The sequence below is a fragment of the Pseudomonas trutticola BRTCR10 genome (assembly GCF_056155105.1).
Window position 1 is genome coordinate 6414708 of the sequence record NZ_CM149552.1, and the last position, 57671, is coordinate 6472378.

The following is a 57671-nucleotide window of genomic DNA, read 5'->3' on the forward strand; positions in this document are numbered from 1 at the left end:
ATCTGCGCTCCGCTGGTTACCTGAAGGTTGGTCTGGTCGGACTCGAGAGCGCGGTCAAGAAATGATCACGACGCGCCATAAGCTGACGCGTTACAGCGGTAGCCTGGCCGTGGTGCTGGGCGTTCATGCGCTGGCCATCGCGCTGGCGCTGAACTGGACCGCCCGCCCGCCGATCGAATTGCCGCCCCAGGCAATGATGGTCGAGCTGGCACCGGTTCCGGCCCCGCCACCGCCTGCACCGCCGAAAGTCGTCACACCGCCGCAGCCACCGGCTCCGGTCGAAGAGTTGCCGATCCCGAAACTGGCCGAAGCGCCAAAAGCCGAAATCGCGGTGCAGAAGCCTAAACCGAAGCCAAAGCCTAAACCGCCGAAGCCGGTCGAGAAGAAGCTCCCCGATCCGCCGAAAGAAAAACCTTCCGAGGAAAAACCGGCCGACACGCAACCGACTCAGGCACCGACGGAGAAATCCGCTCAGCCTGCACCAGGCCCGTCGCCTGCACAAATGGCCGCCAAGGCCAGTTGGCAAGGCACCCTGCTCGCGCATCTGGCCAAGTACAAAAAGTACCCGGCCAGCGCTCAGGCACGGGGTAAGGAAGGCTTGAACCGTCTGCGTTTTGTGGTCGATGCCGAAGGCAATGTGCTGTCGTTCGAACTGGTGGGCCGCTCCGGCAACGCCGATCTGGACCGGGCCACCCTGGAAATGATCCGCCGCGCACAACCGCTGCCCAAGCCACCGGCCGACATGCTGAACAATGGATCGATTGAAATTGTTGCGCCGTTTGTTTACTCGCTGGAACGTCGCCGCTAAGTAACACCGCAGTACCTGTAGGAGTGAGCCTGCTCGCGATGGGGCCGTGTCAGTCAGTCATTTATCGCCTGACACACCGCTATCGCGAGCAGGCTCACTCCTACAAGGGTTCTTCGTCAGCCGTAAGAAACCCGCCAAAAAGGCACCGAAAGGTGCCTTTTGCATATCTAACAACGGCAATCACACATTGCCCGGTGTCGCACGCCTCCCTCAGTCTGATAACGTGCGTCTATCGATTGCAGCCGGTATGCTTGGCCCGCATCTTCATGGACGCTTGCTATGACTCTCACAGAATTGCGCTACATCGTTACCCTCGCCCAAGAGCAGCACTTCGGTCACGCGGCCGAGAAGTGCCACGTCAGCCAACCGACCCTCTCCGTGGGCGTGAAAAAGCTTGAAGACGAACTCGGTGTGCTGATTTTCGAGCGCAGCAAAAGCGCCGTGCGCCTGACCCCGGTCGGCGAAGGCATTGTTGCCCAGGCGCAGAAGGTGCTGGAGCAGGCCCAAGGCATTCGTGAACTGGCCCAGGCCGGCAAGAATCAGTTGACCGCCCCGCTGAAAGTCGGCGCCATCTACACCGTCGGCCCATACCTGTTCCCGCACCTGATTCCGCAACTGCACCGGGTCGCCCCGCAGATGCCGTTGTACATCGAAGAAAACTTCACCCACGTGCTGCGCGACAAACTGCGCAACGGCGAGCTCGACGCGATCATCATCGCGCTGCCGTTCAACGAAGCCGACGTGCTGACCCTGCCGCTCTACGACGAACCGTTCTACGTCCTGATGCCGGCCCAGCACCCGTGGACGCAAAAAGAAACCATCGACGCCGGCCTGCTCAACGACAAGAGTCTGCTGCTGCTCGGCGAAGGCCACTGCTTCCGCGATCAAGTGCTGGAAGCCTGCCCGACCCTGACCAAGGGCAACGACGGCGCCAAACACACCACGGTCGAATCCAGCTCGCTGGAAACCATTCGCCACATGGTCGCTTCCGGCCTGGGCATCTCGATCCTGCCGTTGTCGGCGGTGGACAGCCATCACTACGCCCCGGGCGTAATCGAAGTGCGGCCGCTGTCGCCGCCGGTGCCGTTCCGCACCGTGGCCATCGCCTGGCGCGCGAGCTTCCCGCGGCCGAAAGCCATCGAGATCCTCGCCGATTCCGTTCGCCTGTGCTCGGTGGCCAAGCCAGCGGCACCGGTTACGGCCGGTTAAGCAAGCGTCATGACTGAGTTGTCGCAAGTGTCGGTGACGGCACTCAAGGGTGTCGGCGAAGCCATGGCCGAGAAACTGGCCAAGGTCGGCTTGGAAAACCTTCAGGACGTGCTGTTCCACCTGCCGCTGCGTTATCAGGATCGCACCCGTGTGGTGCCGATCGGCGCTCTGCGGCCAGGGCAGGACGCCGTGGTCGAAGGCACCGTCAGCGGCGCCGACGTGGTCATGGGCCGCCGCCGCAGCCTCGTCGTGCGTTTGCAGGATGGCACCGGCGGCCTCAGCCTGCGCTTCTACCACTTCAGCAACGCGCAAAAAGAAGGCCTCAAGCGCGGCACGCGGATTCGCTGCTACGGCGAAGCCCGTCCCGGTGCGTCGGGACTGGAAATCTACCACCCGGAATACCGCGCCATCACTGGCGACGAACCGCCGCCGGTGGATGAAACCCTGACCCCGGTTTACCCGCTCACCGAAGGCCTGACCCAGGCGCGGCTGCGCCAGTTGTGCATGCAGACGCTGACGATGCTCAAGCCTGCCACCCTGCCCGACTGGCTGCCGACCGAGCTTGCCCGCGACTATCAACTGGCGCCGCTGGCCGATGCGATCCGCTACCTGCACAACCCACCCGCCGATGCAGACGTCGACGAACTCGCCCTCGGTCATCACTGGGCGCAACATCGCCTCGCCTTCGAAGAGCTGCTGACGCATCAACTGTCCCAGCAACGCCTGCGCGAGAGCATGCGTTCGCTGCGCGCGCCGGCCATGCCGAAAGCGAAAAAGCTGCCACCGAAATATCTGGCCAACCTCGGCTTCAATCCGACCGGTGCGCAACAGCGTGTCGGCAACGAAATCGCCTACGACCTCAGTCAGCACGAACCAATGCTGCGCCTGATTCAGGGCGACGTTGGCGCGGGCAAAACCGTGGTCGCCGCCCTCGCCGCGCTGCAAGCGCTGGAGGCCGGCTATCAAGTCGCGCTGATGGCACCGACCGAGATTCTCGCCGAACAACACTTCATCACCTTCAAGCGCTGGCTCGAACCGCTGGGCATAGATGTCGCGTGGCTGGCCGGCAAGCTCAAGGGCAAGAACCGCGTCGCCGCGCTGGAGCAGATCGCCAGCGGCACGCCGATGGTGGTCGGCACTCACGCGCTGTTCCAGGACGAAGTACAGTTCAAAAATCTCGCACTGGTGATCATCGACGAACAACACCGCTTCGGCGTCCAGCAACGGCTGGCGCTACGCCAGAAAGGCGTCGGCGGGCGCATGTGCCCGCATCAACTGATCATGACCGCGACACCGATTCCCCGGACCTTGGCGATGAGCGCCTACGCCGACCTCGACACCTCGATCCTCGACGAACTGCCGCCCGGTCGAACGCCGGTCAACACTGTGCTGGTCACCGACACCCGCCGCGTCGAAGTCATCGAACGCGTGCGCAGTGCCTGCGCCGAGGGCCGTCAGGCCTATTGGGTGTGCACGCTGATCGAAGAGTCGGAAGAGCTAACCTGTCAGGCTGCCGAAACCACGTTTGAAGACCTCACCCTCGCCCTCGGCGAACTGAAAGTCGGGCTGATCCACGGGCGCATGAAACCCGTGGAGAAAGCCGCCGTCATGGCCGAATTCAAGGCCGGCAACCTGCAACTGCTGGTCGCGACCACGGTGATCGAAGTCGGTGTCGACGTGCCCAACGCCAGCCTGATGATCATCGAAAACCCCGAACGCCTGGGCCTCGCGCAACTGCACCAGTTGCGCGGTCGCGTTGGCCGAGGCAGCGCCGCCAGCCATTGCGTGCTGCTCTACCATCCGCCGTTGTCGCAAATTGGTCGTCAGCGCCTGGGCATCATGCGCGAGACCAACGACGGCTTCGTCATCGCCGAAAAAGACCTCGAACTGCGCGGCCCCGGCGAAATGCTCGGCACCCGCCAGACCGGCCTGCTGCAATTCAAGGTCGCCGACCTGATGCGCGACGCCGACCTGCTGCCCGCCGTGCGCGATGCTGCGCAGGCCTTGCTGGAGCGCTGGCCGACCCACGTCAGCCCATTGCTCGACCGTTGGCTGCGCCACGGGCAGCAATACGGCCAAGTGTGAGCACCGTCGCAGTTTCTGAAAGATCCTTCCGACAGAGCTGGTTATACTCCTGCCATTGTTTCAAAAACGGATACAGACCATGACCGAAGCTGCTCTCGCCCCCGAATCTCCGCACGCTCCGTCTGTCATTCGGCTGCTGCTCAACAAGCTGGGCGTCGCCTACGAAGAAGTGCTCGAGCACCACGGCCTCAATGCCTCGCGCAAAGTGCAAGCCGTGTTGCTGGACGACGCCGTTGGCGCCCTGATGGTGCTGTTTCCACAGAGCCAGTTGCTGGATCTCAATCGCCTCGCTGAACTGACGGGCCGTCGCCTGACCGCCGTCTCGACCGAGCGCCTGGAAAAGATGCTCGGCAAACACAGCCTGAGCCTGCTGCCGGGCCTGCCGGCGCTGACCAGTTCGCCGTGCCTCTATGAAGAAAGCCTGCTGCGCGAACCGAAGTTGCTGATCAACTCCGGCGAGCCGGGCCTGCTGCTGGAAATCGCCAGCGAAGACTTCAAGACCATGCTGACCAAGGCCAGCGCCGCCAACTTCGGCGAAGCCCTGAGCAGCATCCGCCCCAACCTCGACCGCCCGGACGATGACCGCGAGGAAATCACCCAGGCCGTGCAGGCGTTTACCGCGCGCCGGATTCAACAGCGTCTGGAAGCGACCATCGAGATTCCGCCACTGGCCGAAACCGCGCAGAAAATCATCAAGTTGCGCGTCGACCCCAACGCCACCATCGACGACATCACCGGCGTGGTCGAAACCGACCCGGCGCTGGCCGCGCAAGTGGTGAGCTGGGCGGCGTCGCCGTACTACGCCTCGCCGGGCAAGATTCGTTCGGTGGAAGACGCGATCGTTCGCGTACTCGGCTTCGATCTGGTGATCAACCTGGCGCTGGGCCTGGCCCTCGGCAAGACCCTGAGCCTGCCCAAAGACCACCCGCAACACACCACGCCGTACTGGCAGCAGTCGATCTACACCGCCGCCGTCATCGAAGGCCTGACCCGCGCCATGCCACGCGCCCAGCGTCCGGAGGCCGGCCTGACCTACCTCGCCGGCCTGCTGCACAACTTCGGTTACCTGCTGCTGGCCCACGTCTTTCCGCCACACTTCTCGCTGATCTGCCGCCACCTGGAGGTCAACCCGCACCTGTGCCACAGCTACATCGAGCAACACCTGCTCGGTATCAGCCGCGAACAGATCGGCTCGTGGCTGATGCGCTACTGGGACATGCCGGACGAACTGGCCACCGCCCTGCGCTTCCAGCACGACCCAAGCTACGACGGCGCCTACGCTGAATATCCTAATCTCGTCTGCCTGGCCGTACGCCTGCTGCGCAGCCGCGGGATTGGCTCCGGCCCGGATGAAGACATCCCGGATGCACTGCTAGAACGCGTTGGCCTGACCCGCGACAAAGCCAACGACGTCGTCAGCAAAGTCCTCGAAGCCGAAGTCCTGCTGCGCGAACTGGCTTCGCAGTTCAGCCAGGCCTGAAACGCATCACGGGCAAGCCCCACTCCCACAAGATCAACACGATCCCTGTGGGAGCGGGCTTGCCCGCGATGAATCCAGCTCGGTTTCCTGGATGTACTGAACCCCTGTGGCGAGGGAGCTTGCTCCCGCTCGACTGCGCAGCAGTCGCTAAACCAGCCAATCAGGTGTATCCAAGGCATCAGGTTTTGGGGCCGCTTCGCAGCCCATCGGGGATAAATCCCCTCACCACAACACCCCTTCTACTCAAGCCCCGATATCAAGCCTTAGGCTTGGGCTTCCTCGGCTTCAAATACTTCATCAACCCCTGAAACCACATCACCAGCGCCGGGTTGCCTTTGATCTGGATCGACTTGTCCTGAATCCCCTGCATAAACGCCAGTTGCTTGTTCTTCGCCTGCATCGTGGCAAAGCCATAAGCGGCATCTTTAAAGGCAATCGCAAACGCCGGCTCCGCCACCACGCCAGACTTGCTGGTGATGCGCTGATTCTTCACCAGGAAATGCCGCGCCACTTTCCCATCCAGTGTCTGTAGCTGGAACACCAGTTCCTTGTCACCCAACTGCTGCTGGAACGCAGGATTTGTCCGGCTGGCCTTACCCATCAACAGACCCAGCATCCACAGAAGAAAACGAAATTTCATGCGCACAGCCTCAAAAGGAAAATGAACGGCCGGGGCAGTGTAAGGGATTCAAGCGATAACGCCACTATTGGCTAACGTTGGAAGAGGATGCCGCTGTTTTCTAGCACGATGACTACCAAGTCACACTACAGTACACACGCCTACACACATTTCTGTAGGAGCTGCCGAAGGCTGCGAACTTCTGATCTTCTACCCCGCAAACCTATGGGAAATTTCCTGCAAGCAGCCGGGCTGTTCATGAACTAGGCGCATGGGTGGGCAATCGATAAGCTTTGTATGTCGCCGCAAAATCGGCGACCGGATGTGCAAGTCCGTATTCGGGGAAAATCAATTAACTGCTCAGGATTTACACCCATGACCGATGACACATTCGACGCTGACTCAACCTCTCCCTACGAATCTCCTGACTCAAAGAAATTCCACGAAGCCGCCGAACGCGCCCTCGACCACCATTTCAAACCCGCCGCCGAACCCCGCCCCAAACGCGAGACCGGCCTCTTCAGCCTCTCTCCCGGAACCGATGCCGAAGCCCTCATGGCCAACGCCTCGGAGGACCTGCTGTCCATTCATCGCCTCCGACCTGGCCGACGACCTCCACGGCTCCCGCCGCTCGGTCGCGCTAGCCCTGAGCAGAATGGCGGATGGGGTGCGATTGATGGTGGAAGGAATGCTTGATCACATTGAAGTGCGGAGTGTGAAGGCCAAGCCGTAACGGGATTTTCGGATGAAAAAAGGGGACGTTAAGTCCCCTTTCTGCAGTCGTCTTCGCTATCTAAAGTCTTCAGCGCTTTTAGGCAGTGCCTCTATACCCTGACGGGCAACCCGACTAACAAATGAATAACCACCCGCGCTGCAAGACTGTCGGAACACAACCTTGTCGTCCTTGAGCACCGTCAGAAAACTCACAAACGCCTGATTAACGAGGTAGGTATATGGTCCCTTTTTGAATTTGATGTTGTTCAGGTTCACGCTGCCTTCCGACGCATCCACTACGAAGAACTTGCCCTTGGGAGGCACGCTCTTCTGCGGATAGAGCATTTCTATCTTTCCCGGAACACCGTAACGGTATTGAACATATCCGGCCGTGGGCTTGCTGTTTCCTTGCGCACAAATGGAAACCGTCTTGCCGCCCTGCAACGGGCAACTGAAGTAAATGTCTTCGTCGTCCGAACACAACGTACCCTCCTGCTCACCCTTCAATGGCGCTGTCTCTTGCGAAACGCGTTCTGGTGTTTGAGCGACATCGGCACAATTGGACAAACACACCAACTTGGAAAGATCCGGAACATCGCTTTCAGTAAACAGGTACGTCGCTGAACCGTCACGGTTGCGGGCGTGATAAACGGGAACACTGACGGCCAGCCCCTTGGCAGACACCGGCACTTCAGCATCCCGGCCCGAGACGACCCAGCCTTCGGCCTCCCCGCACAACTCCTCCAAAGCGACTTCATTGAACGAATCTTTCGTTGGCACGGTGAACGGCTTGGCATCACCTCGGCAATCGTAGCCATGCCAGTAAGGCCCGGTGTTCGGGTCAATGTCTATCGAGAAGATATAGGCGCCGTCGAGCATAACTTTGCCGCTGTGGTAGGTGAACACCAGCCAGCGGCGCGACTTCGCCTGTGAGGAGTTTTCTTCCTCCAGGATGTAACGCTCGCCATCTCGATACAGCCAGAAAACACTCATCGCTCCCGCCGATACCGGCCTTTCGGAGAGACGTTGCCCAGACTTGGCGTCCACTAAGAAATCGTCTTTCAGCGCCAGCGCACAGTCGCTGTCGGCATCCATGCATGACTTGAGCGACGGAAACATCGGCCCCGCTGCCACAGAGAAAGAACACAGCAATAACGCGACCAACCCTAATCTTTTCAACTTGCCTTCCTGCTCATGATTTACGGGTCTGATCGAACAGAAAGCCTTTCGCCATTGAACCCTGTGTCCTGCGTTTTAAAGCGAGTAATCCATCACTTCTTTCAACTGCCAACACTGCCCACGCTCAAACCGATACTCGAAGACATAGTCGGTATCCGGCTTCTGCAGAATCGCCGTGGCCTGGTTGTCCTGCTGCTCTTTGACGGTCAGCATCAGCCCTTGGGCGTCGCGCTTGATGCGATCGGGCATGATTGGGAACTTCAGCTGATCACCGCTGAGGCTGCTCTTTTGCAGCTCCGGCTCGGGATCGCCCGCTACCGTCGTGACCATCTGCAGCGGCTGCTGGACAAAGGCTTTTTGCACATCCGCGTGTTCGGAAAAAGCTGCGAGGAAGGTTGAGAAGTCCGGCGAAGGACACGCCATGGCAGTTGCGTTAGCGCTCACCGTGACAGGCTTCGGTTGAGGCTGTTCAACAGCCTGCCCATCAAGTACAGACAAGCGCTTTTTCACACTTGCCGCGTCTTTGTAAGCGCACACCACTTTCTGACTTTCCTCCAGATCCAGCCCGTCGCGACAGTTCTGAAACTCAGGTTCCGGTGGATCCCCACGGAAATAATTCAAAGACAACTGATTGCCGTCCTTGATGAGTGGCAGTTCCAGAACCGAGTAGGAGGCGCCCTCGAAACTTCGATTCGACACCTGCGTTTCCGTCAGCACGTACATGGACTTCCCTGCCCGCCCCGGGGATTTGCGCTCATGAAAAAACACCGACGTAATCTGATCGCCCTCCACCTTCCACACATAATTCAGCGTCGGTTTGGTTGCGTTCATAGCTGAGTAGAAGATTTCGGCGGCAGGAACATGAACCTCCGTCGCCTGCTGCTTCAGGTTGTTCTTCAGAAAGAACACCGTGATCTTTTGATCGCCCAACGACGCCACCACCGGCGGATGTAACTCACCGATGGTCTGCGGATCGCTCGCCAGTGCCAGTTGAGTCGACACACCAGCCGTAATCCCAAGTGCACAAACAAAACCTGGAAGCCTGCCCAATTTTGTTTTCCTTCCGTGGTTAATCTTCATGTCGACTCAGGTGCGCCGCATTTCAGCTTTTTGATTTGCTCGTTCTTGATCGGAATCACACAGGCGCGACGCTTCTCTCCGGGTGCGCGAAGCTCCGTAGTGCTTAACGTCAGGTGCAGACCGTCATCTGCAAATACAGGCTTCTCAAATCCAGCATCGGCGTAACCGGACTGGAACGACTTTCCGTCAAAACTGCAGAGCCGCGCAGATGACAATACTCGCCAACCACCGTCAGGCGCGAGAATCTGTACCGTCAGGCATGGGTTGTCGAACGAATAGAGATAGCGTGCCACTACGTCTTGGTAACGCTTCGCGCCGGATCTGGAGACCTTGTTCATATCCACCACATCACCCGGACCGTCCGCCACGATCCCGTCCAGATACACCGCACGTTCCAGGCTCATTCTGGCGATGCAGCTATTGATTAATGTGGAATGCATTACCGCATCAGGGTCTATATCCGTGGCTTCCAGCGGGCACGTGGTATCGCGCAACTTGATCCATGCTCGCTGTGACTCTCTGGCGATGGCCATGAATGCCTTGCCCTGTTCGGGATCGCGTTTTTGCTGAGACTCAAACCTTGCCATCAGCTTTTTGTAGCTGGCGTTGAGCTTTGCATCGGCTTTCTCGCGGTCGGCTTTCACGCATAGGTCAACTTGCCAGCTCACGCTAATGACTTTGCAATCGTCCTCAGCGTGCGCAATTGACGCGCACAGCATTCCGATGGGCAACGCGATAAAGCGGATAATCCTGTTCAATTTTTCAATCCCTGATGTGCAGTTCGCTCAACGACGCGTTGCGGAATTTTCTGTGTCTTGCCAGCGGCTGCCATCGCTTCGCCGTACTCGCGGTAATAGCGCTGCGCTTCGTCTTTTCGATCAAGTCGCCACAGTGAATCGGCCATGTTCAGCATCAACACTGTGCGTTTGCCAACCGCCTCAACACCGCGATAAAACTTCAGCGCCAGTTCATCTTTACCGCCCTCGGCGAGGTAAAAACCCAGGTCGTTGTAGGTTTGAACGTTTTGCGCCGGGGGATGGCATGCCATGTAGGATTCGGGACTTAAAAAGTCCAGGCTGCCTTCGATGGAGTCAGCCCGGGACTGTGCAGCTTTGATCGTCGAGATATATTTCAACCAGTCCTTGGGGGACTGCGTTTCCAGAGTGGGCGTGAGGACTTCGCCATCCTCCGAAAACCACTGATTACCGACCCATTTGCCGAGACAAAAACGAGGAGAACGCTCAGCCAGCACGCAGCCGGTCTCCATCGAAATCACATCGCAATGCTGTTGCGACTCCAGTTTTTCTTCACCGTTTTCGAGCGATAACATGCCGAACATCACCGGGTCGAGCAACAAGGTTTTCTTGTCAGGGCTGAGCCAATCGGTGTGTGCATCGGCGCCAACGTCGGCGCTGAAGAGCGGGAAAGTTTTGCCGTTGGCGGTGAACCATGCGGTCGCCGACTCAACGCCGGGCATCGTCCACTTTGTCGCTCGAAACGTAACCGTGTGCCCGCCGATACCGACAATTGGCGGATCTTCGTCTTCGGCAAAAGCGCAGGCGGCGGTTGCAAACAGACTGCCAAGCAACACCCACTTAAGGCTGACCATATTCAATCCTTTTCACCGCCGGGCTTGGCGATTGCAGCTGACTTTTGCTAACCCCATACGCCTCAATCAGCTCCTCCCATGACCCCTTCGAGCCAAACGAACGCTGGGTGTTATCGAAGCTGTATTGCTCCAGTCTCCCGGCTGTCGAGTAATAACCGTGCCACTCCGGGCAGGCACCGCAACCGCCGTAGCCACCGATTGAAACAAGACTGCCCTTGCTGCCCGTCACGCAATCCATCGCCACCACCACGTTGTTCAACATCTTCGTTTTCGCACCGTCGGAAGTGAGTTGCGAAACCTTGCCGACATCACGCCGCAGCACCTTGCCGCCGATGTTGATCGCTTGGTCTGAGCAGACCGGGATGAGGTGGGTCTCTGCGTCATCCACCGTCACCGATCGGCAGGACGACACCAACACCACTTCAACCCCACCGCACTGCATGACATCGCGCTGGGTGTAAGCATCCGCCGGCGCTGCAAACGCAGGCGCAGAGAGCAGCAACCCCAGGCTGCCCGCGAGATAAAACTGATTCATCGAGAATTCCCTGTCGCCGTTAACCGGCCTGTTTTTCCGTCAGGCATTTTGCGTAGCCATCGGCGAACCTGGCGTCGAAGGACAACGCCACCGGTTCGTCCAGTTCCGCCGAGGTGTTGAGCAACACGCGCGTCGCCGGGGTGTATTTGACCCAGCCAATGGTCCCGGTGCCGTTGGTGTCGAAGAACAATTGGGCGCGCACCATTTCTCCGTCGTCCTCATCAATCAGCAGATTGACCTTGTCCTTGCCGACATACTGAAACGGGAAATCGCTGCTCCTGACCAGTTCAGTGAGATAGCCGTAGCAACTGCCTTCACTGGCACTCGCCGGCAGGGCGAAAGGCAAAAGCAGTAGCGCGCTCAGCACGCTCCGAATGAAAAAACGGTTCATTCCATCATCCTTATTCAAGCGGCGGCGATTCCGCGTCGGTCATCGTCAGCAGGCGGAATTCGTTGTTCACAAATTCGTAGTAACGGTAGCGGTTAACGCTCTCCAGCGAATTGCCCTGAGCGTCTACTTCACCATCGAGGGCAACCCCGGTGATGAAGATCAAGCGGCTGTCGGGATGGTGGAGCATGGCGAACGTGCTGCCGTCGTAGGCATTCGGCAGCCCGCCGACGACTTCTCCGGTGCGCGCATCAAGCACTTCGGCGCAGATGGCACCGCCGCCACAACCAAACTGGTGCACGATGTAATGGCCGGCGAAGTTGACCTTGCCTTTCAGCGCCTGGGCGCGTGCCTGATCCATCACCGGGCTGCTGTTTTCCTGCGGCACCAGCGCAGGGTGAGTGCCGGTGAAGACCGGGGTGACGGTGTAATCCTTGAAATCCGGGTCGGCGGCGAAGGCCATGGATGAGACCGCCAGCAGCAAGCTGCCGAGTAGAACCAGAAATCCTTTCACGCTGTAACTCCATCTGTGCGACGTATCGTCGGGATGTTCATTCGAAGGCAATGCTGCGCACCGCTGTCTTGATCTGTTCGAAGCCTGCGGCGTTAATTGACAACGGCGTGGCCGAGCCTGATTCGGCAGCGCCGATCAGCACCTGCTCACCTTGCATCAGGCAGAAGGCGATACGGCTGAATTGGGGCTGATGCGGTGGGTGGTAGCCGATGATGAACCCCGACGACTTCGCCCCCTCCAGTGACTCAAACGCATAGGTTTGCGGATCACCCGCCAGCGCTGTTGGCCGCCAGCCGTTTTCGGTCAAGGTCGCCGGGCACTTGCGGTCATTGGCCTCGCGCAGCAGTTGCAGTTCGATCGTGTCATCCGCTGGCGGCCGCGTCGTCAGGGAGGAAAAGCTGCCGAGGTTTTCACACATCATCCCGAACCATGGCTGAGTCCGATTGGCCGACGTTTCAAAATTCCATTCATAACCGCTGGATGTCGGCGCTTGCCACAAGTGCGGTGCGCTGGAGGGATCGGGCCGTTGTCGGGAGGCGATGAAGATCAGATCGGGGGCGTTGAATTGCAGCCATTGGTCTTGCAAGAGCGGCATGGAAAACCGGCACGCCCCCATATCGACGCCAACGTCCGCCGGCCCCTGAGCGACCCGCGACTGGCCTGTCGTATTGCCGACCATCACGGTCTCAGCGGCATGGCCCATTTGAGCAAGCATGAACAAACACGCCAGTAATCCATGGAAATATCGAGGCTTCACTGCGCATCCTTCGCATTGATCAATTGCAGCTCACCATCCCGATACAGCACCTCACAGCCCACCCACGCCGGATCAACCTGCGGCATCACCGCCGACGGCTTGCGCAATTCCCGCAACAACGTCGAGCCATGCGACAGCCGCCCGCCCATCCGCGCAATCACCGCCCGCGCCGCTTGATAGTGCGCATGACGCCCCGGATCGAGGGTGTCTTCGAGCAAAATGTCCTCGCCCAGAATGCCCTGCACCTGCCCCGGATAAATCATGAACCCGGTGGCCTGCTCGGCGCCTTCACAGCCGTCCTGCCAGAAGCTGCCGTCACGACTGCGGATGTCCGGATGCGGTGCGAACCAGTGTTCGCGATCCGCCAGCGGCATGGCGTGATGCAGGCGGAAGAAGATGCGCATCAGGTTGTCGCGGTACCACTCGCGCACTTGCAGGTAATAACCGCGCAGGCCCGGCAGGCCGGTGGAATGCGCGAGGCGGATCAGCCCTGACCATTGCGGAAATGGCTGGAGCGGCAGTTCGCTCGACGCCGGCCGAGGGGTGCCGGGATCGGTCTCCCAAGGCAATCGATGCGGGCTGTTTTCAAGGTTGTCGTAAGCGGTCGGCGGGCGCCCGAGCCAATCGCCGCCACTGCTGGCCAGCGCCGTGGCGATGCACAGATTGCCTTGCACGACGAACACGTAAAACCGGGTGAACCAGTCCGCCAGTTGTTGGCCGTCAGCGTTTTGGGCGACGAGTTCGGTCAGCTCTTGATCGAAGCGTTGCAAGCCGCGTTCAAGGCTCGGCAGATGCCCGCGAGCGATGCGCTGCATGCGCAGGAACAGCGGCAACGAGCGCAGTATTTTCAGCAGCTGCCACGGCAAATGCGGGGTCGCGCCGCCGACTTCGCCGGCGTAGTTGCTGGCGCTGATGCCCCAGTCGGCGAGTCGGGCGAGAAACAGATCATTGTTGATGTAGGACGCGCCGCCGAACACTGCGGTGAACGGCTCGTTGTCCTGCAACACCCGCGCATCCCAACGCGCCATGATCGCCGGGATACTCGCCGCCGCCCGGCGCTGGGCGTATTCGACAAAAACGCTCGGTTGCGGTGGCAGGATCTCGGCGATGTTGGCGGCAGTCAGGTGCCGACGCCAGCCGTAGTCGCTGATCGGCCGGTATTGCAGCAGCCACAGTTGCGCACCGTCCCAGGCCCATTCGACGTCGCCGGGCACGTAGTGAAAAACGCGCAACACGTCTTGCAGAAACTGCCAGAGCAGCGCTTCGGTCAAACCGTGGGACGTGGTGAACGTGCCGCTGCGCCAGGCATCACCGAACCGCGACAGCGTCGCCCGCTCAGGGCTGACATGACCGTCGGCCAGCGACTCCAGATGGCCTTCAACCCATTCCAGCTCCACCGACAGATGCCGCACAAACGCAATGCCGGAAACCTGCGGCGTGATGAAGCGCTGCACCACCACTTCCTCGACGCCTGCGGCGGTCAGTTCGGCGATGCACGTCGGCACGTTGGCGCGCGGCACGCGCAGATAAGTGGTGCTCAGGCCGGCATTCGCCGAGTCGGCCTGATCTTCGCCATAACTGGAGGAGCGCACCGCCCAGGTCACCTCGGGTTGCGCGGCGAGAAACGCAGACAGACGCGGATCATCGCAATCGTTGAGGGTCAGCGCCGCCGGCACCGGTTGCCGGGCCAGTTCAGCGAGGCGCAACCGACCGCCCTTGGTGTGCGCAACAAATCCGCGCTCGCCGGACTCCAGCCACGCGGCAAATTCGGCCGGCGAATCGATCCACGGGTAATGACCCCAGCCGGGTTTGAGGCTGATGGTCAGATCGGCGCGAGCCAGAATCGCTGACCACGCCGCCGCTTGCTCGAAGCCGAGCACGTTGTCCTGATCGCCCCAAACCAGTTCGACCGGATCGGTGATCCACTCCAGCAACAGCAGCGCGGTGTCAGCGCGGACTAGGTCCCAATGCGGCACAAATGCCCGGCAACGCGCATAACCGGCGCCCATGCGCTGGTACTGCGCGGGCGTCCAGGTCTGATTGGAAAACTTGCGTGCGAACAGCGTCGGTTTGTTCGACAACAGCCAGTGAATGGTCTTGCGAATCGGCAGCGGCGACATCAGCGCCGGCAACCGCCGCTGCCACAAAAACGCCCCTACCGGCGCCAGCAAAACACTGCGCGAAAAATGCCCCGGCCGACGTTGCAGCGCATGCAGCACCAGTAACGCGTTGACCCCGACCGCCATGATCGCGCTGCCCTTTTGCGTCATCTTCAGCAAGGTCTGCGCGTAGTCCGCGAGATCCTCGCAGGGTGGCTGCGGGTTGGCACCGAAACCGGGCAATTCCAGCGGCACCACTTCGTAGCGCTGAAAGTGCGGCAGCGCGTCGTCCCACCAATCGGCGGCGCTGCCGTTGCCGGCCAGCAGGTACATCAACGGCTTGCTCATGGACGATCCTCAGGCCAGATCGCGCAAAGCGGCGTCGAGGGTCGGATAACGAAAGGTGTATCCGGCCTCGCTCAAACGCTGCGGCACCACACGCTGCCCGTCGAAGAACAACTGAGCCATTTCCCCGGCTAAAGCGCGCACTGGCGCGGCGGGAATGTGGAACCACACCGGACGCTTGAGGACCTTGCCGACGTTCTCGGCGAACGCTGCCTGACTGACCGTTTCCGGGGCGACCATGTTGTAGGTGCCGCGCAGGTTTTCATCGTGAAAGGATCGAGCGATCACCTGAATCACATCGTCGCGGTGCACCCAACTCATGATCTGCTGACCATCGCCCATGCGCCCGCCGAAGCCGAGGCGAAACGGAATCAGCAACGGCAACAACGCACCGCCCGGACCGAACACCACGCCGAGGCGCAGCACCACCTGACGCACGCCAAATTCGGTGGCCGGTTGCGCGGCGGCTTCCCAGCGCGCACAGAGTTCGGCCATGAAACCGTCGCCCTTGCTCGCCTGTTCGTCGAGGCTTTCGCTGGCATCGCGCACGCCGTAGAAACCGATGGCCGAGGCCTGAATCCACAGCGCCGGTTTGTGCCGAGCGTTTTTCAACCAGGTCATCAGCGCTTCGGTAGTGTTGACCCGACTGGCGATCAGTTGCGCCTGGCGCTTGGGGCTCCAGCGCGGCCCGGCGACTGGAGCCCCGGCCAGGTTGATCACCACGTCGAAGGTTTCGTCGTAGCCCAGTTTGCTCAGCGAACGCACGCAGCGGGCACGACCGTCGAACAGGTACGCGGCTTTCAACGGATCCCGCGCCAGCACGCTGACGGTGTGGCCGGCATCGAGCAATTGATTGACCAGCGTTTCACCGATAAACCCGGTGCCGCCAGTGACCAGCACACGCTTGAAAGCGCCGCCGGCAAACGGGTTGGACGGCTTGCCCTCGCGCTGCATGCGCAACGCCGCCAGACCATCGCGAATCCCCGACGCCGTCACGCCCACGGCAAACAGCGTCAGCACCCAGCCCTTCCAGCCGAAATCCACAGCGCTCAGGCCGGTCGGCAAACTCGCCCACTGCGCCAATTGCACACCGTACAACGCAAAAAACGCCCCGCCGTTCACCGCCAGCACGGTGTGCATGATGCGCTCGATGGCGGGCAGTTTGCGGCTGCGATCCTCGATCACGAAGTCCCACAACGTCAGGCCGATTTCCAGGGCGAACAACAACGCAATCACCAGCGCCCAGGCGCCACCGAACTGCAAGTGCGCGATGCCGAGAAACAGAACGCCGTAGAAACACGAACGCAGCGCGTGAATCGACAACTCCAGCCGCGCACTATGCCGATACGGCAGCGCCACGGTCAGCTCGTGGTGATACAGGGTGTCGAGCGCACCGAGGCAAGCCTGCGCGATCAGCAACGTGAACGCCCAATCCAGCAGCGAAAAATCAGGCATGGGTCGACTCACTCATTGCGGTATCGGAAAGGGAATTTCGGCGGTCATGGCGGTACAGCCAGAGCAACGGTGATAACAGCACAAGCAGCGCAAAAGCGTCGAGCCACAGGTGCGACCAGACCTGTTTTTGTGCCGAGAGCAACATGTCCTGCGGAGCCCAGAGCAGGATGCCGGCCGTCAAAAAGGCCCAGGCCATCGGCGCTTTCAGACGATGGCCGATGTGCACCAGCGCGAGCATGTACAGCGAATAACTTTGCAGCGTCGCGCCGAACAGCGCGAGCCACCAGACCTGCTGTTCACGGGCGGCGGCAGGCACCGCGTCGACGCCCCAGAAAATCTGTTCGAGGGTGTGCAAATAGCCGTCAAGCAAACCGGAATGACCGGCCCAGCTCAGGGTCAGACCGGCGAGCAGATGCACTAGCGCGGCGGCGTATAACCACAGCACCAACGCGCGGCGAAGGGAGAAAGAGGGGGCTGGCATTCCGTGTCCTGAGCGCATTCCTTTGGGGGTGGGGAGTTTAAAGGAAAATGAGTGTTGTCAGTCGCTCGAAGACAAAACGTTTGGTCGCGTTCGGTGATCGCTATTGCACGGTGTGAGCTTCGACAAAACCGAGCAAACATACTAATCAGCGCAACATCAATGTGCCGGAAGGATGCCGTCCAAATATAAGGCTCGCTCCAGACTCATCTTCGCGGTGCACCTATTCAGATCTGCAGAATAGGATGGCTTGTCCCATTCATTCTCAAACCCCTCAAGCCTGCAGTTCGAATCCCTCAGCTTTATCCACGTCCGTTGGGAGTTTTTCAGTCGATCCAGAAACGCCTTATGCTCTTCATGCCGAGACTGGTATTGAAAAATATACCGAGACCCTGCTCTATCAATCAGCGCTTGGTAACGGTCATTAAGCACGCGATCCGCAGCCTTCATCGCTTCTTCTACGCACTCGGCACATTGCCCGGCCACGGCCTCGCAATCCGCATCTTGGGCAAAGCTGACTGACGAGACTGACATCGCCATAAATGCAAAGAACATCAAACGGGCGACATTCACTGAGTGCCACCTGCGCCAATACATTCAATTGAGCTGTCCATAACGACGCCTCGGGCCAACAAGCGCTCGACCGCAGCAGGGCTCCATTTAAGCTCGGTCTTGCTGGCCTCGCGATAACAAGCCATTGCGCGGGGCAGATCAGCGGCGACGACAGTGCCGGTTTCGTAGACTTCACCCAATCGCAGGAGTGCGTGGGTAGAGCCTCGTAGCGCGGCGCTTTCCAATGTCGCCATCGACTTTTGCGGATCGATGCAGGCCTTGTCATCGCCGTACTCACCCTCATCGCAGTAAAACAAGGAGAGAGCCACGCCATCGTCGGGATTGCTCTGAAATGCCTGATTCATAAGCTCCAGAATCTGCTCATTCGGCAATCGTGGTGCTTGCCCGGAAAGACTGATTCCCGCAGCCGCTATCGCCGCTTGGGCCGAACCTTTGCGGGCACCGTCCACATAGCTATCCAGCGCTGCCGCGTACAAAGAGACACCAGATTCGCCTGATGCCTTGTTAACCAGCCGATCGAACATCACGCCTTTTTTCAGTTCGCGTTCACCGGGTGCGGGTTGGTCAGTCCGAGCCACGTCATCCATCACCGCTTCGAGCGTCCAGTCTTCAACACTGTTCAGCACCCAGCAGTCGCTGTGCTTGAAGACGAAAATCTTCAAGAAGGCCCCTTGCTGATCACGCACCACCACCCTGTTCAGAAACGGAATCTCGATAGCCAGATTCGACGCTGCAGCATTCTCCGCACTCAGCATGCTGAATTCATCGGCGGGCAAATGCTTGACGCTGCGCACGACAACCTTGGGTATGTTGTTCTCGGCCACGACGCGAGTTGTCTTCACCGACGATGCGGTAAATGCTTTCTGTACCGTCGAGTCCGATGAAAAGACTTTGACGAAGTCAGCGAAGTTGTTAGCCGGGCATTGTTGTTCAGTAGAGGCGAAGGTGCTTGCGCACAGGCCGGCGCTCAACAATGCGATGGAAAGCCACTGGGTTAGCCTGCGTGTTGTCATGCCGCAACTCGGTACCGCAAAAAAACGTTTCAACCGTGTTCTTCCTTGAGTCATTCAGGTTTTGCGAATGGTGAATCGGGTGATGCATTGCTCTGGCCCGTTCATGCCCCAATAAGTGCTGAGCAACGCCTTACGCTTTTTGTCGACGCGCAGATTGATGAAGCCATCGCCGCAATCCGGCTGCAACTCTTTGAAGGTGCCGGTTTTGGGTTGGTAAACGAAAACTCTGAAGTAGTCGTAAGTGCCCATGCCGTCATCCAGCTGCCAGATCGCGAAATCTTTGGCACCGTCGAAATTGAAGTCCTCGATCTGTACTTTGAGTTCGTTTATGGCTTCAAAATCTATGGTCCGGGGCACGCTACGCGTTTCGCCTTTAACCGAAACATTCAGTGCGGCGCCCTCAATAACCAGCGTCGCCTCGACGCCTGTGACCGGACTGAACTTAGTGGTTTCGGCCAGTGCCGGGATCGCCCAAAGCAGGCCAAGCAGTGATAGCGCTAGAGTTTTGAATTGCATGTGCTTGCCTACTCCCACTTGCATCCGGACTCTAGGGAGGAGTCGATGTTGGGGTTATTCAAGAAGTGGTAAACCTTACCGTTGGACTTTTTCGTGTACTTCATCGAGACGATCTGTGTCCCTTGAGTCACGAACTCATAGGCTCCCGCGACCTTGTCGTTGATGATTTCAGACCACGTTGTGGCGCTCTGCCATGGAGCGTCGGGACCGAGCATCTCCCCCTCAGAATCCGTCAACACAATGGAGATGGGCTCGCTGGACTTGGCGTACTTGACGAAGCCACCAGACCATTTGCTGGACGCGTCATAAAAGGTACGGAACTCAAACTTTACCGGACTGGATTCGGAGAGTTCGAAGCAAAATGATTCGCTGGTGACTGCGCTGTGGGCCACTAGCGGGAAGAGGCTAGATAGTAGTAACAATACTTTTTTCACATTCATTTCCTTATGAGAGATCGGGGCGTACTAGCCTATTCCGATCCCGCGACACACTCACCATCCCGAGGATCAGGAGCCAGCGCAGGATTTCCAAACTGGTACCAACCCGCGAGCGATTGACTCTCGCAATAAGCATTTTTTTCGGCATCGTAATAAAACGCGACCTTGTGGTTGACCATCGCACCCAGGTTGGGGACGAACACCTCGACGGCAAACACGACATCGGGCAATACAGTTTTTCTGTCCGACCCTAGCGTAGGTGGCCCCTGAAACTTACAGGGCACGCCGTCAAAAGGCAGATCCAACTGGCCTCCTTGATACCTGTAAATCGCGCAAATGCTATTCGGATCTTCAATCACCACGGCAGCAATCGTTCCACCACTCCAGTTCACGACGCCATCTGCAATGGAGTGGAAACTATCGGCAGGCATTTCGCTTTCCTTCACGATGGCGGCGATCATGTTGGTAGGCATTGCTTGGCTTGAACTGACACCGGCCGGCGCTGCGCTAGCGGACAATGCCCACGTCAATGCCAGGAACAACAGGGAAACGACTTTCACTTTGACTCTCCGATGGCGTGGCTGACTGTGCAATACACGACCATTACTGCGCCGTACATTCAGGTTCAGCGAGACGTTCACCATCAACGCGGAATTTGCATAATTCGGTAGTTTCATTCACTCCAACCAACGACATCAGCTTGAAGGTCAGCTGCAATTCGGTGTCGGAAAACGTCGCCTTATCCAATGAGACATCGGAGAAGCCGTTGTTAAAACTCTTCCCTGCAATGTCGCAGAATGCTATCGAGTCACTCGTAGCCCCTTTTCCCCCAGGCTTGAGAATCTGAATATTGACGCAGGGGCTATCGAACGTTTGGTAGTAACGGACCAGTTTTCCGGAAACCTGAGCGACATCGGCTTTGTATATATCGACGATTGGCTCTCGTGCGTTGCCTGCAAATGCACAACATGGAAAACACAAAACTGAAAACAGCGACAATCCTTTCAAGACTTACCTACTCCATCTACCGGCTGATCAAACGCTTTAGTTCACTGCTTTTTTTTGTCCGGGGCCATGGCCAATTGACGCGCTCGCTCTATCGTCGCGCGGATCAAGCAGGAATTTGACCATTCACCGAAAACCGATTTATACGATTTCGCCTCAGGCAGACACTCCGCATCGCGAAACTTCATCCAGGCTCTTTGGGTTTCTCTCAGCCCTTTCTGTGCATTTTCGTCCAACCGTTCCATGCGCTCCCGGTAAACCAGGTTGAGCAACGCATCCGTATCCGTCACGACCAGATCAAGCGCCCCACTCGACACAGTTGGCCACTCAACGTCCGCCAATGCCTGCTTGGTTTCGTTGTTCCAGTTGTAGAAACCGTTCTCTTCAATTTTCAGCCAGGCTGATCGCCCATAGTGATTGGTCGGATCGCTCGCACTGACTTCCGACTGGTAAACAATCTCCAGATAGATCGGGTCAGTTGAACGCTGAGGATCATTGAGCAGCGTTTGCCGAACGATGGCCCGTTGCTTTTTGCTCTCGGTTATTTCAATCGCAAAGCATGGATCCGGGCCGGGACGGTCAGACGATTTCACCCGCGCCAGACACTCCTTACGAAGCGCCATAGAGGGCGAATCCGGCCCCGCTGCAATGTCTATGACCCTGACGAGCAGTCGTATTTCCGGATCTTTGGAAAAGTCCGCCTGAAGAACGGTCGCAATAAACGTACCTTCCGCATGGGCGAGGAACGATAGCAAGGACAGTAAAAAAACGACGCCGAATCTGAAAATCTTCATTCCCTGGTTTCCTTGGAAAAACAATAAAAGACTGCAATTCATCCGATCTGAATTTGACCCATTCAACCTTCAGAATCAGACGTTGATATCCAGCTGTAAGACCCATCCACTTTCTGGAGCAAGCGCTTAAACAGAACCTACGATCTTTCGATCTTCGGCTAAACGGATGTCATGTTCGTCGGACATTTCCCGCAAGACGCCGAGCCATCCATGAACTATCTACCCCTTGCATTCACCGCTAACCTTGATGTGTCACCGCAAAAAACGGTGACACGGACGTGCAAGTCCGGGTAAAAGACGACGCGCAACGTCATTGGTCGCTGATCGGGCATATCCCTACTCTCGCTACCGACTGTATGGCGGCTGTGCGTGGGAGATCCTTCTTTCGAGAGCGATCTGCCGGGTCCGTCTGCCCGGTCTTGCACACCTGCGCACAGCTGCCACCTTATTTGCGTGCAAGCGAATGGTAGTAGCTCCTCATGTACAGACGGAGATACACCCATGTTCAAAGTAACGCCCAACCCGCCAGACAACACTGGCACCCCCGCCGAGCAATCCCTCGACACAGAAATGCTCGACAAAGAAGCCGCCGACCGCGCCTTCGCTCATTACTTCCCACCCACAAACGACAAACCGTCCAAACGCCGCAAAGGCAGGCTCTTCACGATCTCCACCGGCATTGATCCGGAAGCCCTCTTGGCCAACGCCTCCGAAGACATGCTGTCCATCAGCGCCATCGCCGCTAAATTAGCCGACGATGTCGAAGGCTCGAACCGCTCGGTGGCATTGGCCCTTAGCCGAATCGCCGATGGTGCGCAGCTTATGGTAGAGCGTGCGCTGGATCACCTGGAAGAATTGCTTGCGGTGAGGCAGGAAGCGAAAAAATAAGAGATGCCCGTGGGACGGACTAAAAATAAATCCGTCCCCTTTTACATAAACATTAATATGCTTTGTTATTCGCCCGACCAGTACCAGAGTGTATCCCCCCACTGCGACTCACCTATTTTCGGCATAATTTCGCCCTGCTTGAAATACTGTCTAGAGTTTAATTTTGCAGGAGTAAACCAATATCCAGTTTTTTTGCAGGCCTCCCCTGCCTCTATTCGAGAAACACTGGAGGAATTGATTGGCACATAATTTCTGGCATATTCAACCAAATCCTTCGGATAGACCATGTGTTCGATGGCGCGATCATTAATACCGTACAAAAAAGCAACCGCAGCGGCCTCAAAAGCCCAATATCCTACGTAACTACCTCTATCACCCATCAAGTGGGTATCGTGCCACGGGGCTTGCCCAAAAGAGGTATACCAGGTATCACAATATTCTTTTAAAAGTTCTGAAGCCTCCTCCCCATCTTCTTCATAGATCACATGTACGAGGGGCGTGTATGCTTCGTGATACCACTCGTCCACGTCATGACGACCAGGGAGGACCTTGCTCAACAAGTCCTCATAAAAAGTATCATCCCCAGCGCAACCGGCTTTATCAAACAGCTCAACAAAAACTCGTAGAAGGTCGACTCTATGCAGCAAGACACATAAACTTATTACCTGTACACACTCCTCATATTCGCAAAGCAATCTTAAATTTAGCGGCGCTATTATAGAAACACCCTCACTAATGGCCAGTGTCTCTTGAACCTCTTGATACTGGCTAACCAGTAACTCCAAGAGTACCACTAGACTCTCAATCTCATCACCAGACGTGTAGCGTATCAATATTTCATCAAGAGTCTGTTCTTGAAAATATCTGGCTCTGAGCGACTTTTCCTGTTCGGATGAGTCTGCTTCAAACAAATTTGTTTTTGCGAATTCCAAATCAGCTTTCTTAACTTTTAAGAAGTTATCAAACCGTTCCTGGCTTAAAAACTGTTGTCGTCTGTTCATAATCTATACCTCTTTCGCCAAGGCCTTCAAATACCATGCTTCGCGCTCAGGGATGCCTTACGTTTGTTGACAGCTGCTTTAACTTCGGCTTCTCCACATGAAGGAAAAAATGGGGACAGACCACGTTTTCGGATCATTATTAAAACGTGGTCTGTACCCATTTCAAATTCCTTGCCGTTGGACTGCGTTGTGTAAGACATCGAGACGATCTGTGAGCCCTGCGCCATCAGCGGAAATGGGGACAGACCACGTTTTTCGGATCATTACTAAAACGTAGTCTGTCCCCATTTCACCCCCAATCAGCAATAATCGAATAAACCAAAGGCAGTGAAAAATTCTACTTAAATACGCTCACCCACTCTTTTGGGGATTTTTGCGAACTTTCCTGATTGCTGCATCAACAGGCTGTATTTTTTGTAGCTTTCAGCCGAAAGTTCTTTAAGACCTAGCCCCCAGTAAGCATCTGCCAGATTCAAATAGGCGACTGTCCTATCCGGATTCTCCGATACAACTACTTTCAATAACTCAATCGCTTCCTGATAGTACCCGGCTTCAGCAAATAAGAATCCAACATCGTTGGACCATCCCACCATACCGGGGTAGTAATATTTCTCCACCACATAAGAGTCTGGAGCACAGCTATTACTTGAACCGCCATCAACTAACATATTCCCCATTAATTCTTTTAGCTTTGCTTTGTCGCCGACTTTAAAAGCTGCCAACGCCTTTTCAAAATTTGAATTCACAGAAACCGAAAAAAGCTTTTCACCACTTATTTTTTTAGCCATGAAATCCGAGCGGAGTCTTTTTAAATACTCAAACGCTTTTGCGCCATCAAACTCTTCAAATGAAATAGACATTAAGTCATTTGAAGGCAGCACATAAACGCTCAATATCGACCTGTCACACTCACTATTACTGCTCACAAGAAGAACTTTACTCACTACAATTTCTTTGATTGACGCGTCATACTGGAACTGCACATTAAAGCTAGACTCAGTATTACCGTCCTCCCTTGTAGTCAAATTAATTATATCGCCAGCCCTAGATGATGCATATTTATAAAGTAAATCATCGCCCTGCCCCCCTCCCGAAACACTGACTATTTTTTCTTGAGCGCTTAGCACAGCCACAGCAAACCCATCATAACTTGCTGGAGAATATTCATTTTTTATATCGGGTAGCGCCAAGGATGCCTTGCTTATTATGGATTGCTTACCATCTTTATCTGCCACAACACTCAACGACTTTCCAACACTGGCATTTGCTTTAATAATTAACAGCTTTTGCCCGACAAAATTCGGCATTAATTTTATATGAAATTCCTTTACAACCTCCGAAGCCGAAGTCGAACCTGTGGATTGAGACGCCCACACTATAGAGTTCGCAAATACAAAAAATAGAATATTAAGGAATTTGATTTTTTGAAATAGACTGCTCACTGCCCAATCTCTTGATATATGAAGGTAAAATTATTCCGACGCTTAATATAGCTTGCTTCAGGGGTATGCAAGTTAACAATCTTGGTTATTTCAGTTGTTGAGTTATTAGTAGGGAACACGAGGTCATTTAGTTTCTTCCACTCCCAGAAGCCCAAGTGGAAAGTGGGGACAGACCACGGTTTTGGATCATTAATAAAACGTGGTCTGCACCCATTTTCATTTCAGATATAGCGTCGAGCACCACACGCGGAAGCTCAGTTGCTACTGCAAGCTTTTCACCGGAGTTGGCATGACTATTACCTACAAAAATCAACAACAAAAGAATCAATATATTTTTCATGGCCAAGCCGCACTGCAACACATTAACAAGACAATAAAAACAAATCGAATCAAACAGATCGACCTCATAAGTTGAGACAAACAGGAAATGCCTAATTAGATAAATCTGGGATTAATCTAATGAAGCTCTCCACCAAATTCAAAGCCACTGAGCGCAACAAATAAATCTGTCCCCTTTTGCGCTCTTTCCTAGTCACTGCTTCATAGGGGCGTTGTAGTTGTCCGGAAAAGTATTGTCTAAATATTTTGAACGCTCGATACTCATTTTGATGGCGCAAATTTTTACCGTCACCTCGTAAGCCGGCGCTTCTTCGTCGTACTCAAAAGCCTCTATAGCACAATTAGTATCTCTCAACTTCAACCAAGCCAATTGAGAAGCCTTGAGCTTCACCAAAAATTTTGCTCCTTGGTCAGGATTTCTCTGATACTGTGACTTCACTCTCTCGATGAGCTGCTTATAGCTAACATTTAGCTTTGAGTCGGCAGAATCATGTGATTGCCTAACACACAGATTAAACTCCAGAGTCGATGTAGCCGTGCCACACACCTTTTCACCTGAAAAAGCAAATATTGGAAAAGCCAAGAAAACAAAAAAAACAAATAATTTCTTCACAGTCACCTTACCGATACTTTCTCAAATAATTGGCTCTTTGTCGTCCTGTCTCATGCGCAGCTAAGTCAGGGGTAGTTTCAACGGAAATGGGGACACAACGGAAATGGGGACAGACCACGTTTTTCGAATCATTACTAAAACGTGGTCTGTCCCCATTTCACCCCCTAATTTAACCCCCCGACTCTGACTCCTCATTAATTCAATCTTTCTTTAACCCTACCAGGAATTTTACTTTCCATATTTTTCTTCTTCATCGCACCAATGTATTCAGCATAGTATTGTTTTGCCTCATCTTTCTTTCCAAGCTCCCACAGAGAGTCAGCAACGTTGAGCTTTAACGGCACCCTATCCGGCGCGACAACTAATAAACGATCGTAAACCTGCATGGCTAAAAGATGCTCACCTCCCTGAGCAAAATAAAACCCTAAGTCGTTATATTCAGATATATTTTTCTCAGGAGGATAACATGCCATATAAGAGGGAATACCCATGAAAACATCATCCCTCAGAAAACTAGCGCGCGATTGATTTTCAGTGTCCCGCGAGGCATTAGTAATTAGAAGCTTTGGAGGCTGACCTCCTTGAGAAAAATCAAAAAAATCCCCCCTGGAAGTTTTCCACTTTCCATCTTGCCACGTCCCTTCACACTGCTGCACTGATCCAATATTTTTAATGCAGCCGGTTTCCATTGAAATCACATCACAATATGCCTGCGAAGAAATAATGCTATTACCCTCGTCATCCACCACCTCCCCAGCGTTAGTCCGTTGAATTATCAAGTATTTTTTATCTGGAGAAAGAGAATCCGTATCAGGGTTTGCTACTACCCCGTTCTCCGATGGCTCCATTCCAATAGGAACGGCATATACTTTAAACGACACTGAAGTAGCGCTATATTCTATATCACGCCAGCCGCCGTATTTTTTATCGAAGCTTCGAGCACTCAAAGAGGTACCTTTCACCCCTTTAACTTCCATATCCACTGCATCTGCATGAGCCGTCTGCATGGACACAAAACAAGAAACCACAAGTACAAAAAAGATTTTAAACATTCAGCACAGCCTTTAATTTAATAAACCTTGGCCCCGGATCCGTCATCTCAGGGCGATCCGGCCCGTAAATATCTAAAATCTTTCGCTCATACATGGGGTGATTATTACCCCAAGTAGTTATATCTTTACTGACCCCTGGGTTCTGCAAAAAGAATTTATCCAAGGCTCTTTTTACATTAGTTGCAACCTTACTTGGTCTATTAACATTTTCATCCAGGGCCGTTGCCTGCCCTAGCGCCGAAAGAAAAACCTTGCCAATTGAAAAGCCATACGTACCTGGCACTTTCAGCAAAACATCTCTCAATCGATCTATGAAGTCTGTGATCTGAAGCTCGACATATAAAGAGCTTCCCACTGCACAGGACATCACTGACACTGGTTTACACTCGACAACCTTCCCGTACGTTGCTAGGGAGAAACCTAGTTTCAACTTCTTTCTAAGATCGTCACCCTCAAATTTTTCCCCACCCAGAAAATCAGGATGCTGGTAATACATTCTCGGTTTAGCAGCGCTGAGATCGAGATACCACCCCTGACTCTCAAACAGCTCATAAAACTCATCAGGATACAGCTCTTTGAATTTTTTAACTTGAATCGGAAGCTCTCCCTCGCCATCTGGATTGATCGTTTTCTGCATTGCTCCAGCAGTTATTATCTCGCTATCATATGCCTGCACTGCATTTATTTTCCCTTCATTCTCGCACATCGCTGTAATTACTTTTTTCTCGAATGCTGTAACCTTCCCAGACGCCTCCATAGCAGCCCATTGTGGGGCATCCCCCAGTTTTCCTTCACCCCACACTACTGGCCCGAAATGAGAAAGCCACTTCGTACCTTTTACGACAGCATTACATGTGCATTTTTTCTTTTGATCAAAATTCGCTATCAATCCAATTGCATGTATATGCCAAACTTTACCATCTGGACTCAACCCCTCATGCGAGACAATTTCTTTCCACCAAGATAGCTCTTTAATTCGTTTTTTTTGCTGAACCCAATTTACATTAGGATTATCAGCTGTATGCCCCATCAACTTGTCGAGCGCATCCCATTTCTCTGCTTCATAGAACCATTCACTTTCACACTTTGTAATTAGCTGCGATATAGGTTGCGCGAACCAAGGCTTTGTAAGTGCTGCTTGAATCTCCGCTGTGGTCAGCCTATCGTTTTTATCAGTATCAATAATATCGTACAGCCCTTCCTTTACTGGCCCCTTAGTCGACTTGCTGACGAGAGGAACGAAGGTAGCTTTTTCTTCTTCGGTAAGCAGATCGCGGTCATGAAGGTATGAAGAAAGATGTTCAGCATTACTTTCCGTATCTTCAATAAACTTGAATCCAATCCAATCCCACGGATTATGGCGGGTGGTCATCAAATCTTTTTCCCCCACCCACCCGCTTATAGGATTACCTTGCGCGTCTCCAAGCAATCCTTCTAGTCGCCACCATCGAGTAGTGCTAGAAGCGGCAGGCGTGGTTCCTGAACTTGGAGTAGTAACAGTTTGTTTGATTTTTTGTGAATCCGGCAAGGCCTCTAAAACACTAGAGGGAACAACCAGATCATATCCAATCACCACACCGGCATCGTTGGCTTGTGGTGGATTGGTCGCACTTATATCTGGGCGATGAGTAATAAGCTTCGTATCTTTGTGAATTTTTAGCAGATTTTTTTGATCTTCTGGTAAGGCAGCGGCTTTACCTTGGCTAAGAGAGACAAATTTCTCAATGTCATCGCACGTGAATACTTCCACATGAACCAGGTTACGAGCGGTTCCTTCATCGTGTTCCTGATATTGGCCAGCAAAGCCCACCAACGCACCAGCCTTGATAGTTACTGGCTCATCGAGCAGAACGACCTTTCCCATCTCCTTTGGTTCAGTTTTGGTTTCAAGCGAGGGAAACCATACATAACCTCCAACATTGCCGGTTTCATCAGTAGCAAGTGCAGGGATTGGATTTCCACTCACAATTTTCACTAATTTTCGGTAGTTACCAACTGCGCCTTCTTGGCTGATCTCAATTTGAGTGCCAGCAGGCAGTATCGACATAACCTCGCCGGTAGTCGAACCGGTCCTACGCACTCTCAAACCCTTGGCGTGATTAGCAGGTATATTTTTCGCTAGCTCACCAATCAGGTACTGATTTGCACCTTTACTGTTCATTTGGGTTTTGAATACCCAGCCGCCTATAGCTGCGGATTGGTCAGTTTCTGGCGCCACACTGACAACTTTTAGCCAATTGCCATCTGTACTCGCGTCTCCTGTGGTGACGGTGGTGCCACGGGGTAATGTAGTCAAAATATGGGTGTAATCCGCTGTCCCAGGTAGGTCGGCGCGTACGTTCAAACCTTCGACAGGATCACTCACATCTGCTTTTACTTGATAGCCGCCATTAACCCAGTATGACGGCCGTTCCAACAGGGGTGTTTTCGTCCTGTAGCCTTCCATGTCCAACAGATGCATGTATAGGCTATAAAACGTCAATATCGGGCCCGCAGCTTGAGCAGGGGCCGAGTCAGCAGAAGGTGCAGCGGGGGCTGGCATCTCCAAGAGATGCTTTACCAGCACAAAGCCTGTCGAAGCAAAAGCGGTGCGATCCGTATATACCGTAGCCGGATAGGTGTCATCGATGCGATAGGCAACTACTTGCCCATCAGCGATGCAACGAACCTCGCTCTGTGCCGAGACTAATCCGGAAGCCTCATCAAAATGCACGCCGCCATGCCACAAACCATTGCTGCCAAGTGGGTAATAACCGTCCTGCGCTTTCGCTAGTGCTGCGTAATACTGTTGTGGATCAGCCCCACTTGCGGCGCCTATCTTTAATGGGTACGACCATTTCTTAACTTTCACTGGCTCTATCATTTGTACGTTTACCTAATCCTTTTTGATCCGTTGAAGGTCAACCCGAGAACCTGATCATTCGCATTGGTCGAGGGTTAGCTTTCTCAGGCACCGAATTCGCCAACGCCTGATCCATCAAACTCCCCGCCTTATCCTTATCCGCCGCCCCCGGCAGCACTGGGGGTTTAATCCCAATACCGGTCCCATTCCCAGGCGCCCCGCCAGCATTAATCTTCACCACCGGCCCAACCACCGTCACGCCACCGCCATCGAGTTTGATAAAGCTGCCACCGCCAAGAATGGTCAGCTCGGTCCCCGCCTCAATAACAATCTTGTCCCCAGCCTTGAGGTGAATCTCTTTCCCCACGCTGGTCAGTTGCGCAGTCCCCAACTTCACATGCTGGTTTTGCCCAACCGTCAGGTGATCATCCAGCTTCGCTTCAACCTTGCGGTCGGACACCGTGGTGCGGTGTTCTTCGGCCTTGAGTTCGGTGTAGGTGTTCTTCTCGACGGTGTCGTGGCGTTCGTTGCCGACCCGAATTTTCTGGTCGTGCTCGACGTTTTCATCCCAGTCGCGCTGGGCGTGGATGTAGATCTGCTCGGCGCCTTTTTTGTCTTCGATGCGCAGTTCGTTGTAGCCGCCGCCCCCCGGTGAGCTGAGGGTTTTGAACACGCTGCGGGTTTTGTTCGCCGGCAAGGCGTAGGGCACCGGGTTTTCCTTGTGATACAGGCAGCCGGTCACCAGTGGTTGATCGGGGTCGCCTTCGAGGAAGGTGACGAGGACTTCCATGCCGATGCGCGGGATGCTTATGGCGCCGTAGCGGTCGCCGGCCCAGGAGCTGGAGACGCGCAGCCAGCAGCTGGTTTTGTCGTCGGCCTGGCCTTCGCGGTCCCAGTGGAATTGCACCTTGATGCGGCCGTACTGGTCGCAGTGGATTTCTTCGCCTTTGGGGCCGGTGACGTGGGCGGTCTGGCTGCCGAGGACGCGGGGTTTCGGGTGTTCGAGGGCCGGGCGGTAGAACACGTCCCACGGGGTGGCGAGGAAGGTGTTGCGATAGCCCTGGTGGAAGTCGTCCTTGTTGTCGGTGGTGTCGCTGGTCACGCCTTCTTCGAGGACTTGCGGCTGTTTGCCTTCGTGGACGATTTCGGTGAGCAGCCAGAGGTCGTTCCACTCGGTGCGCGGGTGGTCGGACATTTCCAGGAAGTGGCCGCTGACGAGGCGGGTCTGGTCGCTGCGGCCTTCGGCCTGACGGTAGTCGGCGCGGTGGCGTTCGAGGGCGCGCTGGCTGAGGAATTTGCCGCGCGCGCGGTCGATGAAGCGGCCGGGGTAGTCGTAGTCTTCCAGATCCGGTTCAGTGCTTTCGCCTTCTGGCTTGTATGCCGCTTCCATTTGCAGGCGCGGCTTTTCAAAGTCGTAGTCGCGACGTGTCACACGGCTGGTGCGGGTTTCCAGGCGCAGTTTGAAACCTTTGATCACCGGTTCGTCGGCAACCATCCCGCTGCCTTGCACGTATGCGGTCGGCTGGCCGAGTTTCTGGAACACGGTCTGGTCGTCGCCGAACACCAGCAGGTGGCCTTTGGGGGTGTGCTGGAAGTGGTAGTGAATGCCTTCCTCTTCGCACAGGCGCTGGACGAAGTGCAGGTCGGTTTCGTCGTACTGCACGCAGTAGTCGCGATCCGGGCACGGCTGGCTCAGCTGGAAGTTGTAGGCGTTGCCCTTGATGCCGTGTTCTTCGAGGATAAGCGCGATGATTTTCGGCGCCGACATCTGCTGGTAAATGCGCTGGTTGCTGCGGTGATGCAGGTATTGCAGTTGCGGCACCATCGAGACTTTGTAGCGGGTCAGGCGCTTGCCGGCATCGCCCTGGGCGACGCGGTAGATCTGCCCGTGAATGCCGGAGCCTTGTGGATCGAACGCCAGGAATGCCTGTTTGTGCAGGAGCTTTTCCAGGTCCAGATCGGGGTTTTCGCTGACCAGTTCGAGGTCGAAGCGAAACGGCTGGCTGATGCCTTCGGTACCGGTGAACGCCAGCACTTGCAGGTCGCCCACGTAGTCTTCGACCTTGAGGCTGAAGTGGGTCTCGTTAGCTGAGTTGAACATTGTGTGCTCCCTGTTCGAATGTCATCCGTTACGCCCGAAACCGCAGACGTTGCAGCCAGGATGAAGTGGCGCCCAAGGCGTCACGCAGTTGTTCGGCAGTGATGGTGCGCGCTGCCGCATCGAAGCTCAGCGCGGTTTGCAGCGCTGGCCAACAGTGTTTCGGTAAGTTCTGCGGGGCTTGCAGTTCGCGCTCCAGGTGCTCGTCGCGGGCCTGGGTCGAGGGCAAGCGGCGGAACGGGTGTTTACCGCCCGCCAGTTCGTAGATCACACAGGCCACGCCGTACACGTCCGCGCTGGCCGACAACGGTTGGCCCTCAAGCAGTTCGGGGGCGGCGTAGCCCGGGGTCCAGGCGTTGAAGCGTTCGCGGCTCAGGTGCGGCAGGCCGGGCAAGGTGCCCTCTTCTGCCTGACCCAAGCCGAAGTCGAAGAGGCGCAGGCCGTCTTCGCTGAGCATGACGTTGCTCGGCTTCATGTCTCCGTGCAGCACGCCGCGACGATGGGCGTAGGCCAGCGTGTCGAGCAGCGGCAGCACGATGTCGCGCAGTTCTTTCCACGGCAGGCCGAGGGGCCGCTCGCAGAGCAATTTATCCAGGGTCAGGCCACGCATGTATTCCATGGTGATGAAGGCCCGCTGGCAATCGGTGTCGACTTCAAAGGTGTGTGCGCGCACAACGTTGTCGTGGCGCAGGCGTCGGGTCAGGGCGAACTCGCTGTAAAGCAAGGCACTGGCGTCCGGCGATTCGGCAAATTCTTCGCTGAGGATTTTCAGCGCAATGTAAGGGTCGGGATCGCCGAACTGTTCGTGCAGCAGATCCCTGGCCCGGTAAACAGCGCCCATGCCGCCAGCCCCGAGCAGACGCTCGAGGTGGTAGCGACCGGCGAGTACGTCTGGCAGTGCACCGATGCTGGCCTTGGTTGGCGCCAGCAAAGGCTCTGCGTTGTTAGCCTTGGCGAAGGCGAAGTAGGTCAGGTTGTTGGCCTGTTCTTCGCTCATCAGCAAGTCATCGATTGGCGATTCGATTTTGCTCATTGGCGGATCACCACGGCAGTCAGATTGTCGCGAGCGGAGCCGCGCAGGGCGCCGTCGAACAAACGTTCCAGCGCCACGTGCGGCGCACTGAGGCTGAGGGCGTTGCCGAGGGCATCGCTGCTCAGGCCTTGGTACAAACCATCGCTGCAAAGCAAAAACGCATCGCCCGGATACACCTCAAGTTCCAGCACATCCAGGGTCAGTGTTTCGGCGGCGCCGACGGCTCGGGTCAAGGCCTGAGCCGCCGGGTGCGCTGCCGCCTGCTCGACGCTCATTTGCTGTTCGTCGATCAGTTGCTGTTGCAGTGAATGGTCCTTGGACAGCTGATACAGCCGCTGCCCGCGCCACATGTAGCAACGGCTGTCGCCTGCCCAGATGCAGGCCGCGCGATTGCCTTCCACCAGCAGCGCCACGACGGTGCTGCCCATGATGCTGTCGTGACGCCCGGCGGTGACCGTCAACTCTTGCCCCAAACGCCGGTTCAGCCAGTGCAGGCACTGGCGAATGGCTTTGAGGCGTTCGTCGAAGTCCTCGTGTTGCGGCAGTTCAGCCAGGCTGGCGACGATCAACTGGCTGGCGATGTCGCCACCCTGATGACCGCCCATGCCGTCCGCGACCACCCACAGCCCCTGCTGCGGATTGTCGAGGAAGGCATCTTCGTTGCGCGCCCGCACCTTGCCCGGGTCGGTACGCGCCGCGCTGCGCCAGGGACTGGCCACCAGCATCAGAGCTGCACCGGCATACGGAAGGTGCGCAGCACGCCCATGTCGAACGGGTTCGGCGTGCGTTGGCTGGTCAGCAGGTAGTTGGCACGCAGGCCGCCCACGTCAGCTTTCAGCACCAGCACGTCGCGACCGCTCAAGTACTCGGTCTGCATCAGGTCGAACAGACGGAACAACGACCATGGGCCGGAGTTCTTCTCGATCCCGATCGGACGCCCGGCCATTTTGTCCATGACCAGACTGGTACGACCGTCTTCAGCATCGGTCGGCCATTTGAACGACATTGGCAGGATCGGGCCGTGACGGTATTCCATGGTCTTGTCGCCGAACTTGAACTCGGAGCGACTGACCGCCGGGTCGAGGGTGTACGGCTCAAGCTTGAACTGCACGGTCGGCTCGGCCGGGTTGATCGAGAAGAAGCTCTGGCGAATGGTCAGGGCTGCCGCCATCTGGTCGAGATACATCTTCGACACTGGCAGGCTGTGACCGTCGATGCTGCGCATGCGGTAGTTGCCCGGATCACCGCTGACGAACGGACGCATGTAGCTGTCGAAGAAGCGGTCGACGGTGCCTTGAGCCCGGAAGAACTCGCGGAAATCGCTGATCGCCACGTCGCTGGTGCTGCTGGCGCTGAACGGATAACGCTTGCTGATGGTCTTGCCATACACGCTGTACAGCTCGTTCTGATAACGGCCGTTCAGATATTGGTAAGCATCGTTGAGCACCAGACGCCACGAGTCTTCGGCCAGCACGTTGAACCACACGCTGAGCGGACGCGGCAGGCGACCCGACGCGGTGCGCAGGTTGGTCAGCGCATCACGCTGGCCGCTCATGCGGGTTTTCGCCATTTCAAACGCGGCTTGTTCCGGCGTACTGGAACGGGCCAGACCGGACAGTTGCAGTTGCAGATCGTTGAGCGCGCTGAGGGCCGGCGTCAGGTCAGCGGCCGGACCGTTGTTGTCATCAAGCAAACGATGCAGCGGCTCGAAGCGACGTTGCAGCGACTTCTTAGCGGTGTCCGGCAGGTTTTTCGCCACGGCCATCGCCGAAGCCTTGTCCGCTACGGCCGAGGCCAGTTTGCCGACTTTACCCAGCTTGCCCTTCTGCCCAGCCAGTGCATCGGCAGCGTCACCGGCTTCATCCACCGGATCAGCGGCGGCCGGGAAGCGCGTGTTCTCGCGTACTTCAGTGAGCAATGCCAGCACCGGCGAGTTGGCCGAAGTCAGGCCCGCCAGTTGCTCGGCGCCTTCACCGGCGTCGCTGATCGGTGGCAAGGCCACCTGGCCAACGGCCTCGCTCCAGTAGTTGGCGTAGTCGCGGAAGTACAGTTGCTCCAGTTCGACCATCAGGCGACGCAAGTCCATGTCGCTGATGCCCGCGCCTTCGCCCAGCACCCAGTTGTCACGCAGGATGTCAGTAACCAGCGCCGAACCCTGCACCGAGAAGTACTGCTGATAACCCTGTTGGGTGTAGAAACCCGGGATCACGTATTCGGTGCCGATGAACAGCGAGCCCTGTGGGCCGAGGTGTTGGCTGAAGCGGTATTCCGGCAGGTTGCGCGCCTGCTCGCGGAGCATGCGGTAGACCACGGTGGCCAGCGATTCGGCACGCAGAACCTGACGTGCCTGCGTCACCAACTGATCGTTCAGCGGGTAGATGAACGGCTGCTTCAGCAGGCGCTCAAGGTGAGTGGTCAAACCGTTCTGCACCGCGGTGTTGCCGGTGTAGCGCTGCGACCAGTCAGTGGCGACCCAGTCCTTGAGCCACGCGGCGTCGCGACGATCCTTCATGTTCAACATCAGGTACGCACGCAGGCTGTTGATCAGCTTTTCGCGGTCCTTCATGTTGGCGCGGATTTGCCCTTCGAGCATGGTTGCAACCCGTGGCAGCAGTTGCGCCTCAAGCTCGCGCTCGTAAGCCACTTTGACCACCGGATTGACGTCTTCGCCCTGATACAGACCACCGCGCTCGTGATACGAAACGTCGCCCTTCTTCGGGAAGGCCTGCGTCGCGGCGTAGCTGGTGTCGAGGGTTTTCAGCACGCCCATCGCATCATCGCGCGGGGTCAGTGCCGAACGCTGCTGAGTCCAGTTCTGCGCCAGTGTGCGCAGGTTTTCCAGACGCTCGTAGTTGGCCGAGAAACCGCCCGCCCAGAGCATGCCGAACAGTGCCAGTGCTGCGAGTGCGCCGACGTACAACGCACGCTGGCCCCAATGAATGCGGCTGCGCTCACGCTTGTCCAGACCGGCCAGATCGGCCTCGGGGAAAATCACCTGGCTCAGCAGGTGATGGATGAAGCGCGAACGACCGCTGCGCAGGGTCGGCAGCACGCCGGCATTAATGCCGAGGTTGGCGCCAATGCCAGCGGTGGTCGAATCCATTTCCTGGGTCAGGTGCGGTGCACTGGTCAGGTAGAAACCGCGCAGTTGCGTTGCACGCTGATAGCGGTTGCCGGTGAATGCCATGTCGACGAACAGGCACAGACGCTCGCCGATCTGCCCCAGTTGATGCGGGAAGTCGAGGATGCGGCCACGGCGTTGAGTGTCGCGCTCGGAGTGCATGCGCATGATCACTTGGCTATTCAAGCGACGCAGCAGTTCTTCGAACTCGTTACGCAGCACTGCCACGTCGGTGCCGACCTGTTCCTTGCGGAAACTGGTGCCCAGTACCTGATCGCTTTCTTCGCGGGTCAGTTGATCGAAGAACTCGTCAAAGCCGAGCAGCTTGTCAGCCTTGCTCAGTACCAGATACACCGGCACATCGACGTGCAGCTTCTGATAAACGTCTTGCAGACGAGCGCGGACCTGGCGCGCCAGCACATCAATGTCCTGCTCGGTGCCACCGGTCAGCGATTCCACCGGAATGGTCACCAGCACACCGTTCAACGGACGGCCGCGACGACGCTTGCGCAACAGTTCCAGCAAGGTGCGCCAGGCACTGCCGTCGACTTCCGCGTCAGGCTGGGTGGTGTAGCGGCCGGCGGTGTCGATCAGCACACCGTGGTCGGCGAAGTACCAGTCGCAATGACGGGTGCCGAGGGTGTCGCGGGTCAGCTTGCGGTCGATCTTGTTGATCGGGAATTCCAGACCGGAAAAGTCCAGCAGGCTGGTCTTGCCAGAGGCTTGCGGACCGATCAGCAAGTACCACGGCAAGTCGCTGCGCCAGCGTTCGCTGCGGCCGCGATACAGGCTCGAGGTTTTCAGGGTTTTCAGCGCGTCTTTGAAACGTGCCTTCAACTCCTTCTGCTCGTCGTCGATCTGCTCTTCGCGGCGAATACGCTCCTGGCCGTCTTCGGTGGCCTCGACTTCTTTCTTGCGCACACCGGCGCGCCAGCTGACGAAGACCATGGTCAGGCCCCAGATCAGGAACAGCACGCTGATGGTCAGCAGACGCGAGGTCGCGCCCTCCCAGAACTTGTAGTCATCCACCGCCAGCAACGGGCCGACGAACCACACCAGCAGCGCCACGAACAGCACCAGCAGCAGGGTCCAGACCCAGGTCTGGCGCAAAAAGGCGCCGACTTTCTTGAAAAAATTCTTCATCACACGTCCCTGTTTACGGCTGCGACTGCGGCTGAACCGCGGCCGGATCAAGCGGCTGATAAGGTTGCAGAACGGTTTCGCGCTGCTCGCCCAAGACCCAGGCGAAGCCCGAATACATCACCACCAGGCAGACAAAAGTGAACAACACCACCATCCACGCCGGCACGATGCGCACCAGGCTGCGACGCTGATCGTTGAGGCCTTCCCAGTGCGGCGACAACTCACGCGGCACGTCGCCACGCAACTGACGGATCTGCCGGTACAAGGCGTCACGGATGCCTTCGAGTTCGAGCATGCCGCGTGCCTGCACGCGGTACTTGCCCTCGAAACCGAGGGACAGGCACAGGTACATCAGTTCGAGCATCGGCAGGTGCTTGACCGGGTTTTTCGACAGCCGATCGAGCAACTGGAAGAACTTCTCGCCACCGAAGGTTTCGTTGTGGAAGCTGCTCAGCAGGCTCATCTGCGACCATTCGCTTTCGTTGCCCCACGGCGTGGTCACGACAGCTTCGTCGACCACGGTGCAGAGCACGTAACGTGCGGCCATCACCTGGCTGCTTTCCGCACCGTTGTGCAGCGCGCGCACTTCAAACAGTTTCAGCCCGGCGGTCAGGCGCTCGTTGAGCGCGTAGAGGTCTTCGCGGGTTTCGCTGTGCTTGAGGCGCACCACTTCCGAGAGCAGTTCGGACGACGCCGCCACCAGCGAATTGAGGCTGATGTTGAACGCTTCCGCCGGGCGCAGGCGCGCGGCGTAGATCATCCGTTCTTCCAGTTGCTCGAAGCGCGGCGGCGCGGCGAAGTCGGTCAGCGGACTCGACGCCGGGCCATGGCCCTGACGGTCGAGCAGGACGGTTTTGTCGTCCTGATTGTGTTCCATGTCCTTGATCATGTCGGTCAGTTCCTGATGGCCCAGAATTTCAGTTCAAGCTCGGCGAATTCGCCCGACACGTGGAACGCGAAGCCGCCGGAGCGCTCGAGTTGTGCCAGGTCTTCGGAACTGAGTTCGAGGATGAAATAGGTTTTGTTGGAGTGGAACGCGATCTGCCGCGGGGCCACCGGCAACGGTTTGACCTTGATCCCCGGCAAGTGCAGGTTGACCAGTTGGCGGATGCGCTCCACCGGGCCGACCTTGAGGTGCGCCGGCAAGCGGTGGCGCAATTCTTCGGAGTCGCAGTTGGCACTGGCTGCCAGCACGAACGAAGCCGAGCCGAGCAGTTTGTGGTCGTGCAACGGCGACACGATGATCCCGTACTGACGCGCTTGCAGGATCAGTTCGATGGCGTGCTGTTCGAGCACCATCGACAGCACCTGACGAATCGCTTCCATCAGTTTGCGGAAGCTCGCGCCCTGGTCGGCGTGGGAGTAGCGGCTGTCCAGGCGCGGGCGTTTGCTCTCGCCGGAGAAGGTCGCCAGATCGCCAAGCATGGTCAACAGCGTGCGGTACAACTCTTCCGGATGCACCTGCTCCAGGCCCAGATAGTGGCGCAGCAGCAGTTCGGTGCGGTTGATCAGTTGCAGCATCATGAAGTCGCCGACTTCCGCACCGCCGACCTTGCCGTTGGAGCGAATCCGCTCGGCAATCGTGTCGCCACGGTGGTTGAGCATGCTGATGACTTCTTTCAGGCACGACAGCAGGTAGCTGGAGGCGTGGGCCTGAATGTAGGTCGGTACGAAATCCGGATCGAGGCTGATCACGCCGTCGGGCGTGGTGTCGAGCACGTCGCAGATCTTCAGCTTCACGTAGGCCTGATCGCTCTGCTGCTCGCCGAGCAGCAGTTTGAAGTCCGGACGACCACAGCTGACCTGGCTGGCGGAATCGTCGCCGGCGTTGGAGTCGGCGACTTCGGCGTCGTAGGCGGTGTAACGCGCGAGCACGTCGGATTGCTCCGGACGGCGCGACTCGATGTGATTGCCGGTGACCAGCGGCAGCGCCAGGTAGATCGGCGTGTTGCCGGTATTCGGCGGCACGTCCAGCGCCAGCGGCTCGGTGTTGCCACCGAGTTCGAACAGGCTGCCGTCCGGCAGAATCCCCGAGGCTTCACTGATCACCAGTTTGCCCATGTTGAGAAACTGCAGGTCGATCTGCAGATTGAGGAAACCCCAGGTGTAGCCACCCAGCAATTGGGTGCGGGTTTTCATCTGGTGATCGTAATAACGATCGTTGTGCTGGAAGTGCTGCGGACGCAGCAGCATGCCTTCCTGCCAAATGACTTTATGGGTATTCATGGTCAGTCATCCGCCTTGGCGAGCACTTCGTGGGTGTTGCGGATACCGGCCTGATCCAGGGTCAGATCGGCATCGGTCAATTCCAGCGGGGTGATCTGCACGGTGTAGCGCCATTTGGTTTCCGGCAGGTCGCGGTAGGCGGCGAGGATGCCGACGTAACGGCTGCCCTCCTCCACGCTGAGCTTCATTTCCACGGTTTCACCCGGGCGCAGTTCGAGTTCTTCGATGGCCACCAGATCCGGATTCAGGGATTCCTTGGCGCGTTCGTAGAGGCTGAAGAAATCAGCGTTCTCGAAGGTCACTGGGTGCTTGAGTTCGAACAGACGCACCACGATCGGCGACGGACGACCATTGAGGTCCGGGTTGAGCTGATCGCTGCCGGTCAGTTTCAGATTGATCTTGGTCACTTTCGAGTACGGCGACAGCGACGAGCAACCGGCGAGCAACACCAGCATGGTGAGCGCAGTCAGCGTCTTGAAAAAAGCGGTCGAGCGGCGAGACATGCGCATCATCCTTGGTGGTCGGTGTGGAGGGTGGAGATCAGACGGATCTGTTCTTCGTAGGCCTGGGCGAAGTCGCGTGCGAGCAGACGCTCGCTCCAGTCGTCGTCCTGACGCAGCGCCTGGTGATAGCGGCCGAACGCTCTCCAGCGCCCGCCGGACGTAGCGATCAGCGGTTTGTTGTCGCGTTCGAAACGCAGGGTCAACTGCTCTGGCGAGAAGTGTTCCAGCGTGCCGCGCACGGCGGCGCGGCTGGCGGTGAGCAACGCCACTTGGTGCGCCTGCAAGTCGCGGAATGCACGGGAGATGGCTTGTTCGGCCGGCAGATGCCCGGGCTTACTCGGCTGCAACAGAATCTGCAGCGCTTCGCTCGGATCAACAGCGAATTTCAGCGGGTTCTTGTTAGTGCCTTGCACGGTGGTCTGGGCCAGACGCAGTTCGTTTTTCAGCTCCGAACGAGTACGCAGGCTCTGCTGCAAACCGCCGACGCTCTGGCGCAACAGACGCGCGGCGTTCAGCGCCATGGCTTCGCGTTCGTCGTGGCTGAGACCTTTGACGTCCACGCCCAGCGCCGCGCCGAAGTGCTCCCAGAAACCTTCACTCTGACGCTCGACGGCTTTCGGTGCCGGCGCCGGTTCAGGCTCGGCGGGGGCTGCGATCAGCTCCGGCACCATCAGGCTTTCCATGTCGATGCGCGCGTAGTCGGCACGCTGACGCGAGTCCTCAGGCTTGGTGTTCGGCGCCAGCAGTTCGTCGATTTCCGAGTAGACGCGTTCTTGCTGTTCGAGCGCGTTGAGCGGGTCGAGATCGAGGAACGCGTCGTCCGGGATGATGCTGCCGGCAGCACGCGGACGGCCGGCTTCACCGTCGAAGGTCGCCGGGTCACGCACCAGCCGCGCGCGAATCTCGAAATCGCCCAGCACGTAAGTGCTGCCGTGCTCGATGCGCACCGGCTCGCCTTTGTGCAGACGTGCGCCGCTGTCGCCGTCCTGAACCCCGTTGCTGCTGGTGTCGGTCAGGAAGAACGTGCCTTCGCGGTAACTGACAATCGCGTGGTGATTGGACAGATGACGCTTGCGGTCAGGAATGATCCAGTCGCAGTCCTCGCCCCGCCCGATCACGCCGCCAGCCTGTTTGAAGGTTTTCTGGCACAACTCGGTGGGCACGAACTGCTTGGTGTTCAGCATTTCGAAAACCAATTCCATGTTTGATGCTCCTTGCGGTCACTTGCCGCGATTGACCGCTTGCGGATCACCCAACGGGCGATAGTCGTTATCGTTGAATTTGTAATTGCCGCTACAGCCACCAAGGCCGCAGAGAACGACGAGGGTCAGCAGGACAGCTTGCCAGTGACGAACAGACATCAGAGGGTCTCCAGGGGTAGACAAAGCACAAAGCGCCGACCCTTGCGGGCGGCGCTGAAATTAATTCTTTTAGTCATCTGTAAGGCTCTACATCGGGGCCTTGAGCCAGACCAACGAGGTGCACGCACCTCCTGTGGCGAGGGAGCTTGCTCCCGCTGGGCCGCGAAGCAGCCCCAAAACCAGACACCGAGGTGGTTCTGGCCAACCGCATTCACCGGATTACGACTGCTGCGCAGCCGATCGGGGACAAGTCCCCTCGCCACAGAGAAGCCCTTCAACACAGGATTTGTGCAGACTGCGAAAGCAGTGATCAGATCAACCATCGAAGTCACCCAAATTGATATTCAAGCGACCGAGGCGGTACAGCAGCGTGCGCCGTGGCAAACCCAGTTCGCGGGCAGCGAGAGTCTGGTTGCCATCGTTCTTGCGCAGGCAATCGAGCAACAGCGTGCGTTCGACCTGCTCCAGGCGTTCGCGCAGGTTCAGGCCGCTGTTGTCTTCGGGCATCGCTTCCATGCGCAGGGAGAAATGCTCGGCCAGCAACTCGCCGCCCTCGCACAACAGCACTGCGCGTTCGACCAGGCCTTTGAGTTCACGGACGTTGCCGGGGAAGTTGTAGCCGGACAAATGTTCCAGCGCCGCCTCTGACCAACGCACCGGGTCACGCTGCAAGAACGTGCAGGCCTTGTCGGCGAAGTGCCGGGCCAGCTCCAGAATGTCGCCTTCGCGCTGACGCAGGGCCGGCAGTTCGATCGGGAATTGCGCGAGGCGGTAATACAGGTCCTCGCGAAACTTGCCTTCGCTGACCAACACCGACAGATCACGGTGGGTCGCGGCGATGATGCGCACGTCGATCTTGTGCGTGTCGTTGGAGCCCAGCGGACGAATCTCGCCCTCCTGCAACACGCGCAGCAACTTGGCCTGCAACGACAGCGGCATGTCGCCGATTTCATCGAGCAACAGCGTGCCGCCATTGGCCGCATCGAACAGCCCCGCGCGGTCGCGATCAGCGCCGGTGAAGGCGCCTTTGCGATAGCCGAACAGCTCGCTTTCCAGCAGGTTTTCCGGGAACGCCGCGCAGTTCTGCACGATGAACGCCTGAGAACGTCGCGGGCCGCAGTCGTGAATGGCCCGCGCCACGACTTCCTTGCCGGTGCCGGTCTCGCCGCGCAACAGCACGGTGTACGGGCTGTGCAGGACTTTGCTGATCAACGAGTAGGTCTGGCGCATCGCGGCGCTTTTGCCGATCAAACCGTAACCGCTGATGCTTGGCACGCTGCGCACCGCCGGCGCATGAGCATCCAGCGGCTGGCGCAGGCGTTGCAACAAATGCAGTTGGCCGAGCACGAACGAGCCAAGCTGGCCGAGCGATTCGGCAAAACCGTGCAAGTCGGTGCGACGCTGACTGGCACACAGCAACAGGCCTTCGACGGCCTTGTGCCGATTGACCAGCGGCACGCACAACAGCGACTGCCACGGCGCCGAAACGGCGGGCAGAAAGCTGGTTTCGTGCAGGCTGCCGCCGAGGTCGTCGAGACACACCACGCGGTTCTGGCACAGGGCGAATTGCAGCAGTTGCTCGCCGTTGTAATCCGCCGGCAGGCTCGCCGCCTGGCGCGGTTGCAGCGCGCCGTCGAGGCACTCGGCGTTCATCCCCAGGCAGGTGTGGGTGGCGTCGAGCAAATACAGTTGCGTCAGTTCGCAACCGCTCAGCTCGGCCAGGCCACGCACGAAGTCACCCAGCAACGCAGCACCGTCCGCCGCCCGCGACAGGCTGGCGAACTGCGCCAGCAACGCTTCGGCGTAGACCAGTGGTTGCGGTACTTGAGTGAACATCACCGCCACCTCAGGCGAACTCGCACATCACGCTGGCGTTGCCGTCGAGCGTGGCATGCACACGCTTGAGGCTTTCACCGGTGGCCATCGCGTCGAGCAGACGATCGGCCACCAGCGGCAGGACGTGCTGATCGAGCAAATGATCGATCAGGCGCGCACCGCTTTCGCTTTGCGTGCAGCGCTCGGACAAGTGATCGACGAGGTTCTGGCACCAGCTGAAATCCAGCTGACGACGGTTGAGGCGCTCGCCGAGACGACCGAGTTTGATTTCGATCAGCTCGCGCAATACCGGACCGCCGACAGGGTAGTACGGCACCACTTTCATCCGCGCCAGCAGCGCCGGTTTGAAGTGTTTGCTGAGTACCGGGCGAATGGTTTCTTCGAGCAGTTCGGCAGTCGGCCGCGCACCGTCTTCGCAGAGGTCGCTGATCTTGTCGCTACCGAGGTTCGAGGTCATCAGGATCAGCGTGTTGCGGAAGTCGATCTCGCGACCCTCGCCGTCGTTGGCCACACCTTTGTCGAAGATTTGGTAGAACAGGTTGAGCACATCCGGATCAGCCTTTTCGACTTCATCGAGCAGGACCACCGAGTACGGTTTCTGCCGCACGGCTTCGGTGAGCATGCCGCCCTCGCCATAACCGACGTAGCCCGGTGGCGCACCGATCAGACGCGAGACGGTGTGCTTCTCCTGGAACTCCGACATGTTGATGGTGGTGATGAAACGGTCGCCGCCGTACAGCAGATCGGCGAGCGCCAATGCGGTTTCAGTCTTGCCGACGCCGCTTGGGCCGACCAAAAGGAACACGCCGACCGGCGCATCAGGCTTGTTCAGACCAGCAGCTGTGGCGCGCATCGAGCGATCCAGGGCGTGCACGGCTTGCTCCTGACCACGGATGCGCGTGCGCAGGTCGGTGGCGAAACTGGCGACCTTGGCGTTGTGCTCACGGGCCAGTTGCGCCAACGGCACACCGGTCCAGGCGCTGATCACTTCAGCCACCAGACGCGGGCAGACTTCGAAGCTGACCAGGCGCTCCTTGACCTGTGCGGCAGTCAGCTCGCTGTGGGTCTTGTTCAGTTCGGCTTCCAGCGCTTCGACGCTTTGGCCTTCTTCAACTTCGGCCGTGATTGTTTCGATCACGGTGCCTTCGGCGTCCTCTTCAACGCTGACGGTCGGCTCGACGGCGGCGGCTTCGCGGGCCTTGGCCAGTTGCTGACGCAGTTCCAGCAGGCGCTCGGCCAACGCTTTCTGTTCAGTCCACAGGGTTTCCAGCGCGACCATTTCGCTTTCGGCTTCTTCCAGCCGCGCTTCCAGTGCGTCCAGTGCTTCGTGATCGATCAGCAGGCCGGCCTCGGCATCACGGCGCAGGGCCTGACGCTGACGACCGCCTTCAGCCAGTTCGCCACGCAGGCGTTCAAGGCTTTCCGGCGCAGCGGCGAGGCTGATGCGCACGCGGGCGCAAGCGGTGTCGAGGACGTCGACGGCTTTGTCCGGCAGTTGCCGACCGGCCAGATAACGCGCCGACAATTCCGCCGCCGAGACCACTGCGTCATCACGCAGGTAGATGCCGTGGCTCTTCTCGTAGACCTGCGCCAGACCGCGGAGGATGGTCACCGCTTCGCTGACGGTTGGCTCGTGCAACTGCACCGGTTGGAAACGACGGGCCAGCGCCGGGTCTTTCTCGAAGTATTTCTTGTACTCGGCCCAAGTGGTGGCAGCGATGGTGCGCAGTTCGCCACGCGCCAGTGCCGGTTTCAACAGGTTGGCCGCGTCGGAACCGCCGGCATTGCCGCCGGCGCCGATCAGGGTGTGGGCTTCGTCGATGAACAGAATGATCGGTTTCGGCGAGGCTTTGACTTCGTCGATCACGCCTTTGAGGCGACGTTCGAACTCACCTTTGACGCTGGCGCCGGCCTGCAGCAGGCCCATGTCCAGCGACAGCAGTTCAACGCCTTTGAGCACTTGCGGCACTTCACCGGCTGCGATGCGCGACGCCAGGCCTTCAACGATGGCAGTTTTACCGACGCCGGCTTCACCGACCACGATCGGGTTGTTTTTGCGGCGACGGGCGAGGATGTCGACCATCTGGCGAATCGCGCCGTCACGGCACAGCACCGGGTCGAGTTTGCCGTCGCGGGCCTGTTGGGTCAGGTTGTGGGTGAAGCGCTGCAACAGCGATTCGCCCTGCGCGGCGGGTTTGCCATTGGCGGCCGGCTGCTCTTTTTGCGACAGGGCAAATTCCTTCAGGCGATCAATATTCAGCTTGGCGAGCAGCGGCTGATAACGGCTGCCGGCGTAGCGCATCGGATTGCGCAGCAAGGCGAGAATCAACGCGGCGTCTTCAACCTGGGTCTGGCCCAGTTCGAGGTTGGCCACCAGCAGCGCATCTTGCAGCCACTGCACCAGTTCCGGGGCGAACACCGGGTTGCGCGAAGCGCTGTGCTCAACCCGCGATTGCAGCGCGGCGCTGAGTTCACCGGCATCGACGTCGGCATCCTGCAACGCGCGCGACAGCAAACCATTCGGGCGCTCCAGCAGGCCGAGCATCAGGTCTTCGACGAGGATCTTGCTGCCGCCACGGGCGACGCAACGCTCGGCCGAACGTTCCAGATCACGGCGGGTTTCGGCGTCCAGCGCCTGGATGAGTTGTTGCAGGTCTACGTTGATCATGGCTCACGTCCTTAATGAATTTTGCTGCCCAGGGTCACCACGCCGTCCGCTTTTTCGCGGCCCAGCCAACTGGTCCAGCCAAGGCGACAGGCGTTCTGCTCACCGATGCGCAGTTCGCGGATTTCTTCCTGGCGCAGGACCAGGCGAATGTCGTAATCGAGCGGGTCACGCAGAGTGAACCGCACCAGCGCGCAGAGCGGCTGGTAACCGAAACCGATCGGCAGGAATTCATGGAATCGCTGCCAGTCGAGTTGGGTGATGTGAATGCGGAATTTGCCGCTGCGGTCGCGCACCTGCTCGCCGAGCACCAGGTCTTCGCCGAGCACGCTGTTGTCGCGACCCAAACGATTGCGCTGCTCTTCGAGAATTTCCACGCGACGCTCGATGCACTGCTCGATGACCAGGTCTTCGTGCTTGAAGTAGTAACGCAGCACGGCTTCGATCAACGCCGCCGAGTGCGCCCGCAAGCTGAGCAGGCCGAGGTACGGCAGCAGGCGTTTCCAGTTGAGCTCCTTGGCCTTGCGGATCTCGTCGCCGCCCAGGCCGATCAGTGCGAACAGCTGCGACGAGAACGGGTCGATCGCACCGCTCTGGAAGCTCGCGCGATAGCGGTATTTGCGCCAGATCGGCAGCATCAGCCGTTGCAGGCGATGGTGGAACAGGTCGAGGAAGTTGCGCGTCGGGTTACCGTCTTCGCTGTCGCCCAACGCCTGTTCGCCGTAAAACGCCGGCAACGGCGAACCCGAGCCGACCAGGCCGATCAGGTTGAATCGCATGCGCGCGCGCATTTGCCCGTGCTCTTCGAAAAACTCCACGCGATCGACATCGCTGCGCGGAAAGCCCAGGCTCGGGTTGGCCTGGAACTCGACCTGATCGTACAGATCGTCTTCGCTCAGGTGCGGGTGTGCCTCGCGCAGCCGATCGATCACCAGCAGCACGGCCTGAAACAGCGAGTACTCGCGTATTACCTTCGTCAGCCCACTTAAAGCAGGGGCTGCAGGCCCATACGTGGTGTCCATTGGTACACCTCTCCCTGTGTGCTTTTTACGCGCAACTCGTGAAACGAATTGAGACTGGCGTAAAGCGCGAAAAACTCGTTAAGAACCGAAGCGAAAACGAACAGGTCGCCTTCGCCGATATACCCTTCCGGGTCGATGGTCAGTTCGGTGCGCAAACCGCGCACCGGCAGGCCACGGTGCAGCCGATCGACGTGGTGATGCTTGATGTGCTTGAGGCCGCCGAGCAGGCGTTTGCTGACCTTCTCCGCGTGCTGGTCGTAGTAACGCGGCAAGTCGTAGGTTTCGAGAATCACCTTCAACGCATTGACGTCGGCCAGCGACAGATAGTTAAGCGACATGTTGCTGATCAGCTTCCAGAGGAAGTCACGGTTCAGCGGCGGTGCAAAACTCGAAGTGGCCGGGGTGATGTTGCGGAAACTCAAGAACTCCGGGGTCTCTTCGCAGGCCATGCAGATGTCGCCGAGCTTGAGCTTGCGCGGCAGGTTCTGGTTGGTGCACATCAGCTCGATCGACAGGGTTTCGTGGGCCTCGGTGTGGCGGATGCCGAAGCTCAGGTAAGTGTCGAGGCCATCGTGCAGCAGCGACGAACGCTGGCGGATGCTGTAATGCGGACGGCTGTTGGGCACGTCGAAACTCGGGTCGTGCTCGAACGACTCGAACGGCACGTACTCCTGATAACCGAGGCCGCCGGGCTTCCAGCCGGTCACGGTTTCCACCGAGAACACGCCGCAGTTTTCCAGATCGTATTCCGCCGGCAGCAGCAGGTATTCATCCTGCTTGCCGTCGAGGCGGATCGGCAGTGCGTCGTGCGCGAACAGGTTGGCAATCGGCGTGCAGAACAGCTTCACGTTATCCAGGGTCGGACGCATGCGCATGATCCCGCTCTTGCGGATATCAAAACGCAATTCCAGGCCGCGCATCTGCTTGAGGGTGTCTTCCGGCAGCGCCTTGAGGATGTCCAGACCGTTGACGTCGACGAACAGGAATTTGTCCTGGAAGGCGAAGTATTCCTGCAGGTAGCGATAGCCACGGAAGGTGTTCAGCGGATACGGGATCAATGCTTCTTCTTCGGCAAAGCCCACCGGTTTGACCCGGTCACCAGGAATCTTGAACGCCATCGGCTTGCCGCTGACACCATCGATGGGCTTGCCAGCGCCGTCGAGCGGGATCAGTTCGATGCCTTCAAGGTTGCGCAGCAGGCTCAGGTAGAGCATCTGGCTGATGTAGCGCTCACCGGCAAAATGCAGGCGCAGCTTGCTCAGTTCCAGTTCACCCAAATGACCGTCGGCGCTCATCTCCAGACGCAGGCTAAGCAGCGAGCCGTCGCCCTTCACCGAGTAGTTCAGCGCAGCCAGATCCAGCGGCAACACTTCAGTCGGGTAGCAGGTGCGGAAACGGCAGCGCACATCTTCGATCGGTTTGCTTTCAATTGGCGTATCGCGCTCGACCAACAGCGCCGGGCCCGAGCGCTTCAGCGGATCGAACTGCAAAATGCTGAACGCCGGCAACGGGCGCATGTAGTTCGGCCACAACAGTTGCATCAGCGAATGGCTGAGTTCCGGCAGCTCGTCATCGAGCTTCTGACGCAGCCGCCCGGTCAGGAACGCAAAGCCTTCGAGCAACCGTTCCACGTCCGGATCCCGCCCGGCCTGCCCCAGATACGGGGCCAGCGCCGGACTACGCTCGGCGAAACGGCGACCGAGTTGGCGCAGAGCGGTGAGTTCGCTTTGGTAGTAGTGGTTAAAGGACACGGGTTACCTGCCTGGTAGTGGAACTCATCAAAAAAATATCCTGTAGAGCGCAACCGTCACGCCGGCACAGAAGTAACCGGCGATCAGGAGGTACGGCACCAGCATGATCCAGCTGTAAGCCATGAAAGCGTCATCGAATGGGCCGGCGATCAGGCTGCACAGGCCATAAAGCATCCATGGCACGGCGTAAAACGGGATGAACTTGACTGGCGCCCACCACACCATCCGTAACGCTTGTTGCTCATTACGGCTCTTCGCGGTCCGTGATACCCACAGGGCGAACAACAGCAGCCCGGGCATGCCGAACCACAACAGATATACCCAGTGGGTCTCGGACGATTCGATTGTCGAGGAGTCGCCAATCCACAGGCCATAGGATGAAAACGCCAGCATCAACAGCAATGGCGCCCACAAGGCCGCAATGAAGAAATTCAGTTGCGCGCGACTAAGCATGGTCGGCCCCCGAACCAGTCACGCTGGCCGCTGCTTGCCCGAGTGCCCGGCTCTTGCCGGCCATGGATTTGCGCGTGTACCAGCGGTCCAGCCCGGTGCAGAGAAGGATCGCCGCCAAGGTGAAAGTTCCTTGACCGACGCCATACAACAGCGCCCGAAGGGGGTGATCCGGCAGCATCCACAACAGCACCAGCGCCACCCAGATCGCCCACAACACCAGCTTCACGCGCAGGACCAGAATCATCGCCAGCAGCCAGTTGAACACCAGGAAAAACTCGTAGAGGAATTTGCTGGTCAGGCGAATGTTCACGCCACGCGAGGTCAAACTGCCGTAGGTGGAGATGTACCAGTCGGCCGCGAAGTTGTTGAGCAACGTGTAACCCACACAGAAAACTGTGTGGATCAACAGGCAGCAGATCAGTCGGGCCGGCAGGTTCATGCGACAGGCAACGATGAGTAGTAACCGCCGGCAATTTCGATGGCGACCAACGCCACCAGCACCGAGAACGTCAAGGCGCGATGCAGCCATGACTGACGCAGGCGCTTGCTGATCGCCGTGACAAGTAGCAGAAAACTCAGGATCGCGATGCTGCCGAACAGATCGCTGTCGATCATGAAGATCAGGTACGAGCGCATCTCATCCGATACGTCGATCATGGGCAAAACACTCCTTCCTTGAGAGTCCAGCTGCGCTGCAGTCCATCGCGCTCGCGTTTGATGTCGAGCAAGGCCTGGCGCATTTCATCGGCACTGACCAGGCGCGTGCGTTGCGGCCCTTTCACCGTGAGCGAATAGCGGCAGCTGACCTGCCCATCGACGTCTTCGCCGTAGGACCGGTAACTGGCCACGCTGACTCGCTCGCCCGGCGCAACCACACGCGGTTCCAATGGCGGCAGCCAGTTGGTCGCGTGCTGCGCTTGTACTTCAAGCGGTACACCACAGGTGTTGACCAGGTAAATATCATTCATATAAACCAGCTGCGTCGTGCAGCCCGCCAACAACAGGGTGGCCACCGCCGACAGCGATTTCATGCAGGTGCCAAATTTCACTGAGCGCGCCCTCCCTTGCTGGCGGTGATCGGCACATACGAGTCGATGAAGAGGTATTCACCGTCGGAAGCACTGACACGGTTCATCGTCAACGGCTTGCCATCGTGAGTGGCGAAGCGCACCCAGCCTGATTTGACGAGACTGCCGCCCTCTGAGCGCACCTCGATGAAGTAGTCCGGCGGCATCGACCGGGTAATTTCGATGAAGTCGCCACCATCCTCAGCACCCCGCCACACCGCGTCGGGGTAACCGGGCAATACCGGCTTTTTCGAGTGACTCCAGCTCAATTTGATCGCAACCATCACGACGGCGATGATGGCCAATGCTCCGATAAGGCTCAGCAGGTGATTGAGCCATTTCCACACACGCGGCCAAGGCATCATGACCGGCACCCTTTGCAGGTTTTTTGCATGCAGACATTACTGGTGATCAGGCGCATTCCGGCACCCACCAGTCTTCATAACCTTGCGTACCGGGATACAGCACTGTCGAGCCGCTGAACTCCGGAGGCCCACCGAAAATTTCAGTGACCCGAAAATTCCATTCGGACGATTCGAGTAGCGCGCCGTCAGCGGTGTAGACGCGGAAAAAGTATTCGCTGGCGAACAATTCGAACACTCGCCCGATCAATCCCAGCTTGTGATAGCCGGGCGCGTAAGTGACGAGATAGCACTCGCCCGAATCGTTCGAGTGTCGGGTGATGGGCTCTGCCGTTACGCCACCGAAAATCTTCAACCCAAGCAAAACGGTACATATGCATACACCGATCAGCGCGGTAATCAGCAGCAGTCGCGATGTCGCTCGACGCGGATGAATCGTCAGCGGTTGCCCGCCCGCCGGCCGGCGCCAGCGGCTGTACACCGAGTTCAGGGCGTTGCTCAGCAGGATCGCGCCAACCGTCAAGCCACCCGTAAGCGCGCAGTACGCCAAACCCCGGATGGGATATTGCGGCAGCAGGTAAAACAGGATCGCCAGCATCATGAAAACCACCAGACCGAACTGAATGGCCTGGCGCTGGATGAAGACCAGAATCAGATTAAGAGAAACGAAAAAATAGAAAATCAGGTACATCGCCATGCCGATTGCAACGCCACGCGAGGTCAGCCCGCCGACCAGCTGTTTGTAGGCCGGCACGGCATAGCCATTCAGGACGATATAAATCACGCACGCCAGCGCATGCACGGCCAGACCGATGACTCGACGGCTATTCATGCGCGATCCCGGCCATGGCTTTTTCAGCGCCCTCCGCGAGCGCCACGCAGGCGAGCGCACCCATCACCATGAGGAAGCGCTGTAGCCAGATCATTTCGACACAGTCCGCGCGAACGAATGGGGACGTAATGGGCGAGTCATCTCATCAATTTTCCAGAATCACAACTTGGGATGACGACTGTTCATTTCTTGACCACACGCTGGAACATTCCAGCCCTCGTAACCCGACACTGTCGGGTAGACCGCTCGGGTACCCAGCCAATACGAGCGCTCATCCGTGGTGAACTCGTTCTGCCAGAGCAACCATTCCGACGACTTCAACAACGTGCCGTCTTTGGCGTAAACCCGGAAAAAAGCTTCGCTGGTGAACATCTTCGCAATGCTTCCCGCGACGCCCAGCGCCGAATACTGCGGAATGCAGGAGCGGATGAAACAGGTTCCGGCTTCGTTCCAGTCTGTGGAGTACTCGTGAGCCAGGCGTGCCGCCGTCGTTTTCACGTAACAGGCAGCAGCGATCAGCGCAGCGCCAGCCAAGGCGACAAATAGCAAAGTGCTACGCCCCAACATTGCCAACGTTCCCCGGTGAACGGCGCTCCCTCGCATGGTCCTAATTCACCTTCACTTGCCCGCTGCCATCCAGGCGCGCGGAAAAACTGACCTGACGCTTGAAACCTTCAACTTCCAGCAGGCCTTCGATACTGAAGGACAGGCGAAGCTGATCGTGATCACGCGGCAGGGAAATGACACGCACGTTGCTCAGGCGCGGCTCGTAGGCTTCGATGAAGTTTTCGATGGCCAGACGGGCCTGACTCAGGGAGTCGTGCAGGCTCAGACGCATGTCATTGAGATCGGGCAACCCGTAGTCGGACAGCGTTTGCACGCTGCCCGCCCGGGTGCTGAGCATTTTGGCCAGATGGGCAGCCACCGACGCCATGGCAGAAACCTCAAGGCTCTTGCCATTGCGTAGTTCCGCGTCGCCATTGAGGCGTTCGAAAAGGCTGCCGTATCCGTCCATGAGTCGCTCTTACTCTTTGTCCAGCTTGCCAACCAGCGACAGGGTGAAATCGGCACCCATGTACTTGAAGTGCGGACGCACGTTCAAGCTCACGCGGTACCAGCCCGGCTCGCCTTCAACGTCGCTGACGATGATTTGCGCAGCGCGCAGCGGACGACGGCCACGGACTTCGGCGCTCGGGTTTTCCTGGTCAGCCACGTACTGGCGGATCCACTTGTTGAGTTCCAGCTCGAGGTCGGTACGTTCTTTCCACGAACCGAGTTGCTCGCGCTGCAGCACTTTCAAGTAGTGAGCCAGGCGGTTGACGATCATCATGTACGGCAGTTGGGTGCCGAGCTTGTAGTTCAGCTCTGCCGCCTTGCCTTCTGCGCTGATGCCGAAGAACTTCGGCTTCTGCACCGAGCTTGCGGAGAAGAACGCCGCGTTGTCGGAGCCTTTACGCATGGTCAGGGAAATGAAGCCTTCCTCGGCCAGTTCGTATTCACGACGGTCGGAAACCAATACTTCGGTAGGAATCTTGGTTTCGATTTCGCCCATGCTTTCGAAGTGGTGCAGAGGCAGGTCTTCAACCGCGCCACCGCTCTGTGGGCCGATGATGTTCGGGCACCAGCGGAATTTGGCGAAGCTGTCGGTCAGCTTGGTGCCGAATGCGTAAGCGGTGTTGCCCCACAGGTAGTGCTCGTGGCTGTTGGCAACGGTTTCCTTGTACACGAACGATTTGACCGGGTTTTCTTCCGGGTCGTACGGGTTACGCAGCAGGAAACGCGGCACGGTCAGGCCAACGTAGCGGGAGTCTTCCGAGGTACGGAAGCTCTGCCATTTGGCGAATTGCGGGCCTTCGAAGTGGTCTTTCAGATCTTTCAGATCCGGCAGGCCGGTGAAGCTTTCAAGACCGAAGAATTTCGGACCGGCAGCGGCGATGAACGGCGCGTGGGACATGCAGGCTACGCTGGACACGTACTGCATCAGTTTCACGTCCGGCGAGCTTGGGGACATGTAGTAGTTGGCGATGATCGCGCCAACCGGCTGACCACCGAACTGGCCGTATTCAGCGGTGTAGATGTGCTTGTACAGGCCCGACTGCATGACTTCCGGCGAGTCTTCGAAATCGTCCAGCAGGTCTTCTTTCGAGACGTTGAGGATTTCGATCTTGATGTTTTCGCGGAAGTTGGTGCGATCGACCAGCAACTGCAGACCACGCCACGACGATTCCAGCGCCTGGAAGTCCGGGTGGTGGAGGATTTCGTCCATCTGACGGCTGAGCTTGGCATCGATCTCGGCGATCATGCGGTCAACCATGGCTTTCTTGACCGGCTCACCGTTGTTCTGCGGCTTGAGCAGTTCTTCGATGAACGCCGACACACCGCGCTTGGCGATGTCGTAGGCTTCGTCGTCCGGAGTCAGACGGGTTTCGGCGATGATGCTGTCGAGAATGCTGTACTCGCCGTTGCCGGCGCTCTTCTCTTGTGCTGCGCTAGTGCTCATTGTGTTGGCTTCCTTGGCTGGAGTCTCAGGCGTCCGGGGCTGCGGCGTTCAGGCCCAGCTCACCGAGTACGCGACCGCGGGATTCGTCGTCGGCGAGCACGCCTTCGATGGCTTTACGGAACGCAGGAGCGTTACCCAGCGGGCCTTTGAGGGCCACCAGCGCATCGCGCAGTTCCATCAGTTTTTTCAGCTCAGGCACTTGCTCGACCAGGCTGGCCGGGTTGAAGTCCTTCATCGAATTGACGCGCAGTTGCACAGCCAGCTCGTCGGCCTCGCCATCTTCTTGCAGACGGTTCGGCACGCTCAGCGTCAGACCCAGTTCTTGCTTGGCCAACACTTCGTCGAAGGTCATCTTGTCGATGCTGATCGGCTTGCGATCTTCGATTTTGCGATCGTCCTTGCGGTGGGTGTAGTCACCGATTGCCAGCAGCTTCAGCGGCAGTTCAATCTCTTCCTGAGCACCGCCGGTGGCGGGTTTGAAGGTGACGTTGATGCGTTCCTTGGGGGCTACCGAGCCTTCTTTGGCCATGGCTTTTCTCCTTGCGGTTGTGGCCCTGGGGCCTATTCGAGTACCACTTCGAGATCGAGGTGGCACAGCCTGCGATAAATCTCTTCCTTGCGTTCACGCACTGCATGGTTCTGCGGCAACAACTCGCAGCAACTGTGCAGCAGGTGCAGCACTTCCAATGCAAGATCGGGCTCCCAGGCGTGCAGGCCTGAGTCCTGTAATGTCTGATCGAGGGTTTCGAGCTGGTTCTTGGCCAGTTCGTACTTCTTGGCCATGAAGCACAGCCGGGCGAGGGCGAACTGCCAGAAGAAGCGTTCGCGGCCGCCATGGGCCGACTGCAAGCCTTGCTTGAGCGTCTGCACGGCAGGCTTCAAGCCTTCCTTGCGCAGCAGCGGGAGGACGTCTTCGAGAGCCTTTTCCCAGGCCGGCTGGGTTTCGACGTTTTCGCTTTCGACCTTGCGCGGCGCACTGGCGCTTTGCAGATGCGGCATGACATTGGCGGCGATCCACGCCCGGGTGACCGGGTCGGCAAAAGGCACGCCGTCATGGAAACGCAACTCGACGATGCCGGGCAGGCGCTGAACCAAAAGCGCGAAGTGGATTTCCACTTCGCGCATGGCCAACTCGGCGTTGAGGTTCTGGAGACATTCCCAGACCATTCGCTGGCCATCGAACCAGAACGGCGCCTTCGCCAGGCTCGCCTCCAGTTCCACCAGCAAGTCCGCGTACTTACCCTGATCGAAGCGATCCTGATATTGCTTGAGCTTGTCGACCGGCAAGCCGCGCAACACGGTGATCTGTTCGGCGTTGCGCTCGGGGACGGCGTCGATGGTCATCCACAGCAGAGTTCGATTCAGGCGCAGGGCACGCAGGTCGGTGGCTTTCTGCTTGAGCCACCAGGCGCACAACGGCCGGGCGCTGTCCTGTTGGGCACGCAGGGCTTTGTGTGCATCTCTTTCGTTGTCGATCGGTGCGCCGGGCGCGAGCAACTGGCTGGCGGCCTGCTTGACCTGCGCCACCGCCGCGCCCACGACACCGGGTGCCGGTTGGTTGTCGGCCGCGCGCTGGATCATGGTTTTCAGACGACGGGAGATCGGCAGCAACAGCGGCGAGTCGTCGCCCAAGTGTTCGGCGCACGCGGCTTCGAGGCCGGACAGGTGCTCGGAGAGCTGCCGGAACATCGGCAACTGCTCTTTGATTGCAATGTTTTCGGTGATCACCTGCTCAAGACGCGGCACCAGCCAGCCAATCGCGGCGGCACGGGTGCGGGGTTTGAGCGGGTGAACGTCGGCCCAGTTGTTTTCCGACAGATGGTGCAACAAACCGAGACCGGCCAGCAGTCCGGGGAAGGATTCACGCTGGTACAGCGACCAGGTCAGCCAGGCGCCGACACGCAGATCCTTGGATTGGGTACGCAGGAGATTTTCGCTGTTTTCGCGAATTTTCAGCCAGTCGATCTGCCCGCTTTCGTGCATCGAAGAGGCTTTGGCCAGCTCGCTTTCCAGCGCCTCGAATTCGCTCGAAAAACGAACGTCTTCACCCGCGAAATTCTCTTTGGAAACAGAGACTTTTGCGAGTTCGAGGTAATGGGCGGAAAGTTTGCTTGAGTAGGACATCCATGGCCTTTATTTAGGATTACGGTCATGCGCCTATTGGAGTTGCCGCGGCGCTGGACAGTATCGAAGAGCAGTGACGTAACTCATCCAATTGAGTGTGTGCTCTTTCAAGTGGGCGCATCGTAATCACTATGATGGCCACTAGCAAGCATCTGATCAAACAACAAGACGAAGTGTTCATTGGCGTCTGTAAGAGATCACCCTATATTCGACAGGGGAATCCCTGATAGCGATTTATATTGCGCACATTTGTCTTCCTCCCTCACAACCCTTGAGCCAGAGCGGCCCGATCAAGCCTGACCGCATCGCCCCGAACGCGGGTCTCTTTATGCGGCACCAAGCATGACAACTCTCGAAAAAAATAGAAGTAGGACTCTTCCGAAAATTCTTGCACTTCTATTAACCATTCACCGGCGACAACGCCCAACAAAAAAAGTGCCATCAATTTGATGGCATTTCATTTTTCTGAAAGTTTCACCGAACCGGCAATACTGCACATCAGTGCCAACTCAATAATTATCGAAGTGCCCTCCTACAGTCTTCTCCTTCAAATTTATCCCGCACTTTCACACCCGGAATGCTCTGACAAATGTCAGAGATACTTCTTACATCAATTTATTTCCCGCGTTGCTAGCGTGCCTTGGAAAATTCTATTCGCGTGGCGATCAAGGATGATCGGACACCGCGCATCGACTCACTTTGCTTAAGGACAAGCGTATGTTCAGCACGGGCAATTGCGCGCCTTTTATCCTGCAAATTCCCGGAGTTCGCCACGACTTTGAAGTGCTCGCGTTCGATGGTGAGGAAGCCATCAGTTGCCTATACGCCATCCGGGTCGAACTGGTCAGCGAACGTGCTGATATCGATCTGGAAGGCCTGCTCAGTCAGCCGGCGTTTCTGCAATTCGGGTTCAACAAAGAAGGCATCCACGGGCGCATTGAAGATGTGAAGGTGAGTGAATTCGGGAGACGCTTGACCCGCTATGAGCTGACGCTGGTGCCGGCGTTGCATTATTTGCAGTTCAGTCAGGATCAGCGGATTTTCCAGAATCTGACTGTGCCGCAGATCATTGCTCAGGTTCTCCAACCCCACGGCATATTGGCCGATGCGTATATTTTTCACGTCTCCACCAGCCCGGAGCGTGAATACTGCACGCAGTATGGCGAAAGTGATTTCGCGTTTATCCAGCGTCTTTGTGCCGAGGATGGAATTGCCTGGCACCACCAACACTCGTCAGACGGCCATTCGCTGGTCTTCACCGATGACCAGGTGTTCCTGCCAAAACTGGGTGCTACCGCGTATCAGCAAGACACGGGGATGGTCGCGGAGCATTCGGTCATCAGCCGTTTCAGCGTCCGCAACAGCACCCGAACCAGCACGGCGATTCGCCGCGGCTATGACCTCAAACGCCCAAATCTTCTGCTGCAAAGCCGATTCACCGCTGAGTTCATCCCGGCGTTGGAGGACTACCGCTACCCGTCGCTGCTGGAAAACGAAAAGCACGGTAAACAGCTTGCCCGACAGGCACTGGAGCGACACCGCACCGACTATGAGTTGGCCGAAGGTAAAAGCGACCAGCCGACGCTGCGCTGCGGCCATTTGTTCCAACTTGCCGAGCATCCCCGCAAGCAGTGCAATGTCCTGTGGCTGCTGGCCAGTGTGATGCACACCGGCAGGCAACCCCAAGTGCTGGAAGAATCAGCCA

56 protein-coding genes and 1 pseudogene (2 of these 57 cut by a window edge) are annotated in these 57671 nt (G+C 57.7%); 8 read left to right on the top strand and 49 right to left on the bottom strand.

Translation table 11 applies throughout. The features are described from left to right. The 5 genes from exbD to ACVVH8_RS29260 form a co-directional block, all read left to right on the top strand. Positions 1-65, top strand: partial view of a TonB system transport protein ExbD gene (gene exbD / locus ACVVH8_RS29240; protein WP_103302606.1) — the 3' portion only. Its footprint begins 364 nt before the window's first position; only the last 65 of its 429 coding nucleotides appear in the window; its start codon lies beyond the left edge, outside the window; it ends in the stop codon at positions 63-65. Then, positions 62-808, top strand: a complete 747-nt coding sequence (locus tag ACVVH8_RS29245) for a TonB family protein (protein ID WP_038359287.1) — start codon at positions 62-64, stop codon at positions 806-808. Before exbD ends, ACVVH8_RS29245 begins: the two co-directional genes overlap by 4 nt. A 279-nt stretch (positions 809-1087) precedes the next feature. Then, complete coding sequence (locus tag ACVVH8_RS29250; protein WP_103302608.1) at positions 1088-2017, top strand: hydrogen peroxide-inducible genes activator; 930 nt, start codon at positions 1088-1090, stop codon at positions 2015-2017. Positions 2018-2026: 9 nt separating this feature from the next. After that, positions 2027-4102, top strand: a complete 2076-nt coding sequence (gene recG / locus ACVVH8_RS29255; protein ID WP_475227635.1) for an ATP-dependent DNA helicase RecG — start codon at positions 2027-2029, stop codon at positions 4100-4102. Between the two features lie 79 nt (positions 4103-4181). After that, on the top strand, positions 4182-5582 hold the full coding sequence (locus tag ACVVH8_RS29260; RefSeq protein WP_103302610.1) for an aminoacyl-tRNA deacylase and HDOD domain-containing protein: 1401 nt from the start codon (positions 4182-4184) through the stop codon (positions 5580-5582). Between the two features lie 256 nt (positions 5583-5838). On the opposite strand, the gene ACVVH8_RS29265 is transcribed toward ACVVH8_RS29260, so the two are convergent. After that, the gene (locus ACVVH8_RS29265) at positions 5839-6222 is read right to left on the bottom strand and encodes an SCP2 sterol-binding domain-containing protein (protein ID WP_475227637.1); all 384 of its coding nucleotides are present in this window, start codon (positions 6220-6222) and stop codon (positions 5839-5841) included. A gap of 354 nt (positions 6223-6576) precedes the next feature. Between ACVVH8_RS29265 and ACVVH8_RS29270 the strand changes: the two are divergent. Continuing rightward, a pseudogene (locus ACVVH8_RS29270) lies at positions 6577-6934 on the top strand (DUF6124 family protein). Between the two features lie 56 nt (positions 6935-6990). On the opposite strand, the gene ACVVH8_RS29275 reads toward ACVVH8_RS29270, so the two are convergent. From ACVVH8_RS29275 to ACVVH8_RS29360, 18 genes are all read right to left on the bottom strand, one after another. Beyond that, positions 6991-8010: a hypothetical protein gene (locus tag ACVVH8_RS29275; RefSeq protein WP_475227640.1), complete on the bottom strand. Its 1020-nt coding sequence runs from the start codon at positions 8008-8010 to the stop codon at positions 6991-6993. 159 nt (positions 8011-8169) lie between these two features. Next, positions 8170-9174 (bottom strand): hypothetical protein, encoded by a 1005-nt coding sequence (locus tag ACVVH8_RS29280; RefSeq protein WP_475227642.1) that lies wholly within the window; start codon positions 9172-9174, stop codon positions 8170-8172. After that, positions 9171-9893: a lysozyme inhibitor LprI family protein gene (locus ACVVH8_RS29285; RefSeq protein WP_475231244.1), complete on the bottom strand. Its 723-nt coding sequence runs from the start codon at positions 9891-9893 to the stop codon at positions 9171-9173. The genes ACVVH8_RS29280 and ACVVH8_RS29285 overlap by 4 nt, the downstream gene beginning before the upstream one ends. 35 nt (positions 9894-9928) lie before the next feature. Continuing rightward, entirely contained in the window at positions 9929-10783 is an 855-nt protein-coding gene (locus tag ACVVH8_RS29290; RefSeq protein WP_475227645.1) for a tetratricopeptide repeat protein, read from the bottom strand. After that, complete coding sequence (locus tag ACVVH8_RS29295) at positions 10770-11318, bottom strand: hypothetical protein (protein ID WP_475227648.1); 549 nt, start codon at positions 11316-11318, stop codon at positions 10770-10772. The genes ACVVH8_RS29290 and ACVVH8_RS29295 overlap by 14 nt, the downstream gene beginning before the upstream one ends. 19 nt (positions 11319-11337) lie before the next feature. Then, entirely contained in the window at positions 11338-11709 is a 372-nt protein-coding gene (locus ACVVH8_RS29300; RefSeq protein ID WP_103302618.1) for a hypothetical protein, read from the bottom strand. Between the two features lie 10 nt (positions 11710-11719). Beyond that, entirely contained in the window at positions 11720-12169 is a 450-nt protein-coding gene (locus tag ACVVH8_RS29305; protein WP_475231246.1) for a hypothetical protein, read from the bottom strand. Positions 12170-12257: 88 nt separating this feature from the next. After that, positions 12258-12935, bottom strand: coding sequence for a hypothetical protein (locus tag ACVVH8_RS29310; protein ID WP_475227650.1), 678 nt, complete (start codon positions 12933-12935; stop codon positions 12258-12260). A 38-nt stretch (positions 12936-12973) separates the two neighbouring features. Beyond that, the gene (locus tag ACVVH8_RS29315) at positions 12974-15424 is read right to left on the bottom strand and encodes a PEP-utilizing enzyme (protein WP_475227653.1); all 2451 of its coding nucleotides are present in this window, start codon (positions 15422-15424) and stop codon (positions 12974-12976) included. A gap of 9 nt (positions 15425-15433) precedes the next feature. Next, on the bottom strand, positions 15434-16876 hold the full coding sequence (locus tag ACVVH8_RS29320) for a TIGR01777 family oxidoreductase (protein ID WP_475227656.1): 1443 nt from the start codon (positions 16874-16876) through the stop codon (positions 15434-15436). Beyond that, entirely contained in the window at positions 16869-17357 is a 489-nt protein-coding gene (locus tag ACVVH8_RS29325) for a cell division protein (protein ID WP_475227659.1), read from the bottom strand. The genes ACVVH8_RS29320 and ACVVH8_RS29325 overlap by 8 nt, the downstream gene beginning before the upstream one ends. Before the next feature lie 156 nt (positions 17358-17513). Then, on the bottom strand, positions 17514-17927 hold the full coding sequence (locus ACVVH8_RS29330; protein WP_475227661.1) for a lysozyme inhibitor LprI family protein: 414 nt from the start codon (positions 17925-17927) through the stop codon (positions 17514-17516). Next, a complete protein-coding gene (locus ACVVH8_RS29335; protein WP_475227664.1) occupies positions 17924-18973 on the bottom strand; it encodes an SEL1-like repeat protein in 1050 nt (349 codons plus the stop codon). Before ACVVH8_RS29335 ends, ACVVH8_RS29330 begins: the two co-directional genes overlap by 4 nt. Positions 18974-18994: 21 nt before the next feature. Next, positions 18995-19456 (bottom strand): XAC2610-related protein, encoded by a 462-nt coding sequence (locus ACVVH8_RS29340; RefSeq protein ID WP_475227666.1) that lies wholly within the window; start codon positions 19454-19456, stop codon positions 18995-18997. Positions 19457-19464: 8 nt separating this feature from the next. Further along, positions 19465-19896, bottom strand: coding sequence for a hypothetical protein (locus tag ACVVH8_RS29345; protein WP_475227669.1), 432 nt, complete (start codon positions 19894-19896; stop codon positions 19465-19467). A 29-nt stretch (positions 19897-19925) separates the two neighbouring features. After that, complete coding sequence (locus tag ACVVH8_RS29350) at positions 19926-20453, bottom strand: hypothetical protein (RefSeq protein ID WP_475227672.1); 528 nt, start codon at positions 20451-20453, stop codon at positions 19926-19928. A 43-nt stretch (positions 20454-20496) separates the two neighbouring features. Further along, positions 20497-20901 (bottom strand): hypothetical protein, encoded by a 405-nt coding sequence (locus ACVVH8_RS29355; protein WP_315445012.1) that lies wholly within the window; start codon positions 20899-20901, stop codon positions 20497-20499. A gap of 41 nt (positions 20902-20942) precedes the next feature. After that, positions 20943-21692, bottom strand: a complete 750-nt coding sequence (locus ACVVH8_RS29360; RefSeq protein WP_475227675.1) for a lysozyme inhibitor LprI family protein — start codon at positions 21690-21692, stop codon at positions 20943-20945. A gap of 501 nt (positions 21693-22193) precedes the next feature. Here ACVVH8_RS29360 and ACVVH8_RS29365 point away from each other — a divergent pair. After that, complete coding sequence (locus tag ACVVH8_RS29365; protein WP_475227679.1) at positions 22194-22580, top strand: DUF6124 family protein; 387 nt, start codon at positions 22194-22196, stop codon at positions 22578-22580. Between the two features lie 65 nt (positions 22581-22645). Here ACVVH8_RS29365 and ACVVH8_RS29370 read toward each other — a convergent pair whose 3' ends face one another. The 30 genes from ACVVH8_RS29370 to tssA form a co-directional block, all read right to left on the bottom strand. Next, entirely contained in the window at positions 22646-23581 is a 936-nt protein-coding gene (locus tag ACVVH8_RS29370) for a PoNe immunity protein domain-containing protein (protein WP_213026990.1), read from the bottom strand. 341 nt (positions 23582-23922) lie between these two features. Further along, positions 23923-25023, bottom strand: coding sequence for a tetratricopeptide repeat protein (locus tag ACVVH8_RS29375; RefSeq protein WP_475227682.1), 1101 nt, complete (start codon positions 25021-25023; stop codon positions 23923-23925). Between the two features lie 127 nt (positions 25024-25150). Then, positions 25151-25363, bottom strand: a complete 213-nt coding sequence (locus ACVVH8_RS29380) for a hypothetical protein (protein ID WP_475227685.1) — start codon at positions 25361-25363, stop codon at positions 25151-25153. Between the two features lie 192 nt (positions 25364-25555). Beyond that, on the bottom strand, positions 25556-25981 hold the full coding sequence (locus ACVVH8_RS29385; RefSeq protein ID WP_475227687.1) for a lysozyme inhibitor LprI family protein: 426 nt from the start codon (positions 25979-25981) through the stop codon (positions 25556-25558). 188 nt (positions 25982-26169) lie between these two features. Further along, a complete protein-coding gene (locus ACVVH8_RS29390) occupies positions 26170-27027 on the bottom strand; it encodes a tetratricopeptide repeat protein (RefSeq protein WP_475227690.1) in 858 nt (285 codons plus the stop codon). Then, positions 27020-29878, bottom strand: coding sequence for an SH3 domain-containing protein (locus ACVVH8_RS29395; RefSeq protein ID WP_475227692.1), 2859 nt, complete (start codon positions 29876-29878; stop codon positions 27020-27022). Before ACVVH8_RS29395 ends, ACVVH8_RS29390 begins: the two co-directional genes overlap by 8 nt. A gap of 49 nt (positions 29879-29927) precedes the next feature. Beyond that, complete coding sequence (locus tag ACVVH8_RS29400; RefSeq protein WP_475227695.1) at positions 29928-31970, bottom strand: type VI secretion system Vgr family protein; 2043 nt, start codon at positions 31968-31970, stop codon at positions 29928-29930. 28 nt (positions 31971-31998) lie between these two features. Further along, positions 31999-33000 (bottom strand): serine/threonine-protein kinase, encoded by a 1002-nt coding sequence (locus ACVVH8_RS29405; RefSeq protein ID WP_475227698.1) that lies wholly within the window; start codon positions 32998-33000, stop codon positions 31999-32001. Beyond that, positions 32997-33725 carry a PP2C family protein-serine/threonine phosphatase gene (locus ACVVH8_RS29410; protein ID WP_103302641.1) on the bottom strand — a complete coding sequence of 243 codons (729 nt, stop codon included), beginning with the start codon at positions 33723-33725 and terminating at the stop codon, positions 32997-32999. The genes ACVVH8_RS29405 and ACVVH8_RS29410 overlap by 4 nt, the downstream gene beginning before the upstream one ends. Beyond that, positions 33725-37264, bottom strand: a complete 3540-nt coding sequence (gene tssM, locus ACVVH8_RS29415) for a type VI secretion system membrane subunit TssM (RefSeq protein WP_213026995.1) — start codon at positions 37262-37264, stop codon at positions 33725-33727. The genes ACVVH8_RS29410 and tssM overlap by 1 nt, the downstream gene beginning before the upstream one ends. A gap of 13 nt (positions 37265-37277) precedes the next feature. Continuing rightward, positions 37278-38153 carry a type IVB secretion system protein IcmH/DotU gene (gene icmH, locus ACVVH8_RS29420; protein WP_103302644.1) on the bottom strand — a complete coding sequence of 292 codons (876 nt, stop codon included), beginning with the start codon at positions 38151-38153 and terminating at the stop codon, positions 37278-37280. A gap of 5 nt (positions 38154-38158) precedes the next feature. After that, positions 38159-39490: a type VI secretion system baseplate subunit TssK gene (gene tssK, locus ACVVH8_RS29425; RefSeq protein WP_103302646.1), complete on the bottom strand. Its 1332-nt coding sequence runs from the start codon at positions 39488-39490 to the stop codon at positions 38159-38161. Positions 39491-39492: 2 nt separating this feature from the next. Further along, the gene (tssJ, locus tag ACVVH8_RS29430; protein WP_475227701.1) at positions 39493-39993 is read right to left on the bottom strand and encodes a type VI secretion system lipoprotein TssJ; all 501 of its coding nucleotides are present in this window, start codon (positions 39991-39993) and stop codon (positions 39493-39495) included. A 5-nt stretch (positions 39994-39998) separates the two neighbouring features. After that, on the bottom strand, positions 39999-41195 hold the full coding sequence (tagH, locus tag ACVVH8_RS29435) for a type VI secretion system-associated FHA domain protein TagH (RefSeq protein WP_103302652.1): 1197 nt from the start codon (positions 41193-41195) through the stop codon (positions 39999-40001). Positions 41196-41213: 18 nt separating this feature from the next. After that, complete coding sequence (locus ACVVH8_RS29440) at positions 41214-41354, bottom strand: hypothetical protein (RefSeq protein ID WP_007920296.1); 141 nt, start codon at positions 41352-41354, stop codon at positions 41214-41216. 315 nt (positions 41355-41669) lie between these two features. Continuing rightward, positions 41670-43190 carry a sigma-54 interaction domain-containing protein gene (locus ACVVH8_RS29445; RefSeq protein ID WP_213026997.1) on the bottom strand — a complete coding sequence of 507 codons (1521 nt, stop codon included), beginning with the start codon at positions 43188-43190 and terminating at the stop codon, positions 41670-41672. Between the two features lie 10 nt (positions 43191-43200). Then, a complete protein-coding gene (gene tssH / locus ACVVH8_RS29450) occupies positions 43201-45858 on the bottom strand; it encodes a type VI secretion system ATPase TssH (protein WP_475227704.1) in 2658 nt (885 codons plus the stop codon). 11 nt (positions 45859-45869) lie between these two features. Further along, positions 45870-46877 carry a type VI secretion system baseplate subunit TssG gene (gene tssG, locus ACVVH8_RS29455; protein WP_103302661.1) on the bottom strand — a complete coding sequence of 336 codons (1008 nt, stop codon included), beginning with the start codon at positions 46875-46877 and terminating at the stop codon, positions 45870-45872. Beyond that, complete coding sequence (gene tssF / locus ACVVH8_RS29460) at positions 46841-48628, bottom strand: type VI secretion system baseplate subunit TssF (protein ID WP_315445001.1); 1788 nt, start codon at positions 48626-48628, stop codon at positions 46841-46843. The genes tssG and tssF overlap by 37 nt, the downstream gene beginning before the upstream one ends. A gap of 27 nt (positions 48629-48655) precedes the next feature. Beyond that, positions 48656-49081, bottom strand: coding sequence for a hypothetical protein (locus tag ACVVH8_RS29465; protein ID WP_475227707.1), 426 nt, complete (start codon positions 49079-49081; stop codon positions 48656-48658). Then, complete coding sequence (locus ACVVH8_RS29470) at positions 49074-49520, bottom strand: hypothetical protein (RefSeq protein ID WP_475227710.1); 447 nt, start codon at positions 49518-49520, stop codon at positions 49074-49076. Before ACVVH8_RS29470 ends, ACVVH8_RS29465 begins: the two co-directional genes overlap by 8 nt. After that, positions 49517-49738, bottom strand: a complete 222-nt coding sequence (locus tag ACVVH8_RS29475; RefSeq protein ID WP_213027000.1) for a hypothetical protein — start codon at positions 49736-49738, stop codon at positions 49517-49519. Before ACVVH8_RS29475 ends, ACVVH8_RS29470 begins: the two co-directional genes overlap by 4 nt. After that, a complete protein-coding gene (locus ACVVH8_RS29480) occupies positions 49735-50130 on the bottom strand; it encodes a hypothetical protein (protein WP_475227712.1) in 396 nt (131 codons plus the stop codon). The genes ACVVH8_RS29475 and ACVVH8_RS29480 overlap by 4 nt, the downstream gene beginning before the upstream one ends. Continuing rightward, the gene (locus ACVVH8_RS29485; RefSeq protein ID WP_475227714.1) at positions 50127-50513 is read right to left on the bottom strand and encodes a hypothetical protein; all 387 of its coding nucleotides are present in this window, start codon (positions 50511-50513) and stop codon (positions 50127-50129) included. Before ACVVH8_RS29485 ends, ACVVH8_RS29480 begins: the two co-directional genes overlap by 4 nt. Positions 50514-50559: 46 nt before the next feature. Beyond that, positions 50560-51342, bottom strand: a complete 783-nt coding sequence (locus tag ACVVH8_RS29490; RefSeq protein ID WP_475227717.1) for a hypothetical protein — start codon at positions 51340-51342, stop codon at positions 50560-50562. A 159-nt stretch (positions 51343-51501) separates the two neighbouring features. Beyond that, complete coding sequence (locus tag ACVVH8_RS29495; RefSeq protein WP_401304028.1) at positions 51502-51909, bottom strand: hypothetical protein; 408 nt, start codon at positions 51907-51909, stop codon at positions 51502-51504. A 40-nt stretch (positions 51910-51949) separates the two neighbouring features. Next, complete coding sequence (gene tssE, locus ACVVH8_RS29500; protein ID WP_103302675.1) at positions 51950-52357, bottom strand: type VI secretion system baseplate subunit TssE; 408 nt, start codon at positions 52355-52357, stop codon at positions 51950-51952. A gap of 9 nt (positions 52358-52366) precedes the next feature. Further along, positions 52367-53842, bottom strand: coding sequence for a type VI secretion system contractile sheath large subunit (gene tssC, locus ACVVH8_RS29505; protein WP_103302677.1), 1476 nt, complete (start codon positions 53840-53842; stop codon positions 52367-52369). A gap of 25 nt (positions 53843-53867) precedes the next feature. Beyond that, complete coding sequence (tssB, locus tag ACVVH8_RS29510) at positions 53868-54371, bottom strand: type VI secretion system contractile sheath small subunit (RefSeq protein WP_003229587.1); 504 nt, start codon at positions 54369-54371, stop codon at positions 53868-53870. Positions 54372-54403: 32 nt separating this feature from the next. Next, positions 54404-55966: a type VI secretion system protein TssA gene (tssA, locus tag ACVVH8_RS29515; RefSeq protein WP_213027002.1), complete on the bottom strand. Its 1563-nt coding sequence runs from the start codon at positions 55964-55966 to the stop codon at positions 54404-54406. Between the two features lie 717 nt (positions 55967-56683). Between tssA and tssI the strand changes: the two genes are divergently transcribed. Next, positions 56684-57671 carry the 5' end (the start) of a type VI secretion system tip protein TssI/VgrG gene (gene tssI / locus ACVVH8_RS29520; protein ID WP_475227720.1) on the top strand. It continues 2360 nt past the right edge of the window, so 988 of the gene's 3348 nt are visible here — the first part of the coding sequence; its start codon is at positions 56684-56686; its stop codon lies beyond the right edge, outside the window.

What these genes read in the sequence shown, in the direction of transcription:
- ACVVH8_RS29245 (WP_038359287.1), top strand. Translation starts at nt 62, where the DNA reads ATGATCACGACGCGCCATAAGCTGACGCGTTACAGCGGTAGCCTGGCC.
- ACVVH8_RS29250 (WP_103302608.1), top strand. Translation starts at nt 1,088, where the DNA reads ATGACTCTCACAGAATTGCGCTACATCGTTACCCTCGCCCAAGAGCAG.
- recG (WP_475227635.1), top strand. Translation starts at nt 2,027, where the DNA reads ATGACTGAGTTGTCGCAAGTGTCGGTGACGGCACTCAAGGGTGTCGGC.
- ACVVH8_RS29260 (WP_103302610.1), top strand. Translation starts at nt 4,182, where the DNA reads ATGACCGAAGCTGCTCTCGCCCCCGAATCTCCGCACGCTCCGTCTGTC.
- ACVVH8_RS29265 (WP_475227637.1), bottom strand. Translation starts at nt 6,222, where the DNA reads ATGAAATTTCGTTTTCTTCTGTGGATGCTGGGTCTGTTGATGGGTAAG.
- ACVVH8_RS29275 (WP_475227640.1), bottom strand. Translation starts at nt 8,010, where the DNA reads ATGGATGCCGACAGCGACTGTGCGCTGGCGCTGAAAGACGATTTCTTA.
- ACVVH8_RS29280 (WP_475227642.1), bottom strand. Translation starts at nt 9,174, where the DNA reads ATGAAGATTAACCACGGAAGGAAAACAAAATTGGGCAGGCTTCCAGGT.
- ACVVH8_RS29285 (WP_475231244.1), bottom strand. Translation starts at nt 9,893, where the DNA reads ATGCTGTGCGCGTCAATTGCGCACGCTGAGGACGATTGCAAAGTCATT.
- ACVVH8_RS29290 (WP_475227645.1), bottom strand. Translation starts at nt 10,783, where the DNA reads ATGGTCAGCCTTAAGTGGGTGTTGCTTGGCAGTCTGTTTGCAACCGCC.
- ACVVH8_RS29295 (WP_475227648.1), bottom strand. Translation starts at nt 11,318, where the DNA reads ATGAATCAGTTTTATCTCGCGGGCAGCCTGGGGTTGCTGCTCTCTGCG.
- ACVVH8_RS29300 (WP_103302618.1), bottom strand. Translation starts at nt 11,709, where the DNA reads ATGAACCGTTTTTTCATTCGGAGCGTGCTGAGCGCGCTACTGCTTTTG.
- ACVVH8_RS29305 (WP_475231246.1), bottom strand. Translation starts at nt 12,169, where the DNA reads ATGGCCTTCGCCGCCGACCCGGATTTCAAGGATTACACCGTCACCCCG.
- ACVVH8_RS29310 (WP_475227650.1), bottom strand. Translation starts at nt 12,935, where the DNA reads ATGCTTGCTCAAATGGGCCATGCCGCTGAGACCGTGATGGTCGGCAAT.
- ACVVH8_RS29315 (WP_475227653.1), bottom strand. Translation starts at nt 15,424, where the DNA reads ATGAGCAAGCCGTTGATGTACCTGCTGGCCGGCAACGGCAGCGCCGCC.
- ACVVH8_RS29320 (WP_475227656.1), bottom strand. Translation starts at nt 16,876, where the DNA reads ATGCCTGATTTTTCGCTGCTGGATTGGGCGTTCACGTTGCTGATCGCG.
- ACVVH8_RS29325 (WP_475227659.1), bottom strand. Translation starts at nt 17,357, where the DNA reads ATGCCAGCCCCCTCTTTCTCCCTTCGCCGCGCGTTGGTGCTGTGGTTA.
- ACVVH8_RS29340 (WP_475227666.1), bottom strand. Translation starts at nt 19,456, where the DNA reads ATGCAATTCAAAACTCTAGCGCTATCACTGCTTGGCCTGCTTTGGGCG.
- ACVVH8_RS29345 (WP_475227669.1), bottom strand. Translation starts at nt 19,896, where the DNA reads ATGAATGTGAAAAAAGTATTGTTACTACTATCTAGCCTCTTCCCGCTA.
- ACVVH8_RS29360 (WP_475227675.1), bottom strand. Translation starts at nt 21,692, where the DNA reads ATGAAGATTTTCAGATTCGGCGTCGTTTTTTTACTGTCCTTGCTATCG.
- ACVVH8_RS29365 (WP_475227679.1), top strand. Translation starts at nt 22,194, where the DNA reads ATGTTCAAAGTAACGCCCAACCCGCCAGACAACACTGGCACCCCCGCC.
- ACVVH8_RS29370 (WP_213026990.1), bottom strand. Translation starts at nt 23,581, where the DNA reads ATGAACAGACGACAACAGTTTTTAAGCCAGGAACGGTTTGATAACTTC.
- ACVVH8_RS29380 (WP_475227685.1), bottom strand. Translation starts at nt 25,363, where the DNA reads ATGAAAAATATATTGATTCTTTTGTTGTTGATTTTTGTAGGTAATAGT.
- ACVVH8_RS29390 (WP_475227690.1), bottom strand. Translation starts at nt 27,027, where the DNA reads ATGTTTAAAATCTTTTTTGTACTTGTGGTTTCTTGTTTTGTGTCCATG.
- ACVVH8_RS29400 (WP_475227695.1), bottom strand. Translation starts at nt 31,970, where the DNA reads ATGTTCAACTCAGCTAACGAGACCCACTTCAGCCTCAAGGTCGAAGAC.
- ACVVH8_RS29405 (WP_475227698.1), bottom strand. Translation starts at nt 33,000, where the DNA reads ATGAGCAAAATCGAATCGCCAATCGATGACTTGCTGATGAGCGAAGAA.
- ACVVH8_RS29410 (WP_103302641.1), bottom strand. Translation starts at nt 33,725, where the DNA reads ATGCTGGTGGCCAGTCCCTGGCGCAGCGCGGCGCGTACCGACCCGGGC.
- tssM (WP_213026995.1), bottom strand. Translation starts at nt 37,264, where the DNA reads ATGAAGAATTTTTTCAAGAAAGTCGGCGCCTTTTTGCGCCAGACCTGG.
- icmH (WP_103302644.1), bottom strand. Translation starts at nt 38,153, where the DNA reads ATGATCAAGGACATGGAACACAATCAGGACGACAAAACCGTCCTGCTC.
- tssK (WP_103302646.1), bottom strand. Translation starts at nt 39,490, where the DNA reads ATGAATACCCATAAAGTCATTTGGCAGGAAGGCATGCTGCTGCGTCCG.
- tssJ (WP_475227701.1), bottom strand. Translation starts at nt 39,993, where the DNA reads ATGTCTCGCCGCTCGACCGCTTTTTTCAAGACGCTGACTGCGCTCACC.
- tagH (WP_103302652.1), bottom strand. Translation starts at nt 41,195, where the DNA reads ATGGAATTGGTTTTCGAAATGCTGAACACCAAGCAGTTCGTGCCCACC.
- ACVVH8_RS29440 (WP_007920296.1), bottom strand. Translation starts at nt 41,354, where the DNA reads ATGTCTGTTCGTCACTGGCAAGCTGTCCTGCTGACCCTCGTCGTTCTC.
- ACVVH8_RS29445 (WP_213026997.1), bottom strand. Translation starts at nt 43,190, where the DNA reads ATGTTCACTCAAGTACCGCAACCACTGGTCTACGCCGAAGCGTTGCTG.
- tssH (WP_475227704.1), bottom strand. Translation starts at nt 45,858, where the DNA reads ATGATCAACGTAGACCTGCAACAACTCATCCAGGCGCTGGACGCCGAA.
- tssG (WP_103302661.1), bottom strand. Translation starts at nt 46,877, where the DNA reads ATGGACACCACGTATGGGCCTGCAGCCCCTGCTTTAAGTGGGCTGACG.
- ACVVH8_RS29465 (WP_475227707.1), bottom strand. Translation starts at nt 49,081, where the DNA reads ATGCTTAGTCGCGCGCAACTGAATTTCTTCATTGCGGCCTTGTGGGCG.
- ACVVH8_RS29470 (WP_475227710.1), bottom strand. Translation starts at nt 49,520, where the DNA reads ATGAACCTGCCGGCCCGACTGATCTGCTGCCTGTTGATCCACACAGTT.
- ACVVH8_RS29475 (WP_213027000.1), bottom strand. Translation starts at nt 49,738, where the DNA reads ATGATCGACGTATCGGATGAGATGCGCTCGTACCTGATCTTCATGATC.
- ACVVH8_RS29485 (WP_475227714.1), bottom strand. Translation starts at nt 50,513, where the DNA reads ATGATGCCTTGGCCGCGTGTGTGGAAATGGCTCAATCACCTGCTGAGC.
- ACVVH8_RS29490 (WP_475227717.1), bottom strand. Translation starts at nt 51,342, where the DNA reads ATGAATAGCCGTCGAGTCATCGGTCTGGCCGTGCATGCGCTGGCGTGC.
- ACVVH8_RS29495 (WP_401304028.1), bottom strand. Translation starts at nt 51,909, where the DNA reads ATGTTGGGGCGTAGCACTTTGCTATTTGTCGCCTTGGCTGGCGCTGCG.
- tssE (WP_103302675.1), bottom strand. Translation starts at nt 52,357, where the DNA reads ATGGACGGATACGGCAGCCTTTTCGAACGCCTCAATGGCGACGCGGAA.
- tssC (WP_103302677.1), bottom strand. Translation starts at nt 53,842, where the DNA reads ATGAGCACTAGCGCAGCACAAGAGAAGAGCGCCGGCAACGGCGAGTAC.
- tssB (WP_003229587.1), bottom strand. Translation starts at nt 54,371, where the DNA reads ATGGCCAAAGAAGGCTCGGTAGCCCCCAAGGAACGCATCAACGTCACC.
- tssA (WP_213027002.1), bottom strand. Translation starts at nt 55,966, where the DNA reads ATGTCCTACTCAAGCAAACTTTCCGCCCATTACCTCGAACTCGCAAAA.